General features: G+C 70.0%; 64 protein-coding genes (2 of these 64 running past the window's edge). 22 read left to right on the top strand and 42 right to left on the bottom strand.

What is annotated here, in order from left to right:
- The 4 genes in view from ACGFYH_RS20715 to ACGFYH_RS20700 are tightly spaced (each overlapping or abutting the next) and all read right to left on the bottom strand, a layout consistent with a single transcriptional unit that may run on beyond the window.
- A protein-coding gene (locus ACGFYH_RS20715) for a glycosyltransferase family protein (RefSeq protein WP_393804598.1) crosses the window boundary here: on the bottom strand, nucleotides 1-717 show its 5' portion. Its footprint begins 516 nt before the window's first position; only the first 717 of its 1,233 coding nucleotides appear in the window; it begins with the start codon at nucleotides 715-717; the stop codon falls past the left edge of the window.
- Nucleotides 714-1,460, bottom strand: a complete 747-nt coding sequence (locus tag ACGFYH_RS20710; RefSeq protein ID WP_393804597.1) for a polysaccharide deacetylase family protein — start codon at nucleotides 1,458-1,460, stop codon at nucleotides 714-716. The genes ACGFYH_RS20715 and ACGFYH_RS20710 overlap by 4 nt, the downstream gene beginning before the upstream one ends.
- Nucleotides 1,457-2,446 (bottom strand): NAD-dependent epimerase/dehydratase family protein, encoded by a 990-nt coding sequence (locus ACGFYH_RS20705; protein WP_393804596.1) that lies wholly within the window; start codon nucleotides 2,444-2,446, stop codon nucleotides 1,457-1,459. Before ACGFYH_RS20705 ends, ACGFYH_RS20710 begins: the two co-directional genes overlap by 4 nt.
- The gene (locus ACGFYH_RS20700) at nucleotides 2,443-3,714 is read right to left on the bottom strand and encodes a nucleotide sugar dehydrogenase (protein WP_393804622.1); all 1,272 of its coding nucleotides are present in this window, start codon (nucleotides 3,712-3,714) and stop codon (nucleotides 2,443-2,445) included. Before ACGFYH_RS20700 ends, ACGFYH_RS20705 begins: the two co-directional genes overlap by 4 nt.
- 300 nt (nucleotides 3,715-4,014) lie before the next feature.
- Here ACGFYH_RS20700 and ACGFYH_RS20695 point away from each other — a divergent pair, with 300 nt between their 5' ends.
- Complete coding sequence (locus ACGFYH_RS20695; protein ID WP_393804595.1) at nucleotides 4,015-4,197, top strand: DUF2690 domain-containing protein; 183 nt, start codon at nucleotides 4,015-4,017, stop codon at nucleotides 4,195-4,197.
- Complete coding sequence (locus ACGFYH_RS20690; protein ID WP_393804621.1) at nucleotides 4,109-5,347, top strand: XRE family transcriptional regulator; 1,239 nt, start codon at nucleotides 4,109-4,111, stop codon at nucleotides 5,345-5,347. Before ACGFYH_RS20695 ends, ACGFYH_RS20690 begins: the two co-directional genes overlap by 89 nt.
- A gap of 11 nt (nucleotides 5,348-5,358) precedes the next feature.
- Here the strand turns inward: ACGFYH_RS20690 and ACGFYH_RS20685 are convergent, their stop codons facing one another.
- Nucleotides 5,359-5,676: a hypothetical protein gene (locus ACGFYH_RS20685; protein WP_393804594.1), complete on the bottom strand. Its 318-nt coding sequence runs from the start codon at nucleotides 5,674-5,676 to the stop codon at nucleotides 5,359-5,361.
- On the opposite strand from ACGFYH_RS20685, the gene ACGFYH_RS20680 reads away from it, so the two are divergent.
- Nucleotides 5,669-6,538, top strand: a complete 870-nt coding sequence (locus ACGFYH_RS20680) for a class I SAM-dependent methyltransferase (RefSeq protein ID WP_393804593.1) — start codon at nucleotides 5,669-5,671, stop codon at nucleotides 6,536-6,538. The two genes, ACGFYH_RS20685 and ACGFYH_RS20680, sit on opposite strands and share 8 nt — an antisense overlap.
- A 433-nt stretch (nucleotides 6,539-6,971) precedes the next feature.
- Here the strand turns inward: ACGFYH_RS20680 and ACGFYH_RS20675 are convergent, their stop codons facing one another.
- From ACGFYH_RS20675 to ACGFYH_RS20650, 6 genes are read right to left on the bottom strand one after another with little or no spacing between them, the layout of a single operon-like run.
- Nucleotides 6,972-7,823: a hypothetical protein gene (locus ACGFYH_RS20675; RefSeq protein ID WP_393804592.1), complete on the bottom strand. Its 852-nt coding sequence runs from the start codon at nucleotides 7,821-7,823 to the stop codon at nucleotides 6,972-6,974.
- Complete coding sequence (locus ACGFYH_RS20670) at nucleotides 7,810-8,163, bottom strand: hypothetical protein (protein ID WP_393804591.1); 354 nt, start codon at nucleotides 8,161-8,163, stop codon at nucleotides 7,810-7,812. Before ACGFYH_RS20670 ends, ACGFYH_RS20675 begins: the two co-directional genes overlap by 14 nt.
- Nucleotides 8,164-8,209: 46 nt before the next feature.
- Nucleotides 8,210-9,214: an NAD(P)H-dependent glycerol-3-phosphate dehydrogenase gene (locus ACGFYH_RS20665; protein ID WP_393804590.1), complete on the bottom strand. Its 1,005-nt coding sequence runs from the start codon at nucleotides 9,212-9,214 to the stop codon at nucleotides 8,210-8,212.
- A complete protein-coding gene (locus ACGFYH_RS20660) occupies nucleotides 9,211-10,104 on the bottom strand; it encodes a class I SAM-dependent methyltransferase (protein WP_393804589.1) in 894 nt (297 codons plus the stop codon). Before ACGFYH_RS20660 ends, ACGFYH_RS20665 begins: the two co-directional genes overlap by 4 nt.
- Nucleotides 10,101-11,249, bottom strand: a complete 1,149-nt coding sequence (locus ACGFYH_RS20655; protein WP_393804588.1) for a YcaO-like family protein — start codon at nucleotides 11,247-11,249, stop codon at nucleotides 10,101-10,103. Before ACGFYH_RS20655 ends, ACGFYH_RS20660 begins: the two co-directional genes overlap by 4 nt.
- Complete coding sequence (locus tag ACGFYH_RS20650) at nucleotides 11,249-12,499, bottom strand: TfuA-like protein (RefSeq protein ID WP_393804587.1); 1,251 nt, start codon at nucleotides 12,497-12,499, stop codon at nucleotides 11,249-11,251. Before ACGFYH_RS20650 ends, ACGFYH_RS20655 begins: the two co-directional genes overlap by 1 nt.
- A 376-nt stretch (nucleotides 12,500-12,875) precedes the next feature.
- Here ACGFYH_RS20650 and ACGFYH_RS20645 point away from each other — a divergent pair, with 376 nt between their 5' ends.
- Nucleotides 12,876-14,213, top strand: coding sequence for a hypothetical protein (locus ACGFYH_RS20645; RefSeq protein WP_393804586.1), 1,338 nt, complete (start codon nucleotides 12,876-12,878; stop codon nucleotides 14,211-14,213).
- A 257-nt stretch (nucleotides 14,214-14,470) separates the two neighbouring features.
- On the opposite strand, the gene ACGFYH_RS20640 is transcribed toward ACGFYH_RS20645, so the two are convergent.
- The 4 genes from ACGFYH_RS20640 to ACGFYH_RS20625 all read right to left on the bottom strand — a co-directional run bounded on the left by ACGFYH_RS20640 (nucleotide 14,471) and on the right by ACGFYH_RS20625 (nucleotide 16,335).
- On the bottom strand, nucleotides 14,471-14,899 hold the full coding sequence (locus ACGFYH_RS20640; RefSeq protein ID WP_393804585.1) for a DUF6415 family natural product biosynthesis protein: 429 nt from the start codon (nucleotides 14,897-14,899) through the stop codon (nucleotides 14,471-14,473).
- On the bottom strand, nucleotides 14,896-15,618 hold the full coding sequence (locus tag ACGFYH_RS20635) for a class I SAM-dependent methyltransferase (protein WP_393804584.1): 723 nt from the start codon (nucleotides 15,616-15,618) through the stop codon (nucleotides 14,896-14,898). Before ACGFYH_RS20635 ends, ACGFYH_RS20640 begins: the two co-directional genes overlap by 4 nt.
- Nucleotides 15,615-15,821: a hypothetical protein gene (locus ACGFYH_RS20630; RefSeq protein ID WP_393804583.1), complete on the bottom strand. Its 207-nt coding sequence runs from the start codon at nucleotides 15,819-15,821 to the stop codon at nucleotides 15,615-15,617. Before ACGFYH_RS20630 ends, ACGFYH_RS20635 begins: the two co-directional genes overlap by 4 nt.
- 112 nt (nucleotides 15,822-15,933) lie before the next feature.
- Entirely contained in the window at nucleotides 15,934-16,335 is a 402-nt protein-coding gene (locus ACGFYH_RS20625; RefSeq protein WP_393804582.1) for an ATP-binding protein, read from the bottom strand.
- An 89-nt stretch (nucleotides 16,336-16,424) separates the two neighbouring features.
- On the opposite strand from ACGFYH_RS20625, the gene ACGFYH_RS20620 reads away from it, so the two are divergent.
- Nucleotides 16,425-17,189 carry a GntR family transcriptional regulator gene (locus tag ACGFYH_RS20620; RefSeq protein WP_393804581.1) on the top strand — a complete coding sequence of 255 codons (765 nt, stop codon included), beginning with the start codon at nucleotides 16,425-16,427 and terminating at the stop codon, nucleotides 17,187-17,189.
- A gap of 22 nt (nucleotides 17,190-17,211) precedes the next feature.
- Here ACGFYH_RS20620 and ACGFYH_RS20615 read toward each other — a convergent pair whose 3' ends face one another.
- The gene (locus tag ACGFYH_RS20615) at nucleotides 17,212-17,694 is read right to left on the bottom strand and encodes a hypothetical protein (RefSeq protein WP_393804580.1); all 483 of its coding nucleotides are present in this window, start codon (nucleotides 17,692-17,694) and stop codon (nucleotides 17,212-17,214) included.
- A gap of 115 nt (nucleotides 17,695-17,809) precedes the next feature.
- Nucleotides 17,810-19,030 (bottom strand): helix-turn-helix domain-containing protein, encoded by a 1,221-nt coding sequence (locus tag ACGFYH_RS20610; protein WP_393804579.1) that lies wholly within the window; start codon nucleotides 19,028-19,030, stop codon nucleotides 17,810-17,812.
- Nucleotides 19,031-19,164: 134 nt separating this feature from the next.
- Here ACGFYH_RS20610 and ACGFYH_RS20605 point away from each other — a divergent pair, with 134 nt between their 5' ends.
- Nucleotides 19,165-19,839 (top strand): HAD family hydrolase, encoded by a 675-nt coding sequence (locus tag ACGFYH_RS20605; protein WP_393804578.1) that lies wholly within the window; start codon nucleotides 19,165-19,167, stop codon nucleotides 19,837-19,839.
- 21 nt (nucleotides 19,840-19,860) lie between these two features.
- On the opposite strand, the gene ACGFYH_RS20600 is transcribed toward ACGFYH_RS20605, so the two are convergent.
- Nucleotides 19,861-20,592 carry a prepilin peptidase gene (locus tag ACGFYH_RS20600; RefSeq protein WP_393804577.1) on the bottom strand — a complete coding sequence of 244 codons (732 nt, stop codon included), beginning with the start codon at nucleotides 20,590-20,592 and terminating at the stop codon, nucleotides 19,861-19,863.
- Nucleotides 20,593-20,657: 65 nt separating this feature from the next.
- Between ACGFYH_RS20600 and ACGFYH_RS20595 the strand changes: the two genes are divergently transcribed.
- On the top strand, nucleotides 20,658-21,584 hold the full coding sequence (locus ACGFYH_RS20595; protein ID WP_393804576.1) for a PIN domain-containing protein: 927 nt from the start codon (nucleotides 20,658-20,660) through the stop codon (nucleotides 21,582-21,584).
- A gap of 20 nt (nucleotides 21,585-21,604) precedes the next feature.
- Here the strand turns inward: ACGFYH_RS20595 and ACGFYH_RS20590 are convergent, their stop codons facing one another.
- From ACGFYH_RS20590 to ACGFYH_RS20575, 4 genes are all read right to left on the bottom strand, one after another.
- Nucleotides 21,605-21,976 carry a type II toxin-antitoxin system death-on-curing family toxin gene (locus ACGFYH_RS20590; protein WP_393804575.1) on the bottom strand — a complete coding sequence of 124 codons (372 nt, stop codon included), beginning with the start codon at nucleotides 21,974-21,976 and terminating at the stop codon, nucleotides 21,605-21,607.
- On the bottom strand, nucleotides 21,973-22,275 hold the full coding sequence (locus ACGFYH_RS20585) for a hypothetical protein (RefSeq protein ID WP_393804574.1): 303 nt from the start codon (nucleotides 22,273-22,275) through the stop codon (nucleotides 21,973-21,975). Before ACGFYH_RS20585 ends, ACGFYH_RS20590 begins: the two co-directional genes overlap by 4 nt.
- Nucleotides 22,276-22,454: 179 nt before the next feature.
- Nucleotides 22,455-22,826, bottom strand: a complete 372-nt coding sequence (locus ACGFYH_RS20580; RefSeq protein WP_393804573.1) for a fic family toxin-antitoxin system, toxin component — start codon at nucleotides 22,824-22,826, stop codon at nucleotides 22,455-22,457.
- A complete protein-coding gene (locus tag ACGFYH_RS20575; protein WP_393804572.1) occupies nucleotides 22,823-23,077 on the bottom strand; it encodes a hypothetical protein in 255 nt (84 codons plus the stop codon). The genes ACGFYH_RS20580 and ACGFYH_RS20575 overlap by 4 nt, the downstream gene beginning before the upstream one ends.
- A gap of 147 nt (nucleotides 23,078-23,224) precedes the next feature.
- On the opposite strand from ACGFYH_RS20575, the gene ACGFYH_RS20570 reads away from it, so the two are divergent.
- Both ACGFYH_RS20570 and ACGFYH_RS20565 read left to right on the top strand, forming a co-directional pair.
- Nucleotides 23,225-23,659: a hypothetical protein gene (locus tag ACGFYH_RS20570; RefSeq protein ID WP_393804571.1), complete on the top strand. Its 435-nt coding sequence runs from the start codon at nucleotides 23,225-23,227 to the stop codon at nucleotides 23,657-23,659.
- 39 nt (nucleotides 23,660-23,698) lie between these two features.
- On the top strand, nucleotides 23,699-24,568 hold the full coding sequence (locus ACGFYH_RS20565; RefSeq protein ID WP_393804570.1) for a hypothetical protein: 870 nt from the start codon (nucleotides 23,699-23,701) through the stop codon (nucleotides 24,566-24,568).
- Nucleotides 24,569-24,582: 14 nt separating this feature from the next.
- On the opposite strand, the gene ACGFYH_RS20560 is transcribed toward ACGFYH_RS20565, so the two are convergent.
- The 8 genes from ACGFYH_RS20560 to ACGFYH_RS20525 form a co-directional block, all read right to left on the bottom strand.
- A complete protein-coding gene (locus ACGFYH_RS20560) occupies nucleotides 24,583-24,738 on the bottom strand; it encodes a hypothetical protein (protein WP_393804569.1) in 156 nt (51 codons plus the stop codon).
- A gap of 13 nt (nucleotides 24,739-24,751) precedes the next feature.
- Entirely contained in the window at nucleotides 24,752-25,243 is a 492-nt protein-coding gene (locus tag ACGFYH_RS20555; RefSeq protein ID WP_393804568.1) for a hypothetical protein, read from the bottom strand.
- An 87-nt stretch (nucleotides 25,244-25,330) separates the two neighbouring features.
- Nucleotides 25,331-25,789 (bottom strand): hypothetical protein, encoded by a 459-nt coding sequence (locus tag ACGFYH_RS20550; RefSeq protein ID WP_393804567.1) that lies wholly within the window; start codon nucleotides 25,787-25,789, stop codon nucleotides 25,331-25,333.
- A gap of 181 nt (nucleotides 25,790-25,970) precedes the next feature.
- Nucleotides 25,971-27,188: a hypothetical protein gene (locus ACGFYH_RS20545; RefSeq protein WP_393804566.1), complete on the bottom strand. Its 1,218-nt coding sequence runs from the start codon at nucleotides 27,186-27,188 to the stop codon at nucleotides 25,971-25,973.
- A 47-nt stretch (nucleotides 27,189-27,235) separates the two neighbouring features.
- The gene (locus ACGFYH_RS20540; protein WP_393804565.1) at nucleotides 27,236-28,090 is read right to left on the bottom strand and encodes a hypothetical protein; all 855 of its coding nucleotides are present in this window, start codon (nucleotides 28,088-28,090) and stop codon (nucleotides 27,236-27,238) included.
- A gap of 32 nt (nucleotides 28,091-28,122) precedes the next feature.
- Nucleotides 28,123-28,509: a transposase gene (locus tag ACGFYH_RS20535; protein ID WP_393804620.1), complete on the bottom strand. Its 387-nt coding sequence runs from the start codon at nucleotides 28,507-28,509 to the stop codon at nucleotides 28,123-28,125.
- Nucleotides 28,510-28,922: 413 nt separating this feature from the next.
- On the bottom strand, nucleotides 28,923-29,258 hold the full coding sequence (locus ACGFYH_RS20530; RefSeq protein ID WP_393804564.1) for a hypothetical protein: 336 nt from the start codon (nucleotides 29,256-29,258) through the stop codon (nucleotides 28,923-28,925).
- Nucleotides 29,259-29,433: 175 nt separating this feature from the next.
- Nucleotides 29,434-30,645, bottom strand: a complete 1,212-nt coding sequence (locus ACGFYH_RS20525; protein WP_393804563.1) for a glycosyltransferase — start codon at nucleotides 30,643-30,645, stop codon at nucleotides 29,434-29,436.
- 216 nt (nucleotides 30,646-30,861) lie between these two features.
- Here ACGFYH_RS20525 and ACGFYH_RS20520 point away from each other — a divergent pair, with 216 nt between their 5' ends.
- Nucleotides 30,862-31,299 carry a hypothetical protein gene (locus ACGFYH_RS20520; protein ID WP_393804562.1) on the top strand — a complete coding sequence of 146 codons (438 nt, stop codon included), beginning with the start codon at nucleotides 30,862-30,864 and terminating at the stop codon, nucleotides 31,297-31,299.
- A gap of 47 nt (nucleotides 31,300-31,346) precedes the next feature.
- On the opposite strand, the gene ACGFYH_RS20515 is transcribed toward ACGFYH_RS20520, so the two are convergent.
- The 7 genes from ACGFYH_RS20515 to ACGFYH_RS20485 all read right to left on the bottom strand — a co-directional run bounded on the left by ACGFYH_RS20515 (nucleotide 31,347) and on the right by ACGFYH_RS20485 (nucleotide 36,285).
- Nucleotides 31,347-32,063 carry a hypothetical protein gene (locus ACGFYH_RS20515; protein ID WP_393804561.1) on the bottom strand — a complete coding sequence of 239 codons (717 nt, stop codon included), beginning with the start codon at nucleotides 32,061-32,063 and terminating at the stop codon, nucleotides 31,347-31,349.
- A 78-nt stretch (nucleotides 32,064-32,141) separates the two neighbouring features.
- Entirely contained in the window at nucleotides 32,142-32,780 is a 639-nt protein-coding gene (locus ACGFYH_RS20510) for a hypothetical protein (protein WP_393804560.1), read from the bottom strand.
- 138 nt (nucleotides 32,781-32,918) lie between these two features.
- Nucleotides 32,919-33,305, bottom strand: coding sequence for a hypothetical protein (locus ACGFYH_RS20505; protein WP_393804559.1), 387 nt, complete (start codon nucleotides 33,303-33,305; stop codon nucleotides 32,919-32,921).
- Between the two features lie 125 nt (nucleotides 33,306-33,430).
- Nucleotides 33,431-34,120: a DUF6919 domain-containing protein gene (locus ACGFYH_RS20500; protein ID WP_393804558.1), complete on the bottom strand. Its 690-nt coding sequence runs from the start codon at nucleotides 34,118-34,120 to the stop codon at nucleotides 33,431-33,433.
- Nucleotides 34,117-34,857, bottom strand: a complete 741-nt coding sequence (locus ACGFYH_RS20495; RefSeq protein WP_393804557.1) for a hypothetical protein — start codon at nucleotides 34,855-34,857, stop codon at nucleotides 34,117-34,119. The genes ACGFYH_RS20500 and ACGFYH_RS20495 overlap by 4 nt, the downstream gene beginning before the upstream one ends.
- 124 nt (nucleotides 34,858-34,981) lie before the next feature.
- Nucleotides 34,982-35,938 carry a hypothetical protein gene (locus ACGFYH_RS20490; protein ID WP_393804556.1) on the bottom strand — a complete coding sequence of 319 codons (957 nt, stop codon included), beginning with the start codon at nucleotides 35,936-35,938 and terminating at the stop codon, nucleotides 34,982-34,984.
- Nucleotides 35,935-36,285, bottom strand: a complete 351-nt coding sequence (locus ACGFYH_RS20485; protein WP_393804555.1) for a hypothetical protein — start codon at nucleotides 36,283-36,285, stop codon at nucleotides 35,935-35,937. Before ACGFYH_RS20485 ends, ACGFYH_RS20490 begins: the two co-directional genes overlap by 4 nt.
- A 95-nt stretch (nucleotides 36,286-36,380) precedes the next feature.
- Here ACGFYH_RS20485 and ACGFYH_RS20480 point away from each other — a divergent pair, with 95 nt between their 5' ends.
- Together ACGFYH_RS20480 and ACGFYH_RS20475 are read left to right on the top strand one after the other, a co-directional pair.
- On the top strand, nucleotides 36,381-36,656 hold the full coding sequence (locus ACGFYH_RS20480) for a hypothetical protein (RefSeq protein WP_393804554.1): 276 nt from the start codon (nucleotides 36,381-36,383) through the stop codon (nucleotides 36,654-36,656).
- 329 nt (nucleotides 36,657-36,985) lie between these two features.
- On the top strand, nucleotides 36,986-37,633 hold the full coding sequence (locus tag ACGFYH_RS20475) for a hypothetical protein (RefSeq protein ID WP_393804553.1): 648 nt from the start codon (nucleotides 36,986-36,988) through the stop codon (nucleotides 37,631-37,633).
- Between the two features lie 16 nt (nucleotides 37,634-37,649).
- On the opposite strand, the gene ACGFYH_RS20470 is transcribed toward ACGFYH_RS20475, so the two are convergent.
- Nucleotides 37,650-39,176, bottom strand: a complete 1,527-nt coding sequence (locus ACGFYH_RS20470) for a hypothetical protein (RefSeq protein WP_393804552.1) — start codon at nucleotides 39,174-39,176, stop codon at nucleotides 37,650-37,652.
- Nucleotides 39,177-39,741: 565 nt separating this feature from the next.
- On the opposite strand from ACGFYH_RS20470, the gene ACGFYH_RS20465 reads away from it, so the two are divergent.
- Nucleotides 39,742-40,152 carry a DUF4357 domain-containing protein gene (locus ACGFYH_RS20465; RefSeq protein WP_393804619.1) on the top strand — a complete coding sequence of 137 codons (411 nt, stop codon included), beginning with the start codon at nucleotides 39,742-39,744 and terminating at the stop codon, nucleotides 40,150-40,152.
- A gap of 242 nt (nucleotides 40,153-40,394) precedes the next feature.
- Nucleotides 40,395-42,092, top strand: a complete 1,698-nt coding sequence (locus ACGFYH_RS20460; RefSeq protein ID WP_393804551.1) for a zeta toxin family protein — start codon at nucleotides 40,395-40,397, stop codon at nucleotides 42,090-42,092.
- A gap of 65 nt (nucleotides 42,093-42,157) precedes the next feature.
- Here ACGFYH_RS20460 and ACGFYH_RS20455 read toward each other — a convergent pair whose 3' ends face one another.
- Nucleotides 42,158-42,376 (bottom strand): hypothetical protein, encoded by a 219-nt coding sequence (locus ACGFYH_RS20455; RefSeq protein WP_393804550.1) that lies wholly within the window; start codon nucleotides 42,374-42,376, stop codon nucleotides 42,158-42,160.
- A 296-nt stretch (nucleotides 42,377-42,672) separates the two neighbouring features.
- On the opposite strand from ACGFYH_RS20455, the gene ACGFYH_RS20450 reads away from it, so the two are divergent.
- Nucleotides 42,673-45,363, top strand: a complete 2,691-nt coding sequence (locus tag ACGFYH_RS20450) for an ATP/GTP-binding protein (protein ID WP_393804549.1) — start codon at nucleotides 42,673-42,675, stop codon at nucleotides 45,361-45,363.
- A gap of 219 nt (nucleotides 45,364-45,582) precedes the next feature.
- Here ACGFYH_RS20450 and ACGFYH_RS20445 read toward each other — a convergent pair whose 3' ends face one another.
- Nucleotides 45,583-46,332: a hypothetical protein gene (locus tag ACGFYH_RS20445; RefSeq protein WP_393804548.1), complete on the bottom strand. Its 750-nt coding sequence runs from the start codon at nucleotides 46,330-46,332 to the stop codon at nucleotides 45,583-45,585.
- 222 nt (nucleotides 46,333-46,554) lie between these two features.
- Nucleotides 46,555-46,842, bottom strand: coding sequence for a hypothetical protein (locus tag ACGFYH_RS20440; RefSeq protein WP_393804547.1), 288 nt, complete (start codon nucleotides 46,840-46,842; stop codon nucleotides 46,555-46,557).
- 207 nt (nucleotides 46,843-47,049) lie between these two features.
- Here ACGFYH_RS20440 and ACGFYH_RS20435 point away from each other — a divergent pair, with 207 nt between their 5' ends.
- From ACGFYH_RS20435 to ACGFYH_RS20405, 7 genes are all read left to right on the top strand, one after another.
- Entirely contained in the window at nucleotides 47,050-47,469 is a 420-nt protein-coding gene (locus ACGFYH_RS20435) for a hypothetical protein (protein WP_393804546.1), read from the top strand.
- Between the two features lie 216 nt (nucleotides 47,470-47,685).
- A complete protein-coding gene (locus tag ACGFYH_RS20430; RefSeq protein WP_393804545.1) occupies nucleotides 47,686-48,408 on the top strand; it encodes a hypothetical protein in 723 nt (240 codons plus the stop codon).
- Nucleotides 48,409-48,445: 37 nt separating this feature from the next.
- Entirely contained in the window at nucleotides 48,446-49,054 is a 609-nt protein-coding gene (locus ACGFYH_RS20425) for a hypothetical protein (protein ID WP_393804544.1), read from the top strand.
- A gap of 107 nt (nucleotides 49,055-49,161) precedes the next feature.
- Nucleotides 49,162-49,608 (top strand): hypothetical protein, encoded by a 447-nt coding sequence (locus tag ACGFYH_RS20420; protein WP_393804543.1) that lies wholly within the window; start codon nucleotides 49,162-49,164, stop codon nucleotides 49,606-49,608.
- A 200-nt stretch (nucleotides 49,609-49,808) separates the two neighbouring features.
- Nucleotides 49,809-50,144: a trypco2 family protein gene (locus ACGFYH_RS20415; protein ID WP_393804542.1), complete on the top strand. Its 336-nt coding sequence runs from the start codon at nucleotides 49,809-49,811 to the stop codon at nucleotides 50,142-50,144.
- Nucleotides 50,145-50,165: 21 nt separating this feature from the next.
- Nucleotides 50,166-52,934 (top strand): trypsin-like peptidase domain-containing protein, encoded by a 2,769-nt coding sequence (locus tag ACGFYH_RS20410; protein ID WP_393804541.1) that lies wholly within the window; start codon nucleotides 50,166-50,168, stop codon nucleotides 52,932-52,934.
- Nucleotides 52,935-53,061: 127 nt separating this feature from the next.
- Complete coding sequence (locus tag ACGFYH_RS20405) at nucleotides 53,062-53,787, top strand: GNAT family N-acetyltransferase (protein ID WP_393804540.1); 726 nt, start codon at nucleotides 53,062-53,064, stop codon at nucleotides 53,785-53,787.
- An 8-nt stretch (nucleotides 53,788-53,795) separates the two neighbouring features.
- Here the strand turns inward: ACGFYH_RS20405 and ACGFYH_RS20400 are convergent, their stop codons facing one another.
- Nucleotides 53,796-54,124, bottom strand: the 3' portion of a protein-coding gene (locus tag ACGFYH_RS20400; RefSeq protein WP_393804539.1) for a hypothetical protein. It continues 160 nt past the right edge of the window; only the last 329 of its 489 coding nucleotides appear in the window; its start codon lies off the right edge, out of view — the gene reads right to left on this strand; the stop codon is at nucleotides 53,796-53,798.

Raw genomic sequence — 54,124 nt, 5'->3', positions numbered from 1 at the left:
GGCCCGCCAGATGTCCCCGGCCCCCTGGCCGCCGCCCATCGCGGCGACGATCAGCCGCTCGTCGCCGCCGACACCGATCTGCGCACGGGCCTGGTCAGGGGGCAGGGTGTACGGCTCGGCGAGGTAACCGGTGTAGTGCAGACGGCCGGCGGCTTCCGGCGGGATGTCGTAGTAGTCGGCGAGGTCGAATACCTCGGGGTGGGTGTGGATGTTGAACTGGCAGTAGTGGTCCAAGAGCCACGGCCCGCGCCCGTGCATCCCGAAGTACTTCCGTGCCGTCTTCTCCTTGCTGAGGAGGATCCCGCGCAGGCTCAGGACCGCGTGCGTCGCGTAGCGGGCCTCCAGCGCGGGCACGAGTTCGTCGTCCGTGCCACGGGGGATGTGGTCGCTCATCAGCACCTCGGGCCGGTAGTGGCCGAGGAAAGCCGTGATGAGGTCCGTTCGGGCCTGGTGGAGGGTTTCGGCGTCCATGGCCAGGCGCGCGCGGAGGTTCCACCCGTCGGGGTCGTCGAAGTTGGCGAAGGAGGGGATCTTGATGACGTCCACCTCCGGCGGGAGGAGGTCCAGCCCGCGGTAGGCGCCGGTGATCCCCGCGATCGAGTACGGCTGCGGTGAGCGCAGCAGGTACTGGGCGACCTTCGCGGTGCGGGAGGTATGCCCGAGGGAACGGCCGTTGTGCCAGTACAGGGCGATGGTGCGGGCGCCGGTGTTCGTCATCGGCGGGCCTCCTCGGGCGTGGTGCGAGCGTCGGCCGCGCGGGCGGCGCGCTGTGCGGCGGCGGGGTCGGTGTGGCTGTCCAGGGACGTACGGAAGGCGTCCAGGCTCCAGCCGGGGGCGACCTGGATGCGGGACAGCGCGTACGGGTGGCGCAGGTCAGGGCAGTGGTGGTCGTCGGTGGCCAGCGCCAGCGGGTACAACTCGGCGACGGCCCGCTGTACGCGGGCGTCGTACGCGCCGTACGGATAGGCGAACGTTCGCGGCGGGCGGCCCAGGAGTTCGGTGAGGATTTCGTGGTCGCCGGCCGTCTGCCAGGCCAGCGCCCGATCGCTGAGCCCGGTCAGCTTGCGGTGGGTGTAGCTGTGGGCGGCGACGGCCCGACCGGACGCCGCCCACAGCTGGATCTGGTCGAGGTCCGCCATCTCCTGCACCGGATGCGGTACGTGGCGGGGCCGCTCGGCGCCGAGGTAGCCGCCGCACACCGCTAACAGCGCGGGCAGGCCGAGCCGTTCCAGCACAGGCAGCGCGGTGGTCGTGGTGTTGGCGTAGCCGTCGTCGAACGTAATTAGCACCGCGTTCGCCGGCAGGGGCACACCTCGGGCGAGCATCGCGTGCAGGTCGTCCTCGGTGACCACCGTGTACGGGCCGCCGGCCAGGAACTCCATCTGCTCCCGGAAGTGCCGGGGAGGCACGGCCATCGGGCCGGGCAGGTCCTGCACCAGGTGGTACATCAGGATGTTCACCGGCTGCCCCCGGCATCGGTGTACGAGCGGGTATCGGAGCGCGTCTGCCGGTGCCAGGCGACCGTGCGTTCCAGGCCCTCGCGCAGTGGAACCGCGCGCGTCCCGGGGAACAGTTCGAGCAGCCGGGCGGGGGCAGCCTGGGAGTGGGCCACGTCGCCGGGCCGGGGCGGGCCGTGCTCGACCCGCAGCCCGGTGCCGAGTATCTCGCCCAACAGGCCGGCCAGGTCCAGCAGCGACGTCCGGGTGCCCAGCGCCAGGTTGACCGGCCACTGCGAGACCACCCGGCCGGTGATCGCTGTCGTGATCACCTCGCACACCGTGTCCACGCACGTCAGATCGCGGGTCTGGGTGCCGTCACCGTGGACGGTGACGGGCTGGCCGGACAGGGCGGCGTCGATCCAGACCGGGACGACGGCCGCGTACGGGTGACCGGCCCGCTGCCGGGGGCCGTAGACGTTGAAGAACGTCAGCGGCAACACTGGCAGCCCGTAGCAGGCGTGGTAGGCGCCGAGGTACGCCTCCGTCGCCAGCTTCGATACCGCGTACGGGCTGAGCGGCATCGCCCGGCTGGTCTCGACCTTGGGCAGGACCGGCTGGGCGCCGTAGACCGATGACGAGGAGGCCGCTACCACCAGCGGCCCGTCGGCGCGGCGCGTGGCCTCCAGGACCTGCAGCGTGCCGGTCGCGTTCACGTGGTGGGTGGTTACGGGGTCGGCCACCGAGCGGGGTACGGAAGGCAGCGCGGCCAGATGCACCACCGCGTCCGCGCCGGCCATCGCCGCATCGAGGAGGCCCTCGTCGAGGACACTGCCCCGCCGGAAGTCGACGTCCGCCAGATCGCCGCCCAGCAGGCTCGTACTGCCGGTGGACAGGTCGTCCACGACGGTGATCCGGCCGATCGCCGGATGGCGCAGCAGCCACGAGATCAGATTCGACCCGATGAAGCCGGCGCCGCCGGTGACGATGACCCGCAGTCCGCCGGTCACAGTTGCTCCACGGTGGCGGCGGGCCGGTCCGCCAGCCGGCCCCGGCAGTCCAGCACGAAGGGGGAACGGGCGACTACGCGGTCGTAGTCGAAGACCTCGTGGTCGGTCAGCAACACCACGGCGTCCGCAGCGACCAGTTCGTCGTCGCTCGCGAAGACCAGTCGTATGCCGTCGAGCACCGCCGTGGCGGCGGCCGGGTCTACGAAGGGGTCTGCCGCGCTGACTCGCGCGCCGCGAGCCGCCAGCAGGTGGGCCACCTCAAGCGCTGGGGACTCGCGCAGGTCGCTGCTGCCGGGCTTGTAGGCCAGGCCCAGCAAGAGCACCCTCGCGCCCTCCAGCGGCTGGCCCCGAGTGGCGAGGTGTTCATCCACCCGGTTCACCACGTAGGCGGGGCGGGCAGCGTTGATCTGCTGGGCGAGGTCGATCAGGCGTGAGCCCTGGCCGCGTGCCTGAGCCGCCCACCACGACAGGTACACCGGGTCGATCGGCAGGCAGTGACCGCCGATGCCGGGGCCGGGGTTGAAGCGCATGAAGCCGAACGGTTTCGTCGCGGCGCCCTCCAGCGCCGCGCGGAGGTCCAGGCCGATGTCGCGGGCCACCTCGTCCAGCTCGTTGACCAGTGCAATGTTCACGGCCCTGAACGTGTTCTCCAACAGCTTCGCGAGTTCGGCCTCCTCGCACCGGCCCATCGGAACTACGCGCTCGACCAGGCCGCTGTAGAAGGCGGCTGTGCGTTCCAGCGACGCGTTGTCGATGCCGCTCACGATCTTCGGGGTCGTCGCGAGAGTCCACAGCCGGTTACCGGGGTCGATCCGTTCCGGGCTGAACCCCAGGGCGAACTGGCTGCCCATCCGTAACCCGGAGACCTCCTCCAGTACGGCGCCCAGCACGTCTCGGGTGGTGCCGGGGTAACTGGTGGACTCCAGTACCACCAGCGCCCCTTCCCGTAGGTAGCGGCCGACGGTCCGGCCGGCCGCGAGTACGTACGACAGGTCGGGGACGCCGTCACGTAGCGGTGTCGGCACCGCGATCACGGCCACGTCGAACCCCGCTGCATCGTCCGGTGATGCGGTGGGCAGGTACGTGCCGTCACGGAGTACCGGGCCCAGCTGCGCCGCGGTGACGTCTTCGACCGGCGAACTGCCGCACGCCAGAGACTCAGCCCGCTGCGCGCTGGTGTCGAAACCCACCACGCGGTGGCCCGTCTCAGCGGCGCGTACCGCCAGCGGCAGCCCCACGTAGCCCTGACCGACCACCAGGACGCGCAGGGAACTCAAGCCAGGGGGGCAACTGGCCTTCTGGGCAACGGCCCCGACCGCGTTCGCCGTGAGCGTCGCCGCGGGTAAGAACGCACTGACCATCTGGGTCTCCTCACGCTCGACAAGGGGATGTGCGTAGCCCGCCTGGGGCTTGCGCAGGTGGATTCGCCGCCGTCGGCCGCTGAATGCCTTGGTCACAGCCGGGGGACAGGACGAGGATGGGCTCAACTGTTCGACTTCGTCGACCAGTTGGTGGGGGTCCCGCAGGGGTCCCGCTTCCGCGAAGGAGTCACCAGTCCTGTGCGCTGAGTGATTGGATGGAGGCGTGGAAGAGACCGCCCGTCACCCGCTGGTTGTGGCGCGCCTCGCGCTCGGCATGACGATGGAGCAGTTCGTCTCCGGTATCCGTGCCGCTGCCGCCCGGCGTGGTCTGCGCTCTGGCACGGACGAGGCGCGGGTGCGGAAATGGCAACGCGGCGTCAAGCCCAATGAGGAATCCCAGATCTACATCGCCGAAGCGCTCGGCTGGCCCGCGGACATCGTCCGCGCCGACGACTGGCCGAACTGGGTGCCGCTGACCGCCGACGGTGTGGTCTCGCTTGGACCCCACAGCTCCGTGCCCGCCCTGAGAGAGGCCCTGCGAACAGCGATGGAACGCCGCACCTTCTTTACGATCTCCGGCGCCGCCCTGTCCGCGCTGGCTGCGGACTGGGCCGCTGGCCCTGTGAGCGCACTCGCCCAGGCCCGCGACGGCAAACCGATCGGCGAGGACTTCGTCGTCTTCTTGGAGAACACCACGCAGGAACTCGCCGGTCACGCCACCGAGCAGCGCCAGCACACCGCGGTGCTGCTGGATGCCCACCTGTCCACGGTGACCGAACTACTCGAACACGGCCGCTACACACCCGCCCTCGGGCTGCGTCTGCACACCCTGGCGGCCTCCCTCTCTCAAACCGTCGCCTGGCACCGCTTCGACCAGGGCCGCCACACTCACGCCAGTCAGAACTGGATCGCCGGCCTTCACAACGCCCACGCCGCAGGCGACCACGACATGGGCGCCGGCCTCCTGGGCGACCTTGCCTACCAAGCCGCCTGGCGTCGCGACCACACCACCGCAGCCAGCATCCTCCACCACGCCCTGACCCGCGCCCACAACCCCGCCGCACGCTGCCTGCTCCAGTTACGCCTCGCCCGCACCCTCGCCGCACGAGGCGACAGAAGCGAACGACGCAACGTGCTGCGCGCCCTTGCCGCGGCCGAACAGCACCTCAGCGACGCCGGCACCGACCGGCCCTCCTGGTGCGCCTGGGTGTCCGAGGCCGATGTTGCCGTGGACTCCGGCCAGGCCCTCCTCGACCTTGGCGACACCGGCCGCGCCCACCAGCTCATCACCGAAGGCGAACGCCTACTGCCCACAGCCCGGGACAAAACCCGAGGCGTGTTCCTCGCCTACCGCGCCGCGAGCTACCTCGACCTGCAGGAACCCGAGCCCGCCGCAGCCGCCGCCACCCAATCCCTGCTCCTGGCCCGCCGCATCGGCGCACCCCGCTGCGTCAGCCTCGTCGACGACCTACTCCCCCGCTTCCAGCCCTACACCCGCGCCCAGGGCGTTCCGGAACTCCTCCAGCTCGCTGCCGCATAGCGTGAAGCCGTTCAACCCGGCGTCACCTGGACTTCCCCGTTCACAGAGCGTGGGAGCCAAGGAGTCAGGAGTACTCCGGCGATGCGGAACGGGCCGAACGGATCGCTGATTTGCGTCCGGGCGCGACGCGCGAGGATGAGGCCGACGCCGTAGAGCGCACTGAGCAGGTATCCGGCGAAGGCGTCGATCAGCAGGACTCCCCAGCCGTACCAGCCCAGGGCGGATCCGAGCGCGGGGGCGAGTTTCACATCGCCGAAGCCGAAGTCCTTGCGGTCTCCAGGCCACACGGCCCGGCGGCTGCTGGTCGCCCACCCCGGACGGGTGAGCACCGTGCCCGACCTGGACACCGCGGTCACCCACGTCGAGCAGGCCACTGAGTCCTCGCCCCCTCACCAGGAGAACATCATGAGCGAGTTCGCAGACACCGCCCCCTACTACGCCGCCTACCGGCCCGGCATCCCCGAGGCTGCCGTCCGTCTGCTCAGCCAGACGGTCGCCGGCAAGCAGCATCCGATCCTCCTCGACCTCGGTTCGGGAACGGGTCAAGTGCCCGTTGCCCTGCACGAGGCCTTCGCCGAGATCGATGTCGTTGAACGAGACCCCGGCATGCTCGGGGAGGCCGACAAGGCCCTGGCCGGACTGACCGACACGACGGTTCGTCTGCACAATAAGCCGGCCGAGGAGTTCGTCCCGCCCCACGCAGAGTGGGCGGCCGACATGGTCACCGTCTGCCGCGCGCTCCACTGGATGGACCAGCCGGCCGTACTGTCGCTGCTCGCCGGTTGCACGGCCAAGGACGCGTCCGTCGTCGTCATGGGGGACGGCAGCCTCTGGACGGCCCGCTCGGCATGGACAGACGCCCTGCGGTCCCTGATCCAGGAGTACACCGGCAACAAACGCCGGGCGGGCAAGGACAAGACCTATGCGGCCCACGACCGCCCCTACCGGGAGATCCTCGCCGAGTCCGCCTTCGCAGACGTGGAGGAACACGCCATCCCCATCGAGCGGCCCTGGACCCCGCAGACGGTGATCGGCTACCTGTACTCGACGTCCTTCGCCTCCCGTCCGCTGTTCGGCGACCGACTGGAGGAGTTCGAGGAGCGGGCTCTCGCCCTGCTGACCGAACACGCTGAGGCGGACGTCCTGATCGAGAACGCGCGCTTCGACGTCCTGATCGCCCGCCGCCCCTGACTCCTCACGACGTCTACGGGCGCCCCACCGCGTCCCCGCCCGCCTCGTTTCCCTGCCTGGAGGTTCGCCATGCCGCTGCCTGGATCGCAGTGAACCTGAAACCCCGTCACCCCCTCCTGACCAGCTGATCAGCACCTCTCGCGCAGCGGGGGAACCTCAGCCCTGCACTACCTGCCCGGCGGCCATCGGCGCATTGCCCGCTACTTCGCCGAGGAAGGGACACGCGGGCAGGCAGCGCAGACCCTCACGACATCGCCCGCCAAGAGGGCACCGCGCTGACCGCCTGGCCCGACGACGTCATCGTGATGCGCCACCGAGAATGACCCGCGGTCGGCCCTCCGGCTGCGGTCCCTGCCGACGCACGGATTGCCTCACCCATAGCTCCACGTACCTCGGGCTGAGTCTTCGCCGTCCCGGCCGCTGGGCGGATGAGTCAGGCGAAGGCTGTGTAGGAGCCGACCGAGAGTCCCGAGAACGTCAGGAGCTGGCGCGGCTTGAGACAGGTGAACGCCGTATGCATCCCGATGCCGGCGGCGACGGCGTACGGCGTGACCGACGGGATGAGCAGCACGATGGGCAGTGCGATCTCGGCGGCGATGACGGTGACCGCGACCAGGTGCCACAGGCGGATATCCCGGGTGGTGAGGTTGCCCGTGTGCCGGTGCACGATCGTGGGGATGGCGTGCTGGCGACGGTAGGGGAGCTGATCCTTGAGCTGGGTGTAGGCGTGCATCCACTGGGCGAGGAAGAGGCCGGTGCGGAACTGGCGGGATCGGAGCTTCTGGAAGGCACTGTTCCAGTAGAGGTCGGTGGTGACGATCACCAGGAGCGCCTGGGCCCAGGTGTTGGCCGTACTGGGGTGGTGGTCGATGCGGAGGCCGTGGCCGAGGTCTCCGGCGACCAGGAGGCACGCGCCGGTCAGGAGCGTGAAGCGCACGGCGCTCGGGCTCTTGAGGTAGAGCAGTTCCATGGCGGCCCCGGCCAGGACCAGCAGGAGGGACAGCCTGGGTGCGAGCCCGGCGGCCAGGGTGCCAGCGGCGGCCGTACGGAGGATCAGCACGGGCCGGTAGACGCCGGCGAGGAGGTGGCCTCGCCGGGGGCCGAAGCGCCGTTTGGCGATGTTCAGGCTGAGGGATCCGGGGGCGAACGTCTTCCAGCCGCCCTGTCCGAAGGCGAGGGCGAACCGCGCGGCGAGGACGCTGCCGTAGACGATGCGGAAGAGCTGGAGCCGTCCGGGATCGGTCGGGCTGCGGAAGCCGGACGTGAGGGCGTCAAAGAACCACACGGCTGTCCCTCACCTCGATCGGCTGCTCGCCCTTGACGGACAGGACACGGCCGTCCCCGTCGATCCGGTCGTACCGGCCGGTGCTGATCAGGTGGTTGATGACCGTCTGGAGCTGGGGCGGGGGCAGCAGGAACGTCCCCGGGCTGAGGAAGGCGTACGGGTTGACGGGTTCGGTTCGGCCGTCCTTGGTGCCGGTGAGGGTGACGATCACGAAGGTGGCCCGGGAGAACAGGGGGTAGCGCATCCAGCGTCCGGGCCTGCGGGTGAATCCGGTGATCATCCACGCCACCAGGGCCAGGGTCACGGCGAGTTGGGCAGCGGTCGGTAAGGCTGGGGACATGGCTGAGGAACCTCCGACGGGAGGGAAAGGGGTGGTGGGGCGGCCGCTATTCGGGCTTGGGGGGCCGCTGCATCAGTTGGGCGACGGCCTCGGCGAGGTTGACTTTGCCGGTCAGCAGGGCGGTGACCACGGTCGTGATCGGCATGTCGATGCCGTGGGCGTGCGCGAGGTCGAGGATCGCCTCGGCGCTCTTGACGCCCTCGGTCGTCTGCTTCGTTGCGGCGGCGGCTTCGTCGACACTCAGGCCGCTGCCGAGGTATGTGCCGAACGTACGATTTCGGGAGAGCGGGGAGGAGCAGGTGGCCACCAGGTCGCCCATGCCGGACAGCCCGGAGAGGGTGACCGGCTGCGCGCCCATCGCGGTGGCCAGCCGGATGCTCTCCGCCAGACCCCGGGTCATGATCAGGGCTGTCGCGTTGTCTCCCAGGCCCATTCCGGCGGCGATGCCGACCGCGAGCGCGATGACGTTCTTGAGCGCGCCGCCCATCTCGCAGCCGATCACGTCGGTGGAGGTGTAGGGCCTGAAGTACGGGGTGTGGCAAGCCGCCTGGAAGGCCCGTGCGGTGTCCTCGTCGGGGCAGGCGATGGTGGCGGCCGCAGGCTGCCTTGCCATGATCTCCCGCGCCAGATTCGGCCCGGAGAGCACCGCGACCCGCTCGGCGCCCACGCCGGTCACCTCGCGGATGATCTCGCTGGCCCGCAGACCGCTGTGCGTCTCGATGCCCTTCATGAGCGAGACGATTACCGTCTCGGGCTCGATGTACGGCGTCCACGCCTTGAGGCATCGGCGCAGGGACTGCGCGGGGACGGACAGCACGAGATAGGCGGCTCCGTCCAGCGCGGCGGCCGGGTCGGTTGTGGCGGTGATCGTGGCGGGCAGTTCGACGTCCGGGAAGTAGTCCGGGTTGCGGTGGCCGGAGACGATCGCGTCGGCGATCTCGCCGCGGCGGGCGTGCAGGACGACGCGGGTGCCGGCGTCGGCGAGGATCACCGCTGCGGCGGTACCCCAGGACCCTGCGCTGAACACCGCCGCACGGGCGTGCTGGCTCACGGCTGGGTCCTCTCGTCATCCGGTACGCGGCCGCCGTCTGGGTGGCCGAGCCCGGTCATCGTATCGGCCGCAGCAGTTGCCGAGCGGCCTGCCGCGGGGCGGCGCAGGGTCAGCAGGACCGCGCGCCGTCCGGGCAGCAGGGGAAGCATGCGGGTCGCGGTGGCCAGCATGTTCTGTGCTTGGGCGGCGCCGAGCTCGCGCGTGAGGGCGGCTGCGTGACGGATCCACAGCCGGAACACTCTCTCCCACGTGGCAGGTTCGTCCGGGCGCTCGTCGACGTGCTCCAGGACGAGCCCGGCGACCCGGGCGTGGTGTTCGAAGTCCAGATCGGCGTTGCCCCGGACTGCCCGGGTGAGGGCGAGCCGTCCGCCGGGCGCCAGGACGCGGCCGAGTTCGCGCAGCGCGCGGGCCCGGTCGGTGGCGAAGGAGAGGGCGTCCACGCACACCACCCCGTGGGCGCAGCCGTCGAACAGGCCGGTGGCCTCCAGCTGGGCGACGCGGAATACGGCGCGGTCGGCAGGCACGAACCCGGTGGTGCGGGCGGTGGCCTGCTCGATGGCGGCCGCCGCCACGTCGATCCCCTCCAGGCGGACGGAAAGGGCTCGGGCCAGCCACAGTCCGATCCCGCCGGTGCCGCAGCCCGCGTCGACCAGGAGCTGGCCGGGCGTCAGCCGGAGCCGGGCGGCCAGCAACTCCAGCAGCGGCCAGTCGCACGAACTGTTCGCGGCGACCTCGTGCGGATAGGCGTCGCCCATCGCCTCGGCGTACAGACGGGCGACGAGCGGTGCGTCGGCCCGCGCGGTGTGCCAGGTCTCGAACGCGGCCGCCATCGCCGGCGCTCCGGGTGACGGAGCGCCGGGGGCAGCCGCGCGGGCGGGGTGGTGGGTCATCGGGGCATCGACCTTGTGATCCGGGAGCGGGTACCGGGGGCGACGACCTGTACGGCGTGGACGGGGCCTGCCGGGTCGGACAGGTCTAGGGCCAGGGGTTCGTGACGGGTGACGCGCTGAACTTGGCGTGCGATGTCGGCGACCTGGTCGGCGAAGCCGCCGCGGGCCGGGGCGAAGCGGGCCGTGGTCTGTGGCCAGTCGGCGAGTCCGGTGCGCTGTGCTGGACGGAAGACGGGGACGCGGTCAGCGGAGGCGGGCTCGCTCGGCAGGTCGTCGCGGGTCCCGGAGATCACCGTCAGCCTCGATTGCGCGGCCTCGGTCAGCGCCCGGGTCAGGGCGATGACGGGGCTGGTGTGGCAGCCGCCTCCGGCGAACACCATCGGCAGGTCCTCCGACCACACGTAGGCCAGGACGACCGGCAGCCCGTATGGTCCGTCCACCAGCGCGATCTCCAGCGCCATCTGCGCCGCCGCCAGGCAGCTGATGACCTCCCGGGCGTACGGATCATCGACGGTGTCGGCGGCGATCAGGGTCCGCCCGCGTCCGCCCGACTGCCCGTCGCGGTAGAGGACATCGCGCTCCACGACCTCGAACAAGCCGTGCAGCAGCGCCTCGTCGCGGGTGGTACCGCAGGCCAGGCCGGTGCTGGTGGCCCGCAGCAGATCCGGGCTCCACTCCGGCCGCTGCACTCGCCGGCGCATGACGTCGACAGGCACCAGCACCTTGTCTCCGCTCACCAGGCCTCTGCCCGCCGTCCAATCCCAGACCATCCGCTCCAGCACGCTCGCGTCGTACGGCACGGTCAGCGGCAGGGCGTCGAGGGGGCAGTGCGAGCCGATCTCCCGGGCGGGTCCGTGCGCGGCGACGGGCAGCGGCTGCTCGATGTGCCACAGCTCGATGGCCTCCATCGTCGCGGAGATCCTTGCGAGCAGGGCGGTGGCGCCCTTGCCCTGCGACGCGGACAGGGTGCGGGAGGCGGGGCGGATCGCCGTCCACACCGGCAGCCCGATGCAGTCGAGGCCGGTCAGGTCTGCGACCCGGGTGATCCCGTACTCATCCAGCCGTCCGGCCAGCAGCTCCCAAGTTTGCTCGGGGGCCCGGGCACGCACTGTGCCGGGCAGCTCCACCAGGTCGTCACCGCCCACTACCGATCGCCTCCTTGCTCTGCTCGAATCGCTTCTTTGACCTCAGCGAGGTATCCGGGCACGAGTCGCTTGACCGCCTCGATGGCGTACGCCGCGCTGATCAGGCCGCGGGCGGACGCCTGCGCATTGAGCGCCTTCGGCCGGCAGCCCCACACTTGGAGCAGGACCCGACGGGCGACGGCGTCGGAAACCGCCGCAGCCCCGGGCCGCTCACTGCGGTACGCGGCGAGCGCGTCGGTATACCGCGCGACGGCCAGGCGGTCGTCGTGGGTCTCTCCGGCCAGCAGCACGGTGACGGTCGCCGCGTCGTGCAGGTCGAGTGCCGGGTGGAAGACCCGGTGCGCGGGCAGCGAGCCGCCGGTGGCCTGCTCAAGCCGCTCGGGCAGCGGCAGGCCCGCGCCGCCGGGGGCTGGATGCCGGGAACGGTGGGCGAGGAAGTCAGCCCACCGCCCCCGGAAGTCTGGGTCGAACGCCTGCTGATAAACGACACGGGCAGCGGTGGACAGCTCCAGCCCGTCGACCCGGGACAGGGCGAAGTGGTTGGACCAGGCCCGGAAGTACGAGGAGTCCCAGGTCACCGGAGGGGGCGGGGCTCCGGTCGGGCCCAGGTCGCCGAGGGCGGCATGCACGGCGGTGAGGGCGTCCAGGCGCTTGAGGTCGCCGAAGTACGGGTCGCGTTCGCGCTGTTGGGCAAGCCAATCGGCGAACTCGGCCTCCGCTTGGCGCTGGCAGACGGCACGCACGGCCGCTGTGGTGCGCTGGGGGTAGTACACGGCACGCATCGCGGCCAGCAGCCACTCAGCCCGCGCCTCGTCCAGGACGCCGGCCGCCCGTGCGAGCTCCAGGGCGTGGCGCAGGTTCACCAGGGGCCAGGTCAGCGCCTCCCGGTTCCCGTCCGGGGCCTGGCCGACGGCCACCTCGTCGTCACCGCTGATCTCGCCCTGGGCGTAGGCGGTGTAGATGGCGCCGACCCCGAGCATCCCGAACGTGTCCAGTTCGGCGGCCCGCAGCGCGCCGATACTCGCCGCACCGATCACCCGAACGCCCCGGCCCATCGCGGCCAGAATCTCCTTGTGCTTGAGCGCCGGCGCCTGGTGATACACCCCGTCGATGATCACGACGGTGTCGCCGTCGCGGACAGCGGGGTCGAACAGGTCGCCATGCCGGATCGGTGGCCAGACCCGGACCTCGGGCGCCGACAGCACCGGCTCGGACCTCGGCAGCGTCGGCCCGACGAACACGTGGTGCACGACTCCTCCAGAGTCAAACGGGAGGGGTGTTCCTCCCCGGCCCTGTGGGACACGGGGAGGAACACCCTGGGGATGCTGCGGGTCAGGGAACGAACGGGTCGTCGTTCTCGACGTCCTCGGCGACGACCACGATCTCGGCGGCCTCCGAGGGCTCCTCCACCGCGGTGGTGGCAGCCGCCGCAGCGGCAGCAGACTTGGACATGGCTCCTCCTACAGAGCGGAGTTCAGCGGCCGCCCGGACCGGCGCGGCCTGTTGGCGTCCGCCAGTCAATCCGGGCCCGCCGAAGCCGGTAAGCCCCACCATGGGCCCCCCACCGGGGGGGTATCGTCAGGGCTGACGCTCCGTCACTCTGCGGTAGCCGAGGGGGACTTAATCGTGGTGGACGACTTACAGACGTCACCAGCCCAGGTGCCGCCCCATCTGCTGAACGATCCACAGTTCGTCCAAGCCGCCCGCGAGCACGACTTTCCGATGCTCTTCGCCCTGGCGCACAGCCACGGGGTGAGCTACTACCGGATCGGCGTCGCGTGCGGCATCAAGCCCGAGCGCGTCTCCCTGATCGCGCGGGGCAAGGCGGCCATAACCACGCTTGACACAATCGTTCGGGTTGCGGACGCACTTCGGATTCCGGGTGCACTTCTCGGGCTCGCTGCGCGACCCTGGGAGGACAGCACCCCCAAGCCCCATCTGGAGTCCGACGATGGAGACGACCCCATGAACCGCCGCCGGCTGCTGCGCGGCGCGCTCGCCGCGGGCCTCACCGGGGCGGCACTCGGCGCCCTGGCCGACACCCGCCAGTCCCTGGACCTGGCGCTCACCGCCGATTCCGAACCGGCCGACCTGTCGGACCTGGAGGCGGCGGCTGAGACGTACGGCTACGGCTACCACGGGCAGGCTCCCACTCAGGTGTTAGCCGACATCGTGGGCGACTTCGCCGAGCTCCGTCCTCTCCTGAGCACTCCTCAGCCGGTCGCCTCCCGCATCCGGGTGTGCCGGACCGCCGGACAGATGGCTGGCATGACGGCGATCGTGCTGCACGACCTCGGCGCCCGGCGCCACGCGCGGGCTTGGTTCGCCACTGCCGCAACAGCAGCCCAGGAGTCCGGCGACAAGCAGTTGCTCGCCTGGATCTGGGCGCGCGAGGCGATGGTCCCCCTCAACTACGGTGCTCCGCATGCTGCCGCCCAACTTGCCGAGCAGGCCCGGCGGGCCGCCGGAGACAGTCCGACCGCCGCGGCGACCCTCGCGGCCGCCGTCGCCGCCCGCGCCTATGCCCTCTCCCAGCAGAGGGAGCAGGCCCGTGACGCCCTCATCGCCGCCGACACGTTCATGGAGCGACTCGACGCCGGCGCACGGGCCGACACCTGGCTCACCCACGGCGAGCAGAAACACCATGTGCACCTGTCCCACGCGCTCACCGCGCTCGGCGAGACCGGCCGTGCCCGCGAGAGCCAGAACCGGGCGCTGGAACTGTCCGCGCCGACCAGCACGATGACCCGTTCCCTGCTCCAGATCGATGCGGCTGCCTGCGTCCGCCATGACGGCGACCCCGAGCAGGCGTGCCGTCGTACGGTCGCCGTGATGGCCGGCCTCCCGGACGCCTACCGCACCGGGCTCGTCCACCGCCGCGCGCTCGACCTGTACCGCTCGATCCCCGCGCACCACCACCGCGAGGACGCCGTACGCGAGCTGCGGGACGTGCTGGCGGCCTGATCCGGCTGAATCCGCAGCCGGACTACAAACTGCGCGTGAGCCTCCAGCCGACGATCCTTCAAGTCCCAGGTGTCGCGCAGCTTCTGACGGGACACAGGTGCTCTCCGACCGCCGTCGCCGGAGAGCCGTTCGACCCGGCGCCGGGGCTAGCCCTCGGGGGAAAGAGGCGTAGCCGCCGACGCCGGGAGCCTGTCGGGTCAGCGGAGACGTTCCGCTGGGCTATTCATGGGGTCTGGCTCGGTGCGCACCGAGCGCTGTCACGGCTCGGCCTTGAGGCACTGGTGCTTCACCATCAGTTCGAGCAGCTCGTTCAGCGTCCACGCCATCCGCCGTATGTGTCCGACGGCCTGGCCATGGTCGCCGGGCAGTTCCTCCGAACGGAGCTCACGCCCCCGTTCGACGAGGTCGGCCACCTCTCGATCCCGTTGGACGACCTTGGAGGCGACCGCGAGGTTCACCAGGCGCGTCAGGTGGCCGCGGAGTCGCTGGGCGTGCTCGGCGACCTCGTCCTTGCCGGGCATGTGGTCGTCCAGGACCGCAGCGACGTCGTCGAGCAGCAGTCCGTCGACGTAGGGCGCCCAGTTCTGGACCTTCTCAAGGAGTCTCTGCAGTCCCGTTGGGGTGCCGGGCAGCACCGCTGCCCGTACGGGATGGGTCCAGCCGGGGGCCGGGACGGGGCTGGTCATCGCGCCTCCTCGAGGGAAGGGAGCGTTGCCGCCGGCGCGGGGAGCGTGCCGGTCTGATCTGCGATGTCCCGTGGCGCGATGGCGGTGTGGCCGTAGCCGCGCAGCACGATCGCGCGGTTGTGGGCGTTGAGCTGGTACATCGTGTGGTGGGCCCATCCGACTGTGAGGCCGTTGATCTGGGCTTCGGTGAATCCGCGGTCGAAGGGCGGCTCCAGCGGGGTGTCGCCCGCCGCCTCGGCGCCACGGTCGACGTCCGCGTCGTCGGCGTCCGGGGCAGGGGCCACGCGGACCAGGGCATAGAAAGCGCCGGAGGGTGTGAGCCAGCGTCCCACGTCGGTGAGCAGGCGGGCGTGCTCCAGGTACGGAAGCGCGTAACGGCAGGTCACCAGGTCGAGGCTTCCCGGCGTGAGGCCGGGCGGGATCGGGTCGGCGTCGATGTCCCACCGCGCGTACGACAGTCCGTCCCGCACGCCTGCGGCGCCGGCCTGACGCAGAGCCTCGGTGGAGTAGTCGTAGCCGGTCACGCGTACGCTCCAGGCCGCCAGTTGCCGCGTCCACTTGCCGGTGCCGCAAGCCAGATCGACGGCGGTCATCCCGGGGCGCGGCTGGACCATCCGGTGGAAGCGTTCGGCTTCCTTGGCGGTGACCAGGGCCGGCCAGCCGTCGCTGTACCGGGCGTCCCAGTCGTCGGCGGTGAGCCGCTGCACAGTGGCGGTCACGGTGTGCCGGCCGGCTCGTCGACGACGCAGATGCGGTGCAGTCGGCCCGCGTCGAAGCGCCGGTCGATGACTTCCCCGTGCGGCACACCGAAGAAGTTCACGGCGGAGGGTTCGTCGGGGAAGGTCGGCAGCGCGTTCAGCGCGGCCTGGGGGGCGCGAGTGGGGAGTTGCTCTTCCTCCAGCTGCTCCGCTGCCTCGGGCATGGGTCTCAGCTTCCATAGGTGATGAGGATGGGGATGGGGATGATGAAGGCGGCGACGGCCATGGAGGTCAGCACCTGCGGGCACCACCGGTGCCAGCCGCCCGGCAGGCGGGTCATGTGCTCACCTGCACCGGTCGCAGGGTGGCCCGGACCGTCTTGCGGCGTCCGTCGGCGGCGAGGAACCACTCAAGGTGCGCGCCGAGTTGGCGGGCCTCGCGCAGGCCGCGGCCCTTCTCACCGCGCAGGGCCGCCGGTGCGTCCGGGAAGCCGGGAGAAGGATCGTCGACGTCGATGATCAGGCCTCCCCCGTCGGTGAAGGCGAGGTGGACGTGCATCTGGGCCGCTGCACCGTGGGCGGGCTGTGCGTGCACGACGGCGTTGAACGCGAGTCGCGCGAGCACCTCGACCGCAGAGCCGATGTCCCCCGGCCACTGCCTGAGGGCCAGGCGGCTGCGGGCCGCTCCGAGCAGCCGTCGCACGCTGACCGGGGCCAGGGCAAACGACTGGGACCACACGGGGGCGCTTGAACCTGATGCATTAAATTGTCAATCGGGTCGCCCGAACCCGGCGATCCGGGAGCCGCTGACCAGTACGGAGTGCTTGCATGGGCCAAGACGAGCCGCCGCAGCATGAGGTGGTCGCCAACGACCTGCGCCGCCGACTCGACAGCAACGAGTGGAGCGTTGGAGAGCGGCTCCCCTCCCGCGCCCAGCTCGCCGAGGAGTACGGCGTTGGCCCCAACGTCATGCAGAAGGCCCAGGAGCGCCTGATCGCTGAAGGCCGGCTGCAGGGCCGCATCGGATCCGGAACCTACGTCACCGAGCCCCGCGAACGACGCCGCATGATCCGCTCCCGGCACCGGGAGCGCCGCGGCGGCAGTCCGTTCCGCGCGGACATGGCCGAACTCGGCCGCACCGGCACCTGGGAGGCGCACTCCGAAGCCCGCACGCCCGCTCCGCACCCCATCGCCCAGCGACTGGGCATCGAGCCCGGCGCCCTGTGCGTCCGCACGAGTTACGAGTTCCTCGCCGACACCCAGCCCGCCCAGCTCTCCGTGTCCTGGGAACCGATGTCGATCACGGGTGACACCCCCATCGTGCTGCCCGAGTTGGGCCCGTTCGCCGGCATGGGCGTCGTCGAGCGGATGCGCTCCATCGGCATCGACATCGTCACGGCGCTGGAAGTCCCCCGCCCCGCCCGGGCCACCCAGGAGCACGCCAACCTGCTCGGCATCAGCCGCGGGGACCAGGTCCTCGTCATCGAGCGCACCTACTTCGACGGCGACGGCCGCGCGGTGGAGACCGCCGACATCACCATCCCGGACGCCCGCTGGGAAGTCGCCTACGAGTTCGCGGTCGACGCTCGGTAGCGCCGTACGGATCGCCACGCTCTCACCGGCCCCCGCCACGGGTAACGCCGTCCCGTGCCTTCCCCGGACGCGCAGTGCGCACCCGGCTCGGAACCCACAGCTCACCCACCACGGCGGCAGGTCCCGGCTCCCGCACGGGCCACCGCCGTGCCACGGCCTCCAGCGCCGCGTGCAACGAGGCCGCCGACGTCAGACCCTGCGATCGACTAATCAGCCAGTACGGCCCAGGCGGCGCCTCCTTGTCGTCCGGGGGTAACGCCACTTGTACCGAGGATCCGCAGGCGGTGGTGTGGGGCAGCCGCCAGCCGAGGGCGGCGCCCGGAGGCACGAGGAAGGACAAGGAGGGGGATGCCGGAAGCGGGTCCACGGTGACCGCCCCCGGGGCAGTGAGCTTTTCCAGCGCCTGGAGCGCGAGGAACCGGCAGACCGTGATGACGTCGACGTCCTCCTCGTCGACTGCAGGCGTGCCCTGCACGATCGCCCGAACCGTCCTGTCGCCGGCCATACGGCTTCCTCCTCCACCCGCGGTTCGCGTGAAGGTAGAGCCGGACAAGGAGAGTTGGGTGAACTGAGAGTTCGCAGAACCGTGAGTTCCCCCTCATGGAGGGGAGGAGGCGTGCTCAGGAGAACTGGAGGCGCCCGGCGAGAGCGTCGACCTTGCGGCGGAAGGTAGGGCGTACTCGCTGCTGCAGGTCTTGGACCATGTCCCGGGCCAGGGGGCTGCGGCAGAGGTCCTCGGGAGCGAGGTCTTCCAGGCTGAGCAGGTGCACCAGGACGGCGGCGTCGTCACGGCGCAGGTCGTAGCAGCGGGCCACCTCGAGTCCGAACGTGAACTGCCTCTCCAAGCTGGGCAATCGGCTGATGTCGACCTGGTCGGCCAGACGCAGCCCTTCGGTCGCCTCGCCGGCGAGCATCTCGATGCTCATCGCGTGCAGCTCCACGTTGGTGGGGCCGAACACCGTCCACTGGACGTTGCCCTCCCCCGCCTTCCGAGCAAGCGGGAGGGCCTGCTGCTCCAGGCGTCGGCGGGCTTCCCTCCAACTGCGGCGCCGGGCGTCGGAGACGACGGCGACGAGCTCAAGAGCTCCTTCGACAGCCTGGGAGGCGGGAGTTGACGGAACGGTGCGCAGTTGCTCGGCGGCCAGGAGCGCGACCTCCTTGGCTTCCTCCACCGTGTCCGGTGAGTTGTGGGACAGCAGGACGTGCCCCAGGTTCCAGGCTGCGGCGGCCCGACGTACGGGGTCGTCGGCCTCCTCGGCCGCGTGCTTGGCCCGGTCGGCGACCATAAGGGCCAGGTCCAGACGGCCGACCCGGCGGCAGTACGAGCGCAGCAGTCCGTACAGATCGGCGGCCACCCGCAGCACCTCGCGCCGCGCCTGGGAATCGCTGCCGTGACGGTGGCGTCGTACCGCGTCCTCCACGTCCCAGATCAGGGCTGGCAGGTGACTGGCCGCCTGAGTGAACCGGTCCTTCGAGGCCTGCCAGGAGTGCCATGCCCGCTCGACGCGTTCCCGCAGTTGCGCCGGATCAGCCAGTCCAGGCACCGGTGACCGGGTGTGGCCCAGTAGAGCCCGGGCGACCGCCGGGGCCACGCTGACGGGCACCACGGGTTCCTCGACCGGCTCCTCGGACAACAGCGCGGCCACGGGCACGCCCAGCACGGCAGCGATCCGGTCCAGGACGTCAACGGACGGGACCTTCGTTCCGTCCTCGATCATGTGCAGGTAGCGCGGGCTGATGCCGCACAGGCCGGCGACCGCGGCGACCGGCCGGTCACCCTTTTCTTGCCGGTAGCGGCGAATCGTGCGGCCCACGGGCAGGTGCGGTGGAGTCGACGTCATATCCCGTCGCCCCCTTCCCCGACCGCGCTCGTTCCGTCAGCGTAGAGGCTGAGACCGGGCCCGCGCCTACAGTCCGCCCACGTTCGAGTGACACGCTGTGCCCAGTGACGGCTGGGTAGTTGAGGAGGCTCTGAATGGCTGGGCTGGTCCTGTGGGACGTCGACCACACCCTGATCGACACGCGCGGTGTGGGCCGTGAGCTGTCGGCCGCCGCGTTCTTGAAGGCCACCGGGCAGCCCATGCGTCAGCAGGCACGGATCGACGGCATCACCGAGCCGGTGATCTTCCGTGAGACGGCGAAACTCCACGACCTGGCCACGGACCGTGCGGACTTCGAGCGGTTCGCTCGCGCCCTCACCGCCGCGCACCTGGACCGCGCCGCCGAGCTCCGGGAACGCGGCCATGCGCTGCCGGGCGCGGCCGCGGCCCTCGACGCGCTCGCCACTGCGGGCGTACGGCAGACCGTGGTCTCGGGGAACATCCGAGCCGTCGCCGAACTCAAGCTGCAGGTCTTCGGTCTCGACACCCCGATCTTGTGGGAGTTGGGCGCCTACGGGGAGGACCACGACGTGCGCGCCGCCCTCGTCCGGCTGTCCCTCCAACGCGCGCACACGACCGCGGACGCCGCCGTGCTGATCGGTGACACCCCGGCGGACATCGAGGGCGCCCACGCCAACGGGGTGCGCGTGATCGCCGTAGCCACCGGCCGAAGCGACGAAGCCGCGCTCCGCGACGCCGGCGCAGAGGTAGTCCTCCCCGATCTGCGGGATGCCGAACTGTTGGTCAAGCTCGTCCGCAACGGCGCCTGACCAAATGTGACGTCGCCTCGGTCAGACGACGGAGCCGAGCAGCACGCCGACGCAGGCTCCTGCGAGGAGAAAAGGTCCGAGCGGCTGGGCCGTCTTGCGGTCGGCACGGCGCGCGACGATGAGGCTGAGGCCGTACAGCGCGAAGAGCAGGAACCCCGCAAAGGTGCCGGCGATGACGATGCCCCACCCGTACCAGCCGGTCACGGCCCCGACGGTGAGGCCGAGTTTCACGTCGCCGAAGCCGAAGCTCGGTGGGTTGATCAAGAAAAGTACGAGATAGAAAGCGCTGAGCGCGAGGGAGCCGAGCAGCGCGGTCTTCCAGCTGCCGTCGGCACCGGTTAGCAGCGCCGCCACGCCCAGCCCGGTCAGCGTGATCACGGCGAGCGGCAGGGTGACGATGTCGGGCAGCCGCTCCACCGTGAAGTCCACGGTGGCGAGCAACAGGCCGATCGGGGCGAGCAGCAGCCAGACGACGAGTTCGGGGCGAGCGCCGGTGGCGGCCGCCAGGACAGCGCTGACCGTGGCCGTGAGGGCGGAGAGGAGTGGCGTGCTGGGACCGTACGAGTCGCCGTCACGGCAGCGGGCCCGCCCGATCCATCCGTTGCCGACACCGGCGAAGGAGTGTCCCGCAGGACAGGCTGTCCGCCGCGGCTCTTCGGGCGGCACGGAGAGCCGGTACGCAGCGCGCGGTATGAGCAGGCCCGTGCCAGCACCCCATAGGACCGCGGCCGCGGTGATCCAGAACGTCTCCACCGGACGAAGCCTAGGCTCAGCTCCGTCCGGTGTTCCGGACAGCCCGTACCGTAAGGAGCACGTGCATGCTGTTGAGGCCCGGAACGACCTGCTCTGATGCAATCGCGCTGCTGGACCGCCTGACCGACCAGGGGCTCACCGACCTCCAGAACGCCGCACCCCACCATTTCATCGCCCGCACCGCGGACGGCGTGACCGAGAACTGGGAGCAGGCCGCCAACAGGGTGGTGGGCCAGTACGACCGGTGGACGCTCCAGGCCGTGACCGATCTGCTGGAGGCCTTCGTCGACCGGTCGGTGGCCGCCCGGCTGCGGGGCGAGCGCTACAACGCGATCGTGCACGGCCAGTTCACACCGGACCGGTGGACGTTCCTACTCAACACCGAACTGCAGGAAGTGCGTACGTACTTCATGGAGCTGGCCAATGAACTGCGCCGGATGCAGGAGCGGTTCACCCGCCACGGGGTGCGGACGGTGGTGTTGGACACCAACGACCTGCTGCACTACATGCGCTTCGACAAGATTCCGTGGCAGCGGCTCTTCGGCCCCGGCACGTCCGTGATGATCCCACACGTTGTGATCGACGAGATCGACAAGAAGTCGTACGACACCCGCGACACCGGCGTCCGGAAACGGGCGCGCGCCGTCTTCGCGCTCCTGGAGCAGACTCTGGCCCAGATCGAGGCCGAAGGCCACGCGGTGGTGAACGAGGACACCGTCGTTGACGTCCTCCTGGACGAGCCCGGGCACGTGCGGCTGCCGAACAACGACGATGAGATCGTCGCGCGCGCCTGCTATCTACAGCAGGCCATCGCGCCGGCCCCGGTCACAGTGGTCACCGGGGACAACGGGATGCGGGCTCGCGCGCTGTCCTGGGGGCTGAAGGCCAAGGTTCTGGACGAGAAGTACAAGATCGAGCGGCTGAGCGCGGCGGAGAAGGCGGCCAACGAGCAGGCCATCACCTTCGAGGTGCCTGCCGACGGGGACGGATAACCCCGGGGCCGACCGGCGCGTCAACCGGTGGACCAGGCGCGCAGCTGTGCGGCGAGCTCCTGGACGCGGGCGCCCTTGTGCTTGGCGCGCATGACGAGTGCGAGGGCTTCCTCCGGCTCGTAGTCAAGCGTGACGCCGTTGGTGTTGAGGAATGTCTCGGCGACCAGCCAGGCGAAGAACTCGTTCTTCGCCTCCAACGGTTCGAACAGCGCTATGGACTCCATCAGGGCGGCGGCCTTGAGCCAGTCGCTCGCGTACACGTCGCGGTCCATGTAGTGGGCCTGGACCCGGGCGCAGGCGGCGTCCAGCACGCCCAGGTCGAGACAGGCCGGGTCGCCCGGGAGAGTCTGCGCGATCTGAAGGAGCTCTTGCGGGGTGAGGAACCGGGTCACGCGGCGTGACCGTGCCGCTGGGACTCGTGCAGTTCGCGGCTGCCCATGGGCGCGGGGTCAGGCCACGCGGCCGTACTGGTGTCGGCTTGGCGGGTGTCCTGGGTGGCGAAGATCTCGGCGAGCTGCGGGACGCGGTCGCGGGTCCGGCCGAGGGCCTTGAGGAACGGGTCGTCGGCAGCCTTGAGCGCCGCGTCGCGGACGAAGTCCTGGGGGGACTTGCCGACGATGTCGGCGGCCGCCGCGACGCGCGCGTACTCCTCCGGCTCGAAGGGCGGCACCGGGGATCCGTTCTGGTCCATACGAGCGACGGTACCAGCGGGTCCGGCTCCCGCCGAAGGCGTTCGGGCAAGAAGAGAGGGGCAGCGGCCGTTGGACGGCGGGTGCCCCTTCAAGTCTTCAGCGAACGTACCAGGTGATCGTCGACACCCCCGGCCCACTTACCTGGCGCGTCCAGAAATCGATCAACGCCCGGTCGGGGTCAGGGTTTCCAGGTGCGCAGGAAGGAGGCGATCCGGTCGACGGTGCAGCGGGGGTTGTTCAGCTCGTGGGCGAGCGCGGTGAGCTGTTCGCGGGTGGGGTTGACGGGAATGTTGCTGGCCTCGAGATACATGACGGCGACAGCGCAGGCGACGGTGAGGTTGGAGCGCTCCAGCCAGCGGCAGCGGCCCAGGGTGTGCACCAGGGCGGCGGCGCGGGAGAAGGTGCCGTCGTAGACGGGTGTGTCGAGGAGTTCGCCGCGGTGGCGGGCGACGGCGGCGATGGGTACGCCGTAGTCGTCGGCGGCCGGGTCTCGGTGCCCGGCCCGTTCTGCTACTTCGAGGATCCAGGATTCGTCGACGTGCAGGATCACGCGGCGGCGCCCGGCTGCTGCTGGGCGTATGGGGCGTCGAGCTGATGCTCCAGGTCGTCGAGGAACGTGCCGTGCTCATCGATGAGCCGCTGGGCGGCCGCGATGCCGGCGGCGCGGGCGCCGGTGGTGTCCTCGATGATGAGCCGCTCCACGTACTTGTTGAAGTCGAGCCGTCGGGAGCGTGCGGCAGCCTTGCCGGCCTCCAGTACGCCCTCGTCCAGCCGGACCTGCGTCTGCTTATTCGTAGCCACACCTGATGGTAGCAGGGTGGTAGCAGGCGCGAGCTGGGTACGAAATCGCCGTCGCCTGCCGGTGACGCGCTCGGAGTGGTCGCTTTCGAGTGAGCGCCCCGCAGAACGGCGTCTGGTGACGCCCGGGGTGGTTCTACGATGACGCCGATGGCTTCCTATGCGAAGGACCCGCGCTGCATGGCCATGGCCGAGGCCCTGGTCCCGTTGCTGCGCCGTTCCTGCCCCGAGGGGGCCGGCGGTTATGGCGGCTCCTACCAGGTGAACCTGGACGACGAGGAAGCCGTCGGGCTCGGCGGAGTCGAGCTGATCAGGGCCGCGATGCGCAGGGCGGCCCGGCAGCTCGACTGGCAGGTCGAATCGATCGGATGGATCGGCACTCGCTTCGGCACGATGATCGCCATTCGGGACAGGCGCGAGGTCCCCGAGGCGTATCGGACCGTGGTCGACGCGGCGAGGTACGAGCGGATGAGCGCCGCGGTGGCCAGGGTGTCGGCAGAGTCGGGCGAGGTTCCCGTCCAGCGCGGCTCGGCGGCCCTGATGACGCAGGAGTTCCGTGCAGCTGTCGCTGAGGCGAGCGCCTGATCAGACGGGTCCGCAGGCCTCGGCCGGCGGGTGGGGTACATGTACCGCATGAAGAGCGAGCGGGTGCGGTGGCCGGCCGTGGTGGACCGGGCGCGACAGATCGTGGAGGGATACGCGCCGCTGAAAGTCACGCTGAGGCAGGTGATGTACCGGCTCGTCTCCGAGGGAATCCTGCCGCACACAGCACCCATGTACCGCCGCCTGTCCGCACAACTGGCCCGGGCACGCCGCGAGGGCCGCTTCCCCGACCTCATCGACACCGTCCGAACCGTCCACGTACCGCCTGCCTGGCAGCACGTCGACGCGTTCGTTGAGCAGATGCCCGAATGGTTCCGCCTGGACCGCACCGAGGGCCAGGAGCACGCCCTGTACGTCGCTGCCGAGAAAGACACCCTGCGCCAGCAGCTGACCGAATGGCTCGACGAGGCCGGCATCCCCGTCCTGGTGGTCCGCGGCTTCGGATCCCAGTCCTACGCCGATGTCGTACGCGATCGCGTAGCCGCCGACCCAAGAGACGCGGTTCTCCTGGTAGTTGGTGATTTCGACTGCTCAGGCGAGGACATCGAGCGCGACTGGGTTCAGCGCACCGGCTGCTGGAGCCGCATTACCCGGGTCCTGCTCACCTACGACCAGGTCCTCGCGTACGCCCTGCCCGCGACTGAGGGCAAACAAGGCGATCCACGCTGGCCGGCCTTCGCCGATCGCTACGGCTTCGACCCGGCCGATCCCGTGCAGTGGGAGGTCGAGGCGCTGGAGCCAGAGGAACTGCAGCGCCTGGTCCTCGCCGCTGTCGAGCCGTACGTCGACCGCGAGGTGCTCGCCGAGCAGTTGTCCCGCGAGCAGCGGCAACGCCGGGCCTTGTCCGGCTTCCTCGGAGGATGGGGCACGGCGGGCGGAGGTTCGGCCTAGCTACGAGGCGTGAGTCAGCCTTTCCTGTTGGGGAGGACCGTGAGCACGTTCGCGTCGTACTCGATCCAGCTGTCGGGCCCGGTGGTGCGCCCGCGTCGGCGGACGACAAGGTCGAACGGATCCTCGGTTTCGGCGTCCGCGTCGATCCGGGAGACCTTCGCGTCGCGCACTGGTCGAGCGTGGCTACCGGGGCGAGCGGCTGAGACGGAGCAGGGTGCGGCAATGCATCTCGGATTCGACTCCGATCCCGAGGCTGGTGAACAAGGTTGCTTCCTGATCAGCGAGCGCCTGCACCGCGCGGCCGACATCTTCCTTGTCCGGGTAGATCGACAGGCTCACGGGGCCTGTCTCGGCGTGCGCGGCCAGGCCGGTGAAGAACTGCCGCTCATCCTCTGCGCTACTGGGGAAACGTACGGCCAGCTCAAACGGCTTGGGTGTCCGCCCCTTGAGCACGAGCAGCACATGGAGGTGGTCTGCTTCCACCTTCCAGTAGGCGTCGATCGCGGTGCCGGTGTCCTGGATGCCGGTGGTGGAGTCCAGCGATGCTTCCGTGTAGGCCTCGTCCAGGCCGGGTACGGCATCGCGGTCAACGGGCAGCATGAGCATGAGGCTTGGTCCCAGCCGTGTGAACAGCGGGAAGGCCTCGGCATCGATCGTCGTCAGGTCCAGGGACATGCCCCGATCTTACGAAGATCTCGGATCCATCTCTCCCACGGCTTCTCACTGAGCCCGGCTGCTCGCGGCGGGCCGTGTCAGGAGTGGTCAGCGAACTCTCTCGGTTGGCCATAGACCGAGTTGGCCGGTAGGGAGGGCCGGGGCGCTGGAGGCTGTCGGGAGTTGCTCGTCGACGGGTTCGGTGCCGTTGGCGCCGCTGAGGTCCTCGCACACCCTGAGGCTGAGGGCGACGGCGGCCGCGTCGATGCGGGCCCACTGCTCGTCGGTGAGGTCCGGCAGCAGTTCTCCAAGGTGATGCAGGGCGAACGCGACGACGGCCGGGGCCGTGGTGTGCAAGAGGTTCGTCAGTCCAGCCGCGTGCGCCTCGGCGTGAACCTCTCCCCCGCCGGACAGGCCGTGGGCCAAGTCGTACGCGTAGGTGGCCTGGTCGGCGATCGTGGTGTGCGCTAGGCGCCGCGCATCGGTCCGGGAGTTCTCGGTGAACAGCAGCTGCTCGATCGCGCTCCCGGTCACCGTGGTGCCGGTCGTGGTGGTGACGTCCTTCATGCCTGCTCAACTCCCGAGTGCTCAAGGACGGCACGCTGCGACGGGGCGTTCGCTGGCTGCCGGGTTGTTCCTGGTGGGCGGGGACGAATCCGGGCAACGGCCGGAGCCCCGCACAAGGCGGGGCTCCGGATGGGACGATGATCCAGTGTCCGGGGCTGTTAACGGCAGTCCCGGGCACGCTCTACTTCTGCTGCCCTGCGTCCACGGTGTCGCGGAGCTCGTTCACCGTCAGCCGGGGCACCCTGGCGCGGATGGCGATCTCGCTGTCCGTGCGGCCCCAGCCGATCGCGGCGGAAACCAGCTGCCGGCGCTCCTGGCGGGTCGACTCCAGCTCCTTCTCCACGGTGTCCATCGAGTCCGAGTTCTCCAACTCGGCGATGTCGGCACCGAGGATCGCCAGCCGGTCCCAGCCTCGGTCGCGAAGGTGGTCCCGGTGCGCGGAGGCGGCCTCCCGTACTCCCAGCAGGCGCCAGCCCTGTCGTGCAGCGTTCTCCTCCTCGCGGTCGGCCCAGCGGTCGAGTTCGGCGTCCGTGGAGGTGGACGTGATGTCACCGGCGGCCAGGCGGCCGTGCTCGTTGTCCCAGTCCGGGAACTCCTTGAGCGGGCGGGGGTCACCGGCCATGAGGACGCTTCGGTACCAGGCGCGTACGCCCAGGACGTCGTGGCCCTTGCCGCTGCCGTCGTGGTAGGCGACGCCGAATTCCTCGTTGACCTCCGGGTGCCAGTGCTCATTGGAACCGAGGTACCGGGTGATGTACTCGCAGTCCTCGGAGAGTTCACCCAGCGACCTGCGCAGCAAGTTCGGCCGGTACACCTGCGGGAAGAGGGCCACGATCGTGCCGTAGTCGACCAGGTGGGCGTCCGCCTCGGGGCCGGCGGCCTTCCGGTCCCGCCTGCACAGGCGCGTGATGTTGCGGCCGGCGTGGCCGGAGTCGGCAGACCAGTCGAGGTCACCGCCCGCGTCGAACAGGCCGTCCAGCAGGGCCTGCGCGGTCGGCGTCAGCTCCTGGAGCAGCGCGTTGGCGGCGTCGACGTCGAGGTACGGGAGTTCCTCCACGCCGGAGTCGATGGTCCAGGACAGCAGCTCGGGCACCGGCTCGAACCACTGGTGCGGTCCGACGCCGGAGAAGTACGTTCCGGGGTGCCACCGCTTGTACGTCTCGCGCGGTACGTCACTGATCGACTTCCAGGCCGGGTTCCACGGCTCCCAGTCCTCCGGGATCTCGTGGAAGCGCAGCTCACCGCTGCGGGTGTCCAGCAGCACCTGCTGGTAGTGACCCGGGCGCCGGCCGCCCGGCGGCTTCGCCGTGATCACTTCGGTCACCGGTACGGAACGAACTCGCGGTGCCGCGTAGCGAGCGACCGTGACCTCCGGAACCGTTAAGACCTCGTGCGTCATGTGCGTTGTCCTCCTTGAGAGATGGGGCGGTTGCGTACGGGAGCGGGTCAGTCGGCGCGGATCATGCCGCCGGCCTTCAGCTCCGTCTTGTGGCGGTCGATGAGGCGGCGTACACCGTCGTGGACACCGGCCATGGACGAGTCGCGGTACACCTCGGCGGAGTACTCGATCTTCCAGTCGCTGGAGTCGACCCCGGCCTCGGCGGCGGCCTCCTGGATGAGGGCGATGGTGACCGAGACTCCCTTGAGGTGCTCGTCGGCCAGGGCGGCCATGCGCTCGGCGTGGCTGTCCCAGTTCACCGCGGCTTCCCAGGCGGCGTCGTGCGCGCGGGACAGCTTCAGGAGCTGCGACTTCCACATGGTGTCCGGCGTGGTGTCGAAGGCCGCGAAGGTCTCCTCCATGGCGGTCTTGGCCGTCACGTAGGCGTTCCACAGCGGCGGCGCCTCTTTGGCGAGCGGGCGCAGCGCGGTCTTGAAGCGCGCGATCTGCCACTGCCGGCGGGCGTTGCGGTACTCGTCGGTCAGCTCCTGGGCAAGGTCGGGACCGAGGGTCGTGCGGTGGGTGGCGTAGATGTCGTCGCCGCTGGTCGGCTCCAGCTCCTCGCCGGTGAACGGCCGGAAGACGAACTTGCGGAAGACGCCTTCGCGGTCGGTCCGCAGGTAGTGCGGGTGATGCAGGCCGGCGAGCGGGTCGGTGGTCATGGTGGTCACCTGTGTGTCCTCCTGGCGAAAGTTGAGGATCGTCCGGACGGTCCCCTTGGCCAGGGCGCTCGCTTCGATGATCTCGGCCTGTGATGCGCCTGCCCTGGCGGCTGCGATGACCAGCGGGTCCCGGTCGTCCATGAAGCTGCGCCAGGTGCGCAACGCAGCGAGGGCCGCCTCTTTAGGGGAACGTGCTTCCATGGGACAAAAATGTACCGGGCTAAGAGGTTGTCTCACGTGGTGAGTTTCGCGAGCTTCTTGTAGCAGGTGAGGGCTGCGGCCAGGCCGAGGAAGGCGAGGAAGTGACTGCCAACCTCGCCCCTGGCTCCCAGCTCGTCCAGCACGGCCCGGTGCAGCCGACGCCACAAGCCGGCCTTGGTCCATGCGGCGAACCGGCGATGAGCCGTAGCGGGTGACGTGCCGAAACCGGGCGGCAGGTGCCGCCAGGCGCATCCGCTGGTCAGTACGTACACCACCGCCGTAAACACGGCCCGCTCGTCACACGGCGCCGTCCCTCCGCCCTGTGGGCGAGCAGTGAACGAAGGCAACAACGGAGCTGTCAGGGACCAGAGTTCGTCAGGAACCAACCGCTTCGACAGATCAGCACTCACGACCGACATCATGCCGCACGAGCATCACACCACGTGAGACAACCTCTAATTTTGACCCACGGAAGGGTTCGGGAGTCAACTGGCCGATTTACGCATGAACTTGGCGCATCGCTGTGCCATCGGCCGGGCTTTCGCCCGAGGACGGGCACAAGCACCAGCCCCTCGCGGGGGCGAAGAGGTGTGGGACGGACATCGTCTTGAGTGGCTTCTCGGCGCCCCACTGGCTGGTGACGGGGGTGGGGGCCGGTTGTTGAACCGGTGCCCGGGCACACAAGGAAGCTCCCGGACCTCGATGGTCCGGGAGCCTCGTACTGCAGGGCCGGTCAGGGGCGGGGGGGCTCTTCGGCCACCGTGAACAACCGCAGCTCACCACGGTGTTCAAGTGTGAGCTGACAGTTGCGGCACGTCGTGCCGGCAGCGGATCAGGTCAGCTCGGACAGCATGTAGGTCTTCCACACCCACTCGCTCGCGCCATCCTCGTCGCGCTCCGCGATGACGACCTGGTCCTCGCCGTCCTCGGCGGCCTTGCGGGCGCGGGCGATCTCCGCGAGCAGCTCCAGGTGGAAGTCGAACGGGAGCGGCTTCTCGTCCCGCGCCGACATTGCCAGCGTGAACGCCTCGTCGGCGCCGAGCTCGCTCGTCGTCACCTGGCGCTCGGTCGCGAGCAGGTTCCGGATGGTGTCGGCCCGCACCAGCCGCGACAACGCCTCGCGCTCACGGGTCTTCGGCCGTCTCCGGAGTATCCATACCTCTGCCACAAAGTCCCCTTCCTGGAACCGGTCACTGGTCAAAGCCGATGCGCCGTGGTCCTCGACACACTGCGGGCGATCTGCAGTCAGCCCAACGAGTCGAAACTCGCCCTGTATCTCGGCGACCGCGACGTCCCCGACCCGATGGGCAAGGACGACGCCGCGTTCAACGAGTGTGCCGTCCTCATTGAGGCAGGGACGGCTCTCCACGTCGGCCGGCCAGCCCAGTAAGCGGCTGGCCGGACGCTGCGGAAAGGATCTCGTCCACCAGCCTGTCGGCCGCGTCCGGACGGCCGTACGCGCGGGCCCGCTCCGCCATCGCCCACCGAAGCTGGGCATCGGCCAGGAGTGGGCCCAACGCGTTCCGCACCTGGTCTGCCGTCACCGCACCTTCGAGCGCGACCGCAGCCCCGGCCTCCTGCAGATGCCGCGCGTTGTGCGCCTGCTCGTTGCCCGCCGCCGACGCCAGCGGCACGAACACGGCCGGCTTGCCCAGCGCGGTCAGCTCCGCCAACGTCCCCGCACCGCTGCGGGAGATCACCACATCCGCGAGCGCCAGCACATCCGGCAGCTCTGGGCCGACGAACCCGGCCAGGTGGTAGCGGCCCGCGAGCTCGGCGGGCAGCCCGGCCGCCCGCGCCTGCAGGCTGTCGACGTGGGTCGGGCCACACTGGTGCACCACGTTCGCCTGCTGGAGCAGCCACGGCAGCACCTCGCCGATCAGCTCATTGATCTGCTGCGAGCCCTGCGCGCCGCCAGTAACGTACACGCTAGGCAACTGCCGGTCGAAGCCTCCCACTTGCAGTGCCTGAACGGCCCTGTCCGCGTCTCCGGACAGCACTTCGGGCCGCACCGGGTTCCCGGTCACCACGGTGAGCTGCCGCGCCGACTCCGACAGCAGCTCAAGCGTCGACTCCGAAGACACACAGATCCGAGTCGCCGACGCCGCCAACTTCCGGTTCGCCAGCCCCAGCCGGACCGTCTGCTCGTGCAGCACCAGGGGATGGCGGCCCATCCGCGCCGCTAGCCCGGCCGGGACCGCCACATAGCCGCCCGTCGCGAGGACCACATCCGGCCGGAAAGCCTCGATCGCCTTCCGGGCCTGCAGCACCCCAAGCGGTACCCGCGCCATATCCCGCACGTTCGCCGGCGACGCCAGCTTGAGGGGGTTCTTCGAACGCCGGATCTTGCCGGTCACCACACTGGTGAACGGGATGCCCTCGGCCGGCGCCACGCGCGCCTCCAGGCCGTCAGCCGTCCCGATCCACAGAGTCTCGAGCGCCCTGCCTTCGGTGGAGAGCCGAGCCTGCAGAGTACGCACGGCGGTCAGCGCGGGATACGTGTGGCCACCAGTCCCGCCGCCCGTGACGACAAGACGGAAAGGGGCGCTGTTCATCTGGAGCTGCTCCAAATCTGGCGGAGATCAGACGGGTCGTCACAGTAGCGGCTGCGGAGCATGCTCTCGCCCGCCGCGCATCAATCCGCGCCACGCGCCGACGTGCCGTGACATGTGAATGGACTTTGACCGGTAGCTGCCGGTTACAGACCCTGGTGGGTGGTTTCGGGGTGAGCACCGCCGTGTCTTGGAGGTGTTGGCCTACCCTGCGGTGCCATGGACATCGAGCTGACTGGCGATGAGCACCTGCGGGCACTGGCTGCGCTGGAGGCCACTGTCGGAAACGACGACAATGCCCTGGCGGTCCTGGCGAGCGCGCCTGGAGAGCGGCCGCTGCCGGCACTGCTGGCCGCCTACGGTCAGCACACGCTCCACCGCATCCTGATCGCCGCCTTCGGCACCGACGCCACCATGGACTACGACGAAACGGGCCGGCTGGTCGCGGAGATCAACAGTGATCCGACGGCCCGCATCGTCTTCGTCCTGACTGACGCCCTGCACAATCAGGCCGCGCTCGCCGGCGACGACCCCGCTGCCGCGAAGCTGATCGCCGGATCCATCCTCCTGGCGATCCACGCATTCACCGACGCCGACAATCAGGACGCCCTGACCGTGCTGCACGCTCTGCGCAACGAGGTCCTCCAGGCCGGCTGAGCGGCACCGGGCGAGGTCAGCGGCGCCGAACCTGGCATGGCTGCTGGTCAGCGATGGACGACGTCCCGGCCGATGTCACGGTGGGCCAGTTGCACGATCAGTCCCCGCTCGGTGAACGCCTTCGCCGCGTCGGTCAGCCCGTACGCGGCGGCCTCCTCGACGTCACCGGCAACGACGGCGTGCAGCGCCATGGCCGTGACCGCGGCACGATGACGTCCGCCGGCGCACTGGGTGACCACGGTGACCGGAGCCTTCGACGGTCCGGCCAGGTACGCCAGGATCTGCAGCGCGGTCGCCGCGAGGAGCTCGCGCACGCCCGGGGTGCCCATCACCGTGTCGCGCACCACCTGGTCGTGCGCGGTCAGCTCCCGCAGGTCCGCACTGATGTGCGGGTCCCGGAAGTGGAAGCGGAGGTCCACCGCGATCGTGGCGCGCGACAGGATGTCGGCGTACTCGGACTCCTTCGCGTCGTGCAGACGCCCCGTGGACACGATCGTCACGTCGGGGGCCGGCGGCTGGGCGATGACGCGGTCGCGCTCGTCGTCCCACGCCGTGCAGTGGGTGTCCTCGCGGCCGTCGGCCCACCGGATTGAGATCTCCCAAGGCCCCCAGCTGTCCGGCTGGTCATCGATCCTGAGAACCTCGTACTCCTGGCCCCAGTACGCGTTGTAGTACCGGCCGCCGACCTGCTGGGGCCCGATCTGACGGGCTATCCATTCGGCGTCCTCGCTGTCGGTGGCCGTCGTGTCGATGTGGCTGCTCACTTCGGTGTCCCCTTCCTCGTCGGTGTAGTTCTCGGCCCGGCGCCGCGGCCGGGCTGAGGTTCGTGGTGCGGGATGTGGTCAGTCGGTGCCGCCGGTGTAGGGCGGCGGGTTGGTGGCGCCGGCGAGGTCGGCGGCCTGGTCCCCGGTCAGCAGACCGTGGGCGTCGATTCCGGCGGCCACGGCTTCCACCTGGGGCCACAGCATCGACAGCATCAGGTCGGCCATCCGGCACGCCGTGGTCCACGACATGCCAGAGGGGGCGTCGTCCGGAAGGTCCCCGTCACGGGTGAGGACGTGGCCGCCGTTCTCGAACGAGGCGGCGGTGTACTCGAAGTCGTCGTGGTGCGCGCACGCGGCCTCGCTGTCCGCAGACCACAGGCCCTCGGACTTCAGGTAGCGGGCCTGCGCGCGCTCGCCGGCGGCGCACTGGGCGGCGAACCGCCAGAACGGGATCGGCGGCCCGTCGACCCCGGTGCGCCCGGTCAGCGACCACTCGACTCCCTCGGCGGGCACGTCGATGACGCCGGTCACCGTGATGTGCGCCCCGTACGCCGCGGCGACGACGGCGTGCCCGGCCTCGTGGAAGGCGGCCGCCCGGCGGACGATCTCGTACGGCAACTCCACCTTCAGCAGCGGCTTCTCGGTGCCGTCGTTGTAGGTGGTCCAGGCGTCAGCTTCGGTGGAGCAGAGGTCAGGTGCGGGTGTGAGCTGGTCCACGGAGCGTCCCTCATCGGTGTGTGACTCGCCGGTTTCCGGATCGGATGTGCGCACGGCCTGACGGCCGGGCCGAGCTCTCAGCCCGCGGCCGCGGGCTGGCGCACGGACGGGGGCCGGGTCTGGACGTGCCGGGAGCGCCTACCAGGGGGCGCTGTCGGGGTCGTAGTCGATGGCCTCGGCGACCTGGTCGAGGACGTTCGTACGGACGGCGTCTCGGACGCGGACTTCGTTCTCCCGCTCGGCCAGTGCTGCCCGGCGTGCTGTGCGGACGGCCTCGACGGCATCGTCGAGGTCTTGCGCAGTAGCCCCCAGCCGGGCGGCGCACCGGAGCCAGTTGTCGAGTCCGTACTGGATGTCGGCGGGACCGGACCAGCCCTCTTCGACCGTGCCGTGCCCGGTCATGCGCTGATGGGCGAGGGCGGCATCACCGTAGTGGTGCAGGACCGTTTCCTTCTCCCGTGCGCGCCATTCCGGGGCGACGCTGCCCTCAGCTTCGAGGTGTTCGGCGAGGGCAACCGCCACCAACCACGTCACCTTCAGGCGCCGTTGGAGGAGCGTGAGCCGAACATCCCGGCTGCAGCGGTCGGTCTCCGTGCGCGCCCGGTCGAGGAGCTCGGGGGTGACATCCACAGCAGGGTTGTCCCTTCGGTTCATCCGGTCTGTGCCGTACGGGAGTTGATGAACAGTCCCAGGAAGGGCCACAGCAGCGTGTCGCGGCCCCATTCCGGGTCGATGAGCGTGACCTGCCAGGCGCGGGTGACCTCGCGTACGGCCTGGCGGTCGCAGCCGGGGAAGGTCCGGCGTACCGCTCGCGGCGATATCCGGTCCCCCATCCCGGTCATGACACCGTGGCCCTCCCAGGTCGTCACGTCGACGGCGGCGCGTTCACCGTTCTCGTCGACACGGCGGCCGGGCCGGTACGCACGTACGACCAGCCCGGCCGCGGCGGCCTGCGCGGCCAGCATCTGGGCGAGCGCCGGGTCCGCGACGAACGCGGTGACGTACGCTCGCTGCCGCCAGGGCCGGCCGTGGAATGCGGCCAGTTCGCCGGGCTGGCTGGTCTCGGTGAGGATCCCGGCGAGGTTGAGGTCTGCGAGGACGTCGACCAGGGGCAGCGTCTCAGGGTCCGGTCCACCGACATGGCCGTTGGGAGTCCACAGCATCTCGCCCCTCAGCCACCGGGCCGTTAACGCCGCCAACTCCCCTATGCCCCGGGCCTGATACCAGGCCCGGGCCTCGGTACGCCGCCGCTGGCAGGCGTCCCGCCGCCCGGCGAGCCTGCCGCGCATCGTCTCTTTGACGCCGACGGCCCGCCCGTTCAGGGCGGCGGCCGTGCTCATGCCGCGGCCTGGACGGTGACGACGTCGATGGTCCTGGTCCCGGCGGGCAGCACCGGCTCCTGCTCCGCGTAGCCGCGCACCAGCACCGTGTCGCCGGCCTGGAGCGGGCGCCCGAGGACCTGGTCGGCCACGGCGCAGCGGTCGTCGCGGATCCGGGCGTGCGCCGTCTGCCCCGCCTCGTCCTGCAGCAGCAGGCGCACGTACCCGCCGGCCTGTCGGATCGAGGCGATCGACACGGTGGCCTCGACGCGTTCTCCCTCCGGCACCTGCGACAGCGGCTTCTGCGAGACGCCGAGGTAGGCGTGGTGCTCGACGGGCAGGTTCCCGACCATCGGCAGCGTACGGACGGGCACGATCTCGCCCGTCCTGTAGGCCTCGGCCAGGTGGTCGAGGTTCGACGGCCGGTATCCGTCGGGCAGGTAGAGCAGGGCGCAGGCCTGGTCGAGCCGGGCGTACAGGTCGTTGAGTTCGCCGTCCGCGGCCCACAAGGAGTGCCACTGCGCGGTGCTGAGCTCGTTGCCCGGGATGCTCCCCAGGAGCTTGCTGGTCTGCTTCACCTCCAGGTAGCGGCGGATCGTCTCCTCCACCTCGGTGCGGGGCAGGTAGCGGGTCGCGTTCTCCCGGGCGTGCTGCTCGTCGTACCACGGGGGCAGACGGTACGACGCGGGCTCGCTGCTTCCCGCCGGGGTGAGTACGGCCGGCTGGCCGGTCATGGTCGACGAGGTTCCGGTGCTCATCAGAGTGCCTCCGTGAAGGGGAAGGAATCGGAGCCCTTGCGCAGCGGGGCAGTTGGCGCCGGATCGCCCTCGGGAGGGGATCCGGCGTCTGCCCGCGTCGTCGCTCGAACTTCGGTGATCCGTGCTAGGAGCCGGAAGCGACGTCGTCGACGTCGAACTCTCCGGTGACTCCGGTCTCGCAGAACAGCGCGTCGTCGTGCCGTACCCCTGTCGGCCACAGCCCCACGCTCGGGCGCTCATCGATGACGACGCACCCGCCCTCGCTGAGGAAGTAGGTGAACCAGGCGAAGGGCCGCTCGCCGCGGTCCATGTCCGGGTCGACCACGCCCGGGATGGCGCTGTAGGGGTAGATGGCCATAGCGCCTGGGACGGTCTCGCCCTCCTGGTCGACGCCCGGGCCGAACGTCCCCATGGTCACGTCGATGCGCATGCAGGCGGTGCAGTAGCAGTGCGGACGGACGAGCTGTCCGCGGTGGCCCTGCACCGACCACAGGGGCCAGTGACTGGTCCGGGACAGCCAGCCGAGGCGCTTTTGCGCCCGCACCCTCTTTGCGCACGCCTGGCAGTTCTTGGGGATCCGGCCGTGGGCCTCGATCATCCGCTCGTACGCGGCCCGGGTGTCGGGCATCCAGAAGTCGGCGAGGTTGCTCCCGAGCCCGGAGCCCCAGTTGGGCTTGTCCTTGTGGGTCAGGGGCAGCATCGCCGGGGTGCCGGAGGCCTCCAGGGCGAGTGGCAGCAGCGCCGCGGTGTCGGCGTCGGACGGCCACAGTCCGCCGGGCAGGCTGGCCACGATCCGCGCCGCGGCCGAGGCCGCGTCCGGGCGGGTCAGGTACGGAAAGCGGCTCGCGCGGTGCCCGTCGGGCGTGGAGATGTTCCAGCACTGGACGCTGGTGCCTTCGTAGGCGGGGTGCTGGCTCCGCTCGTTCGGTGCGCCGTCCAGCGGGCGGGACCAGCCGGTGTGCACGACCAGGCCGCCCGGCTGGAGGTAGCCGATGCCCATCTCCACCTTCAGGTCGTCCGGGAACGCCGGGGCGAACTCGATCTCGCGCTCACCGGCGGCCAGGCCGATGCCGGCGCTCACACCGACTCCTCAACGGGCTGCGGCACCATCACGACCGGGCGGCCGTCGTGGTCGAAGACGACCAGCGGACGGAGTTCGCTGGCGGCGTCGAACACGGCCTGCCCGATGTCGTTGCCGCCGACGACGGCGTCCGGACTGTCGGTGACGTCCATGAAGTCAACCGGGCACTGAAGGGCGCCCCGGACGGCCTCGCGCGATTCGGCGAGCGCCGGGGGCCGCAGGCCCGCCATGGTGGCGGCCTGATCGAGGTCGGCGTCGGACGCGTCGTGGCCGACGCCCGAGCGGAGCGCCGCGCTGACGAGGGCGGCCTGGTAGCGGGCGGGGTTGCTGCGTTCACTGATCTTCACGGGCAGGTTCCTCCACATCCCATAAGTGGCTTGCCACTTTCTAAGGTAGCGCCGCACCTTGAAAGTGGCAAGCCACTTATGGAAAGGTTCTTTGTATGCCCCCTCAGCGACGCGACCGGCACAGAGACCCAGTCCTGAACGTCCGTCCCGATGCCACCCTCAAAGCGCAGGCCACGCAGGCGCTGAGCGCACGAAACCAAGAGATGCAGGGCTTCCTCGTGGCTTGCCTCAACGCACTGGTCGCCGACCCGGACGGCTTCCTGGAACAGCTCAGGGAGCACTGGCCTGCCGAAAAGCCACGCGGCCGACCGCGAAAGGCCACCTCTCCGTCGGCCGAAGGCGACGAGACAGACGATGCCCCCACGAACTGACCGGCTTTCTCCCCGGACAACGGCGCAGCACTGCCAGACCCCTGCGACAAGCTGGCCTCGTGGCGCTTCTGCGACATGCCGTTCGAGACCGGGCTGAACATCGCCCGGATGGTCTTCGAGCTGAACTCCGACTGGCGAACCCGCACCGGAGTGACGCCAGGTCCAGCCGACTCCGTGCCTTCGCCCTGAGTTGAGCCAACCGGGTGACGCCGGATCCGTCGATCGGGTGACGGCACCCGGTGGTAGCGCCGCAGACACTCTCAGACCGTGGCCGGCCGTGGCGAAAGGCGCCCTGTACGCGGCCCACTCCGGCCCGAGAAGATGACCTGATGATCGAACTCCCGCCCGTGCCCGGCCGTATCGCCGGCCTCCCCCGTGATCCCCGCGGCTACCCCGTCCCCGCAGAAAACCTCTGGCAGCAAGGCAAACCCCAGCTGGCCGTGCAGGACTTCCGGCGGTGCGGCGCGCTGTACGCCCACGGGGCCTGCGCGGTCTGCGGACTGCCCCTCACTCCTGGGGAGACCCTCTACCGGCTGTTCTCCCACGACGAGGCCGAGCAGACCGTGAAGCAGGATGCCTGCAAGCGCGCGGACGGGCCCGGACACCGCGACTGCATGATCTTCTCCGGTGCCACCTGTCCCTTCTTCGCGACCGCCGGAGCCCGGCGCACCTACGAGTCTCGCGAAACCGCCAAGGGCACGCCCCGTGGCGCCACGGCGGCCCTGCTCGGCTTCGCCGCCGTGCAGATCGCGATGACCCAGGAACCGCCGCACGCGGTGTGGTTCCACTACGGCGGCGTCGAGGAGCACATCACCTTCACCACCGGAGACGAGATGGCCGCCCTGCTGACCGCGAGCGAGGCGCCGCGGGGACCCGGCGCCATCCGCAAGTACTGGAAGACCGAGCCCGAGGTGAAGCGGGCGTGGGCGCAGACGCTGAAACTGGCCGCCCGGCACGGCACCGCGATGCCCGGCTGAGATCACTCCTCGCCGTTCACTCCGGCCGCCGGTCCGGGCGCGGCAGCGCCCATCGCAGAAGGCGGCGGCGAGCGAAGAGCGGTCCGAGGCGCTCCGGCCACGGGCCTGCTCCCCACAGCTCGGTGAGACGTCCAGTCCAGTAGTTCTCGACGGTTTTGCGGGCGTGTTCCTGTGCGTCCGTGGCGTCGTCGAGCTGCTGGCCGGGGAGGTGGCGGCCGTAGACCGGCACGCGTGCAACCCCGGCCGCTCGCATCGCGCACAGGCGGTGCTGGCCGTTGGTGAGCGAGGTGTCCCCCTCGTCCCACCAGATGTGGTCGCCGACCATGGCCTGGGCCCATTCGCGGTCATGAGGACTGAGGTGCTCCATGTCGTAGAGCTCGCCAGCCCGGTCGGATTCTTCGTCCTCGTTCACCTCGGCGAACGCCAGCGCGGCCTCGGCGATGGCCTTCCAGTCCCCCTGGTGGTAGGGGCAGGCGGCGAACTCCTCCTCGGTGAGTCCGGCAAACAGCTCGGCGTGGGCCGTCTGGGCCTCGCGGCGTCCTCCGGGATAGGTACGCGCGAGGCGCTTGCCGCGCTCGGCGTACTCGCACATGAAAAGGCCGTGCGGCCAGGGCAGCGCGGCGGCCGGCACCGGGCGCACGGCCGTGACACCTTCGAGGTGGAGGGTCCGGCTCTCGGAGGTGGAGAAGACGGTGGGATACAGGTCGGCTTCGTCGTCGGGTGCGGCCGGCCGGCAGACGGTGTCCTTGGCGTGCTGAACGTCGGGGTCGGGGTCGACAACGCCGGTCAGCTCGAGGTGGGGTCCGTCGTGCCAGATCTCTTCCTTGTCGCAGCTGACGCGTTCGACGTTGGGCTCGACGAGGACCCGGACATCCTTCTCCGGCAGAACGAGCATGCCGCTCAGTCCATGGACGGTGACCAGGGTGATGGCGCCGTTCGCCCACGCGGGATCGGCGAGCAGCCCGGCGATCGCCTCGCCGGAGAGATGGCCGATCCACTCGACACGCTGGTAGCCCTCGTCGATCCCCATGTCGCGCTCCGGGAACCGCACGTGCGTCTGCAGGTAGTCCCCGATCTGCAGGGCGCTGGCCGGCTTGGTGAAGGAGGCCGCCCGGCGGGTCGGCGGCACACCGGCCTTCTTGGGAGCGACGCCGACCGGGCCGGCAAGGTCGCCACGGCTCCAGTGAACTTCGTGCGGGACCTGCCCGCCGACGAACACCGGCTTGCTGGTCGGCCAGCTCGGGTGTGCGGCGTCCCAGACGAGGCGCTCGGGGTCCACCTCGGTGAGCACCTGGTGGTCGCCCGGCCGAAGCAGCACCGGTCCGGGAACCCCTTGGCAGTACACGGCAACGAGAGTGTCCGCCATGTTGGTGTACACGTCCGTGGAATCAGGGTCGAGGAACGAGGGGGCGTCGATGTGCTCCAGCCACTCGATGCGCGCGTACCCCTCCCCCGGCCGACGAGGCTCGGGCGTCACCCGGTAACTGGCCACCGGAAGGTAGTCGCCCACCTGCAGGGCCTCGTCAAGGCATGGCCTTGTCACGTCCGCGTCCCCTCCTTTGCTCCCGGCCGCCGTTGGCGCGGCCCTACTCGATCGCAGACTCCCCTCCTGCAGGCCCGGGCAAGAGTCCGGCCGGGGCAAGAGGGCCGTGCGCCTACGGTGATCATCCCCGTGCAGCTCAGAAGTACATGGCCAAAGACAGTGACCTATCGCCCCTCCAGATCGGCGGCAGCACGTTCGGCGGCCTCCTCCCACGACAGCCGTCGCGGCCCCCGCCTGCGGCGAGCCTCCCGTCGACGCTCAAGGAATCGGGCCAGCCAGCCACCACGCACACCAGAATTCTGCTGATCACTCACAGGGCAAGATCATCCCATGGGTGCTCGGCAGGCGTGTCTCAGCCCGTGGCGATCTCCGGCGTCAAACCGTCTTCCGTGACCGCGGAGCGGCATCAGCTTCGCGGCGCCTGCGGCACCGGCACCGCAGGCAGTTCGCGTTGTGGGCCGATGTCTACTCCTGACCACTCTATGGGTGAGTACTGCTGAGCGCTCTGAGGTAGAGTGATCATTGGACGTGGCGCGCCGTTTAGAGGAGATCCGTGTTGCCCACCGTGAGCCTGCACTTCGACTCGTCCCTGATCGCCCGCCTGGCCGCCGCCGGGCCGGACGAGACGGTCCATATCACCTTGTCTGTCGACATCGGACCCGGCAGCGCCCCGGATGGTGCTTCTGGTCCAGGACGCACGGTCGTTCCGCAGGGCCCGCTGGCTGAGTTGCTGCTGAAGGGGCTGCTGGAGGCCGGGGACACCCTGTCGTTCCAGCAGCGGCGGGCGGGCCGGGAGGCGGTGGCGACGGTGACCGCAGACGGGCGGCTGATCGTCGAAGGCCAAGCGGTGCCGTACGCCTCGCCGTCGAAGGCGGCCTCCGCCGTCACCGGCACATCGTCGAACGGGTGGGTGCTGTGGCGGACCGCCGACGGCCGCACCCTCGATGCGCTGCGCCAGCAGCTGCAGCAGGACTAGCCACCACATCCGGCCTTGGCCTGGAGCTGGGTTCTCGACCGCACCGCTTGCACAGTTCGTTCGTGGAGGAGCACGTGAGCACGCCGAACCGTCCCCGTCCCGCCTTGCCACTGTCGCAGCCGCCAATTGCGGGCCCGGCTGCATCTCCTGCAGCAGCTCCGGCCATTGACTGGGCCGAGGAGGTCCTGACGGGCACCGTGCTGCCCAACGTCCTGGCAGGTGCGGTTCCTCAGCCTCAGCCGGTGGTGGTGTACGTCTTGGGGCAGGCCGGGAGCGGCAAAAGCACGGTCATCGACGTCGTGCACGCCGCGCTGGCGGCCCGCGGCGGCGCGGTGCGGGTGGACCGCGACACCTTCAAGGCCCTGCACCCCCACTACAACCGGTACGTCAGTGAGGACGTGCGCACCGCCGGGGTGCGAGTCCGGCCGGAGACGTACCGGTGGCTGGCCGCCGTACAGGCCCGGGTGCGCGAGTGCCGCTACGACGCGGTGGTGGAGGAACCGCTGGCCCGTCCAGACGACTTCCTCGCCGGTTTGATCGCGGACCGGCAGGCGGGCTTCTGGGTGGAGATCGTGGTCCTGGCCGTGCCCTTGGCGGTCAGCCAGCTCAGCACCCTCGAGCGGGACCTGCGCCTGGCCCAGGAAGGCCTGGCCCCCCGCTACGTCTCCTGGGACAACCACGACACGTGCGCCGACGCACTGATCCCGACCCTCGGCGCGGTAGAGGCCTCGCACCTGGCGAACCGGGTGTTCGTCATCCGGCGCGCCGCCGAGACGGCGCTGGAGGTCGTCTACGACAACGAACTCGGCCCGGCCGGGCACTGGCTCCGCCCGGCGAACGCGCCCGGCGCGGTACGCGCCGAGCAGCACCGGCCGTGGGACGCCAGGGAGACCGGACGGATCCGTCGTCAGCTCACAGCCGCCGATCAGCGCCTGGCCGATCCTGCGCTGCCGGAGGACTGGACGCTCGCGGTGCGCCGCAACTCCGAGCGCGCCGCCGCCCTGGCCGAGCCGGTCCGACGCATCGCCCAGCCCCTCAGGGAGGCGCCCGGAGTGGACTACCACCGGCTCTCCGCAGAGGAACACCAGTGGATTTACGACGAGTTGATCCTGCCGTCCCTCGGGCCCATCACCCCGCAGGAACAGCCGGTCGTCGTCTATGTCATGGGACAACCGGGCGCCGGGAAGACGCGGGCTGCTCAGATGATCCTGCGCAGCCTGCGCAATCCGGTCCACATCACGGGCGAGATCTTCAAAACCGCGCACCCTGACTACCTGCAGCTGCTGCGTGAGGAACCGCGCACCGCCTCCTCACGAATCCGCGCCGACTACCGGGCCTGGCAGGCCCGGGCCGAGGCTCATGTGCGCCAGCAGCGCGGAGACATGGTCATCGAGATCACCCCGGACAGTGCCGCCAAGTTCGTCGCTGGCGCGGCCGTGCACCGGCAGGCCGGCTACTGGGTGGGTCTTGCGGTCCTGGCAGTCCGCGAGGCTGATTCCCGCCAGGGCACGGCCACCCGCTACGCCCGGGCGAGCCAGCAGGACCTGCCCGCGAGGTTCACTACCTCCGCCGGGCACGTCACCCGCTTCGCTGTCCTGCCCGAGGCAGTGGCACTGGCCGAGCAGATGGCCGTGGTCGACGACGTACTGGTGATGCGACGCGACACCCACCCCCTCTACCGCAACCATCAGACCGATCAGGGGCGTTGGTCCCGGCGGCCCGCCGCCGACCTTGCCCTGATCGCGGAGCATTACCGCCCCTACACCACCGAGGAAGCCGCCCGGTTCTGGGCCAACCAGCGCTGGCTGCATGCAGCGATGCCGCAGTACCGCGATGACCTCATCGCGATCGCCGGGCTCGCATGCCCGCTGATGCCCGCCCAGCGGCCGCGCCAGCTCGGCATGCCCGCCCCCGCAGCCGCGTTACCCCTGCCCGCCTAGACCTGCCGCCGCGCCCCGGAACCCGCACCGGACACCGGGGTGCGCGGCACGGCGATCGCCGGGGCCTACGACTCGTCTTGCCGCTCGGCGGCTTCCAGCTCGCTCAGACGCTCGGTGTATCCGGCGGCGATACGTGCGATCTCCTCGCGCCCGGCGTCCCTCAGCCGGTGCTGGTCCTCCACGCACTTCCGACGCTGCGCCATGAGTTCGTCCAGACGCTCCTGCTCGCCGGCACGCCGCGCGAGGATGACCTGCCGGCTGTACCAGGCGATGACGGTCCCCACGATGTCGAAGGCCTCCTCATACCCGACGTCATCGCCGTCCGAGTCTGGGGCTGGTCCCGACAATGGTGAACGGGGTGGCGGGTCCGGCGAGGACGGTGAGGACGATGCGGGGTCATGCACGGAGAACCACCTCGGGGCCTTGGGAGCCGGACGGAGAAAAGATCATTGTCGGGCGTGGGCTGGAACCAGTCCACCACCGACTCCTCTCGGCCTGCATCCCCCGCTGGGTCTGCCGCTGGCCACCATCCGCGGCATAGATTGGGACCGTAGATGATCACTTCGGGGGGACCCATCACATGACCGACCTTCGTGCGCTGTTCAGCTCCAATGACCCCGTGGGCAGCAACGAGGCGTTCACCAACCGCCAGATCCAGTGGGACCTCGTCGCCACCGCCGTCGAGGAGCACCTGCGGCACATCGCCGATCCGGCCTTCGACGTTGAGGACCTCGAAGCCCCGCGCAACAACCTGATCGTGTTTCACGGGGTGGGCGGCGTCGGCAAGTCGACCCTGATGCGCAAACTCGAGGCCTCACTCACCGCAGCTGAACAGCGTCCCGTGCATTGGGGTGCCCCCGCCTGGCCGGGCGAGAAGATCCTGCCCGTCCGTATCGACCTGGCCCGCTCGGCATCGACCGGTTCAGACTACGAGCGCGTCGTGCTGACGATCCGGCTCGCCCTGGCCGCGACCGTCGGCCGTCCCCTGCCCAGCTTCGACCTGGCACTGCGCCGCTACTGGGATGCCCAGCACCCCGGTGAGCCGCTGGAGGAGTACGTCCGCCGCACCGGCCTGGTGGGGAAGTTCGGGCAGATGCTGCCTGGGCAGCTGCAGGGCGCGGTCAGCGAGGCCATCGGCGCCCTGCAGTTGCCCGGCCTGGTGGGCTCGGCGGCCGGGCAGGTCACCACCGCGCTCGTGCAGGCCCTGCGCGAGCGCCGCGAACGGGCGCGAGCCCTCGCCGGCTGCGCCCGCACCGCCGCCCTGCTGGAGGCCGAACCCGATCTGGAGGCGCTCTCCTTCTACCCGCACCTGCTGGCGTGGGAGATCAGCCAACTGCCCGCGAAGAAGACGACCGTGCCGGTCATCCTCCTGGATACCTTCGAGGACACCAGCGACCGCCACCGCGACGCCGAGCGACTCCTGCAACGCCTCGTGTGGCTCATGCCGAACTGCTTCTTCGTCATCAGCGGCCGCAACCGTCTCACCTGGGCCGATGCCGCCCTTCAGGGCGAGCTCGACTACACCGGCCCCGCCGCCTGGCCCGGTCTCGCCGCGCAGGTGGGGCAGCCGGCACGGGCCGCCGGGCAGGGCGGCGCCCGCCAGCATCTGGTCGGGGACTTCTCCGAGCAGGACTGCGACACCTACCTCGCCCAACGGCTCACCCAGGACGGCCAGGCGCTGATCGGCCCTGACATCCGCGCCGTCATCACTCAGCGCTCGCACGGCCTGCCGCTCCACCTCGACCTGGCCGTCGCCCGCTTCCTGGAGATCCGCCGAACCGGCCGCACCCCCACCCCAGCCGACTTCGACCACACCTTCCCCGCCCTCATCGCCCGCACCCTGTCCGACCTCACCGCCGACGAGCGACACGTCCTGCGCAGCGCCAGCCTGCTGGACGCCTTCGACCTGGACCTGGCCACCCACGCCGCAGGCCTCACCCACCAAGCGGCGGCCCGCAGGCTCATCGAACGGCCCATGGTCGCCGAAGACCCGTACGCGATCTGGCCCTACCACCTCCACGGCGCCATCCGCACCGCGCTGCGTACTGCCGATGACCACACCGAGGACCGCTGGACCCCTACCGACTGGCACCGGGCCGCCGAACGGGCCCTCGCTGCCCTCGGCCGGCAGTGGCAGGACGCCCGCTCCGTCGTCCCCGGCCGGGCCCTCCTCGTCGCGTGCCTGCGCCAGGGTCTTCGCTTGGCCCGCGATCACCGCCTGGACGACCTCAGTTGGCTCACCAATGCTGCCTTCGCCTACACCGACGACTCCGTGTGGGAGCCCCTGGCCCCGCCCACATCACCCGAACCGTCCGGCACCGGCTCGCACCCGGGCCCGGAGACGCCCGCCGATGCCCTGGCCGAACTCCTCGTCGCCATCGCACGCCGCCAGCACGAGCACCGCGAGCGCACCGCTGAGCGCCTCACCGCCGTCCTGGACACCGGCCTGCTCTCCGGCGAGCTCTCCGAACTCGCCCTGTACTACCGGGCCAAAGCCCACAAAGACCTCGGCCGCACCGACGCCGCCCTGGGCGGCATGCGCCAGGTCGCCGACGCCAACGGCCGGCTCGCCCCGCGCGCACGCCGCGGCCTGGCCAACCTCGCCCGCATCCGCGGCGACTTCCCCACCGCCCTCGCCGCCATCCCCACCCTGGGCTGGGAGGGCCGCCAACACCGCGTCCTGGGCCACATCCGATGGCCCCACGGCGACATCGACCGCGCCGTCGCCGCCTTCGAAGCCGCACGGACCGAAGCCGAACAGCACGACGCCCTGGGCGAGCAGGCCATCGCCCAGACCCACATCGCCCTGGTCACCGCCTTCGCCGACCCGGTCCGCGCCGACGACGAACTCGCCCTCGCCCACCAGCTCCTCGACCGGCTCGACCAACGCGCCACGACCCTCCTCGCCCATGTCGTCGCCCTCGTACGCGACGCCGGCACCGACCGGGATGTCACCGGCCGTGCCACCGTACTGCGCACCGAGATCAACGTCGCCGGCCTCGCCTGGCTCACCCCGCTCCTGGAAACCGCCCTCGCCTTCCACCACGCCGTACGCGGCGCACAGGACGACCTGACGGCCACCATCGACCGCCTGCGCGAGGAAACCGCGAACGGCGACTTCGCCTACTACGTCCACATCACGGCTGCCATGGGCGACCTGCCCCAGCCCGCCGGGCCCGCCATACGGTGGCTCGACGGCGAGCAGGCCACCCGCGAACGGTGGCGTGCCCTGGTCAATGCACGCCGCGACCGGCTACGGGCCACCCCGTAAGGCAGCACGGCGAGTTTGCGGTACGGCAGGTGGGGGCCGAAGCCGTCGAACCCACCGACGGGTCGCCCATCGGCCCGCACAGTTCGATGACACTGCTCACGTTTCGTCACCGACGACACTCCGCGACCTGCATGATTACCTGGTTCTCTCCGTGGAGGTCCCGTGGTCGCGTAAGCGATTTTTCGGCTGACGGCATCCCGGGGTGGGGTGTCCGGATCATCACTCCTCGGGGGTGCTGGAGCGCTGTACCTCCAATTCCCGATTTGCTAGACGATCGACGGCCAGGGCCAAATCGGCAGAACTGAGCCTTTCCAGGTCACCAGGGGGCAAAGGAGGCGCCTCCCCCCGTTCGACCGCTTTCAGGTAGGCGCGACGCAGCTGTGACTTGAACCAGTTCGCGTCTTGCAGATCTTCGTTCTCTAGCTGCTGCCGACGACGCCGCGGGCCCCAATCTCGAATGATTCCGAGAATTGCCGTCAGACCCGCCGCGCCGCCGAGAGCAGTGAGGATCTCCACCACGAACGGGTTGCTGTACCTGATGGAGCCGAATCGGTACGGCACGTCGGGGAGACGCCGCACCATCTCGCCTGAACGCAACTGCGCCGTGAGACTTGACAGCGGATCGAAGCGCTGGCTCGAGCCGAGCAGGAGCCAGTACAGCGAACGCGAGCGACGGCCAGGAGGAAAGTACAGCCACTCTTCTAGATCACGCTCAAGGAGCTCGAGTTCGCGCCCCTCTTCCTCTACCGCGAGTGGGAGCTCTCGTCGGCGAGCTTCCTCCACAAGAGCAGTGACTCCGCCTTCCCGCACGAGCCGCGCCATGTGAGCGTCGGCTTCTGCCGCCGCCACATGAGTCGCGACTTCGAGCGCGCCCTGAGCAACCACGTTGAGGTCTGCGACCAATCCAGCCACGACGGGAACGGGGGCTCGTGGTCCCACTTCAAGCGTCACCGTGAATACCTCTGCCACAGCCAGCGAGCCTCGCACGCCCGAACTGCGACCACCGTGCTGACGGCCACGAACACGCATTCCGTCACCCAGGGGGCCGTATGTGGGTGGCCGGCTGCAACCGGGCCTTGTCCTACTGGGATCCAGATCTTGCTGCCAGCACGCGCAAGCTGGCCAGGGCCTGACCGCTCCAGATGCCCCGTCAGCGGCGACACGCCCAAAGCCGGAGAGGGAGTGTCGGGCTCAGTTCAGAGCGTCGGGGTCGATGCCCTGGGCCCGGGCCAGAGCGAACAAAACGCGCTCCATGCCACCCAACCGCTGCTCGATGCCATCCAACCGCTGCGTGATCGTGCGCTCCCCCGGAGCGCCGACGGCGTTGGCGAGTGAGTCGATGTTGCCGAACGCCATGGTCTGCTGCTCGCGGATCTCTCCGAGCTGCTCACCGTGCTCGGCCAGGGTGCGCCCCGTACGGAACGCCGACGCCTCCAGGTCCCGCAGCCGCTCGTCGTGCGTCTTCGTCTCTCCCACCATGCCCCCATCCTGGCAGATGCCGACCAGAGCGGACGACGGTCGACCTCCAGCCCATCAGTGGGCATCATCACGCCAGATCAGAGCCTCGCGATGATGCCGATGCGCGAGCGCACCGGCATCATCGGAGAAATGTTCGACAAGCTCCGACGCCGCCGTCCTCGTACCGCAGCAGCCCCCGTTCCGCCTCCGGTCGCGGCCCCTCCGGCAGTGGCCGACGCTGCCATGCTCGCCCGCATCGACCGCGTACGAGCAGCCCTCCTTGCCGCCGGCGTCGATTTCAAGGACCTCGGCGCTGCTCCCGAACCTTCGTGGTTCGCTGACCTGCGCGCCGGTCAGTGCCTGCCTCTCGGCCCGGCTGAACTGGAGGAGACAGCCGACCAGCTCGCGGGGATCGCGGTGGAGGCCGTCCTCTCGGACGAGGCCTGCACGACGGTGATCAGCCACATCGAGATCCTCACCACCCTGCGTGACCTGAAGGCCGACGGGATGGACCTGCGCTTCTGCCACGGCTCACTCCCCCCGGACGCGGCCACCGTACGATCCCTGGCCGACTACGTCCGTGCTGAGATCGCGGCCGCGGCCGATGCCAGCGCCGACACCGCGGCGAAGCCCGGACGCGTGGCCTGACAACTCCCGTGGCGGCGGCCACGATCTGGCCTTCCTCGCGGACGTTTCACTCCCGGCGGGCATGCACGGGTACTGCGTCGCCCCCGCGTCCGATAGTTGAGCGGCTTCCCGCCGGTGAGGGCCGCCACTTTCTGATCTCGCTCGGTTGACAGAATGAGGAGAGGCAACCCTAGTAACCCCATTGCGATCAAGCGAGGGGATTACTAGGGTTGCCCCATGAGTGAAGAGGTGAAGCGCCGCCCGATGGACGGCGAAGACCGAGGCCGCCTAAATCTGGCAGTCGACGAACTGACATGGTCCTGGGCCCGTACCCTCGCAGGACTCGGCGAGACGGAGCCGCCACTCACCCCGTACGACCCCGATCACGGCGACGAGCGCACGCAGGTCGTCCGGCTGGCCCGGCTCAGGATCCTCAAGCACCTTGCCGGGCACGTCGACCTGCTGACGGAGCAGGACGCACTGTCCGCCCTGGACCACGGGGCAGACGTCGACGAAGTCGCCGATGCCTTGGGCGTCACGCGCCAGGCCGTCACCAAGAGGTGGGGGCACGTCCGGCAGGGCGAGAACGTCGCCGTGGTGATCTCCCGCCGCGATCGGGTGCGCGAGTACGCCGACGACCCCCGCGGCCGGGTCGGAGAGGTCGGCGGCACCGAACAGTACGACAGCGACCGGGGCATCTGGCCCGTCGGCAAGCAGGTCCGCGCCGAGGCGAGGTACGCGGTCATTGCTGTCGACGGCACCGTCCGGCGCGTCTACAAGATCGCCCCGGAAAGCTGGCACGAAGTCGAGCCGCGACTGTGGCAGTTCGGCGCCGTCGGCGAGCGGGAGCTGCAACCTGGGGAGATCGACGCAGCGTACAAGGCAGGTCAGCTGCCACTGCGGCCCGGCGATGACTGCCCCACCCGCATCGGCGGCGCCTACCGCCCCCACTGGTTCTGACCGCCAGCGCCCTGCACACCGAAGAGGAGAACAAACTGTGAACGACAAGCCGCACGTGCACCAGCTCCCCGAACTGCTCGACGCAGCGGCCAGCCTCTTGGATCACCTCGGAGCCGTCGCCGGATTAGACACCGGGCTCCACACCACCCAGCCGGAGGGAGTCCGCCTGCTGGTCAAAACCGGGCTCCCCTACACCGACGAGGTGGGGCCCCTGGACCGGATCGGCGCAGCCCTCAACGCGCCGATCGTCCATGACCGTACCGGGTCCCTGGGCCACGCCCACGTGCACGGAACATGGAACGGCATGCGGGTCTACGGCAGCCACCTCTACTCCGACCGGCCTCTGGAGAAACCGTGCACCCAGCCGGCCTCCGAACTCGGCGACCGGGTACGCGCCCTCATCCCGTGGGCACTGCAGGGCTGGACACAGTGGGCCGAGAGCGTCCACGTGTACGACGAGAACGGCACTCCCTGCGTACACGTCGTCCTGACATCCAAGGGGTCCCTGGACGACGCCCTTACCGCGCTCTTCGACGCCACCGGACCTCTGCAGTACCGCCACGCGCGCAAGGACGACTTCGTCGCGCGCGGCTCGGTGCTCTGGGACGACGGCACCGTGCTCACAGCGTCCGCCGTCACGCCATAAGTGACCACACCTCTGCGAGATCGAGTCCTGCCCAGGCGCATACGGCAGATCGTGGTGGCGAGCGGGCGCCATGGCGGGGCGGCGGTGCTTCTCGCTACCGTCACCAGATGACCTTCGACGATGAGTTCGCCACCGACTTACGCCCGAGCGAGGCACCGACCGGGGTGATCGTCAGCGCGCTGCGCTGGGACATCCTGAACGAGTGGGTCCGGTACCTGAACGACGACAAGCACCCGGACAAGACGGCCGAGATGGCGTACGTCTGGGGATTCATCAACCGGGACTTCGGCGGCGACGCACTGCGGTGCCTGTGGAGCAAGCACGAGACGAACTACCCCATGTTCGCCGAGGCGGTGTGGCTGCTGCACCGCGAATTCAGCGAAGGCGCCGGGGCAGAACACCACCCTCTCTTCGCCGGCCTGCCGCCGATCCCCGCCGACATCCTGTTCCGGAAGATCGCGAACTCCTCCGCGCCGGCCTACCGGAAACTGACCGAAGCCCAGATGGTCGAGATCCTCAGCAAGGCACCGCAGGATTACGCCGCGATGCGGTAGGCGCCCGCCCCGAACACCGACAGCCCCGCCCCGGGGTTCACCTCACGGGCGGGGCCGTCCATGACCCTCGCCAACCCGCGTCAGAGTCCTGATCCGCGTCGGCCTGCTGTTCAGCGTGGTGATCTTCGGCGACAAACCGTCTTCCGTGACCGAGAACCGCCCGTCACACTGGCCGCAGGCGTAGTGATCAGGGGGGACGCATGGAGTTACAGCCCACCGAGCTGTCGGATGCCATCAAGGCGGTTCGCGCCGGACTGGCCGCGGCGCAGCAGGACGGGGACGGCTCCCCGATCCGGTTCACCGTCAAGGACATCGTGCTGGATCTTGGCATCGAACTGCGGCAGAGCGCCTCGGCCGGCGGCGGGGTGAAGGCGTTCGTCGTCTCCGCAGATGCCCGCGGGGAACGCGCGAGTACCGCGACGCACCGGATGACCGTCACCCTCCAGGTCGAGACGGGCCCGGCAGGCCGGGACGTACTCATCGGCGACGCGGGCCGCGGCCTCGGCCCGGTGCCCGCTCCCCCGGCCGGCATGTAGTCCCGGAGCAGGGGCAGTCTGGTGGAAGTACGAACCGTCGAAGTCGTCAACCCCCGTGTCCCGATGTTCGGTTCGGGCGTCCTGGTCGCGCCGGGGCTGGTCCTGACCGCTTACCACGTCGCCTGTCCGGGCGGGGACCGTGAGCCCGTCACGGTCCGGGACAAAAGCGGCTGGGCAGCCGAAGCCACGATCGCGTGGGCGGACGCGGACCTGGACGCTGTCCTGCTGCAGACGGACCGCACCGTGCTCGGGGCCGGCCTCCCCGTCGTCCGCTGGGGCGAGTTGACCTGCGACTATCCGGATGTGCGGCCGGTGTGCTCCATGACCGGCTTCCCCCGGGCCCTGCGCAGGCCGCACCCCACTATCCCGGACGTGTTCGTGGACGAGCTCCTGGCGGTCGACGGGAACATCAAGCCGGCCACCTCCTCCCGGCGCGGCTACTACGGTTTCGAGCTGACCAGCACGTCCTTGGAATCAGCTGAGTTGTGGCAGGGCATGTCCGGCGCCGGAGCCTTCTGCAACGAGCGGCTCGTCGGGGTGGCCACGTTCGCCTCCGACTTCCGGCACGGCGGCCTGCTCCACCTGATGCCCGCCGCCCGCCTGTTCGCCTCCCCCGGGTTCACCGACACGGTCACCGCGGTGACCGGCATGACCCCGCAGCTGCAGCCGGCCGACCTGAGACTCCTGCTCGACGACGTTCCCGACCCCCGGCTGTCCACCTCCTACCTGCTCGACGCGCGCTCCGCCGTCGTACCGCTGAGCGGCATGACGGCGCAGCTCGACGCCCTCGAAGCCTGGTGCCGTACGAGCCGCCCCACCGACGTCACCGCCGTCACCGGGATCGCCGGCATCGGCAAGACCCGGCTGATCACCGAACTGATACACCGCCTGGGGCAGCCCCGTCCCGGCAGCCCCACGGCCCGCGGATGGACCGGCGGCTTCCTCGCCGACAACCCCCTCCAGCAGCCACCCCACTACCGGATGCTCGCCACCAGCAAATACCCGCTGCTCCTCGCCGTCGACTACGCGGAGACCCGCCGCGACCAGGTCGACCAGGTCCTCGACGTCCTCGCCGCCCGCCATACCAGCCAGCCCGTACGGGTCCTTCTTCTGGCCCGCGGCCGCGACAACTGGTGGCCCTCCCTGCGCCGCGCCCGCCAGGGCAAAGCCGTGATGAGCACCGGCGCCACCGTCGACGTCGACCCGGCCGACGCGCTCGCCGAGACCACCACCGAGCACGCCTTCGACACCGCCAAGCACGCCTTCGCCGAACGGATCCACACGCTGCGAAGTGCCGGCCTCGGCGACGACTGGGCCACCTCTCCCCTGCTCCCGGACACCCCGGACACCAGCACCGGCCCCATGTTCACTGCGGCCGTCAAACCGGCCGACGACACGGTGATCTCCCTGCACATGGCCGCCCTCGCCGACGTCCTCGCCTCCCTCAACGACGACTTCGCCCGCTACGACAACCCCATGGACGTCCTGATCGCCCACGAGGTCAGCTACTGGAAACGGATCGTCGAAGCACGCGGCGAGCACTTCGACGAGAAGCTGATGCGCACCCTCGTCGCCGTCCAGACCGTCACCGGCGCCACGAAACTCCACAACGCGCAGGCCGCGGTCACCGCTGGCTTCGACGTCCACCACGCCGGCTTTCCCGACGCCGCACCCAACGACCGGCGTCTGCTGGCCGCGTACGAGGACATCCTCACCGCCGCCTACCCCTCCGGCGACGGAGCCCATTGGGGCTCCATGGGCCCCGACCTCCTCGGCGCGGCCCTCGTCGCCGACGTCGAGGACAACAGCGGCGGACAGTTCATCGAACGCCTGCTGCCCCACCCCTACCTCGAAGAACACCAACAGCACCGTGCCCTGACCGTCGTCGCCCGCGCCACCTCCACTCAGCCCGTACTCGCCGTCGGCGCGGCCCGCGCGGTCGCCGCCGCACCCGGCAAGCTCCTGCCCCTCGCGGCCAGAACTGTCGCCGCCGAACTCGACACCGACACTGCCCGCAACTGGCTGCACGGTCTGCAGGACGCCCTCGACGAGCGGGCCCAGCAGCCGGACGCCGACCCCGACCTCTACACCTGGGCCAACAACCTGGTCAGCACATCCCTCACCCATGTCGAAACCGGCCTGGGCGACTACTTCAACGCCTCAGAGCAGCAGCCGCCACAGGACGGACCCGAAGAGGCGCCGGAAGTCGACGACGACCTGGAGGACGAGGACGACGACCTGGGTGAAGAGGAGCCGGACTGGGATCCGTACGACGAGGCCAGCGAGGAGGAAACCCGGGAAGCCGTGGACGGGGACTGCTCTGCCGACATACCCGATGGTCCGGCCGAGACCGAGGTTCCCAAGCCCCGGCCCACCGTTGTCGTTCACACGATCAAGAGCCGCACTGCACGCGGTGCCCTTACGGCCGCTGCTGTCATGCACTTGGCCTTCGTGGCCTTCGTGACCGGCAGCGTCGCCTACTTCTCCGACTACTCCAGCGATCCGTCCTTCTGGTTCCTGCCACCCCTGATCATCTGCGCCCACCTGTTCATCGGCTCCTTCTACGGCCACCGGCAGTTACCCGCCGCCTTCGCCACCCTCCTTGCCCCGCCCCTGTTCCTCTTCATGGCCGTGGGCATGGGGATGATGTTCAGCGACCTGCACGAGGTGGACGTCAACCCGGTCCTGATGGCTCTGGTGTGGGCCGGCGCCTTCTCGCCCGGCATGGTCGCCCTCACATACGCCTTCCGGGCCTGGTTCGGCCAGATCCGGTTCACCGACGACACGTAGCACCACAACTCCCGCCGATCGTTCGGCCGATAATCAGCGCTATGCCGCACGCCCGCCGGGACAAGATCAACCCAAGGGCCGGTGAGATCACGGCCGTTGACGGCACACCAATCAGGGGGATGCGTTCATGGGTAAGCGCCCGGCCAAGAAGACAAAGCAGGCACCGCCCCTGTCCGCCGACCGCGTCCGCGCAGGCTGGCAGGGCCCGGCCGGGACCCGCATCCGTCTGGCCCAGGGCCAGGACATCGACGCCGCCGACGCCTTGATGGCCACCACCGGCGACGGAGTCAGGATCATCCCCGTCCTGCGCACCGCCATCGAGGACGGCTCCGCAGCCTCCACGATGCTCGCCGGACTGGCTAGCCCGAAGGCGTACCACGAAGCCGCCTCCCACGCCTTCACGTCCCAGCCCAGGAACGAGGCCATGACCACCGTCTGCCTGACGCTGGTCGCCGTTGACGAGCAGGACCAGACCGTCGGCGTACTGTCCGCCACCGCCCCCGGAACCGTCATCGACATGGCCATGAACAACGGCTACACCGCCGAAAAGGCCCTGGCCCTGAGCCTATTCATCGCCAAGATCCATGGCCTGGCAGTTACCGAGAACGCCCGTGGCCAGGGCATCGCCACCGCCCTACTCAAACGGACCTGGCAAGTCCACCAGCAGCTCGGCTACTCCCTGCTGTACGGCTCGTACGAGGCCCACCGGGACCTTGGCACCTTCTACACCCGCTGCGGCTACACCGTCCACGCCCCCGGCGAGACGTTCCCCCTCGACCGCATAGCCCTGCCCTTCCGCCTCGGCGCAGGAGCCGACCAGTGCACATTCACCCGCTGGCGCCCGCGCCACTGAGTGACGCGTCAGTCGTTTCCTACGCGGAAAGCAGCACCGACCTGTGGAATGAACACCTCGGCAAGGCCAGCGCCCTCGGGGCCCCTTGTGCTGTCCACCAGCTTGTCCAAGTCGGACGAGAGCTGCGGGGGTTCGCCGGCATGGCGGGGACTTCCGGCGATGTCGTGAATCGCCCTGACCTGGGCGGTAAAACCACCGCGATCGTGAGTGAAGAACAGGGCTGCGAGCAGGACGAACCTGGCGTACCCCGTGCCGTACTCCGCGGCGATGCGGGAGAGCCTCTCGCGGTCGATAAAGCCGCCGTACACCGCCAGTCCCCCGTTGCTGTACGGGGTGA

The organism is Streptomyces sp. NPDC048392, assembly GCF_043200575.1.
In the GTDB taxonomy this organism is placed as follows: Bacteria; Actinomycetota; Actinomycetes; order Streptomycetales; family Streptomycetaceae; genus Streptomyces.
This window is presented reverse-complemented; position numbering and strand designations above follow the sequence as displayed.

Excerpts from the sequence above, each read along its gene's own strand:
- ACGFYH_RS20615 (WP_393804580.1), bottom strand. The coding sequence starts at position 17,694 with ATGGCCGGCGACAGGACGGTTCGGGCGATCGTGCAGGGCACGCCTGCA.
- ACGFYH_RS20620 (WP_393804581.1), top strand. The coding sequence starts at position 16,425 with ATGGGCCAAGACGAGCCGCCGCAGCATGAGGTGGTCGCCAACGACCTG.
- ACGFYH_RS20605 (WP_393804578.1), top strand. The coding sequence starts at position 19,165 with ATGGCTGGGCTGGTCCTGTGGGACGTCGACCACACCCTGATCGACACG.
- ACGFYH_RS20430 (WP_393804545.1), top strand. The coding sequence starts at position 47,686 with ATGAGTGAAGAGGTGAAGCGCCGCCCGATGGACGGCGAAGACCGAGGC.
- ACGFYH_RS20420 (WP_393804543.1), top strand. The coding sequence starts at position 49,162 with ATGACCTTCGACGATGAGTTCGCCACCGACTTACGCCCGAGCGAGGCA.
- ACGFYH_RS20440 (WP_393804547.1), bottom strand. The coding sequence starts at position 46,842 with ATGGTGGGAGAGACGAAGACGCACGACGAGCGGCTGCGGGACCTGGAG.
- ACGFYH_RS20480 (WP_393804554.1), top strand. The coding sequence starts at position 36,381 with ATGCCCCCTCAGCGACGCGACCGGCACAGAGACCCAGTCCTGAACGTC.
- ACGFYH_RS20500 (WP_393804558.1), bottom strand. The coding sequence starts at position 34,120 with ATGAGCACGGCCGCCGCCCTGAACGGGCGGGCCGTCGGCGTCAAAGAG.
- ACGFYH_RS20640 (WP_393804585.1), bottom strand. The coding sequence starts at position 14,899 with ATGACCAGCCCCGTCCCGGCCCCCGGCTGGACCCATCCCGTACGGGCA.
- ACGFYH_RS20540 (WP_393804565.1), bottom strand. The coding sequence starts at position 28,090 with ATGGAAGCACGTTCCCCTAAAGAGGCGGCCCTCGCTGCGTTGCGCACC.
- ACGFYH_RS20405 (WP_393804540.1), top strand. The coding sequence starts at position 53,062 with ATGGGTAAGCGCCCGGCCAAGAAGACAAAGCAGGCACCGCCCCTGTCC.
- ACGFYH_RS20555 (WP_393804568.1), bottom strand. The coding sequence starts at position 25,243 with ATGTCCCTGGACCTGACGACGATCGATGCCGAGGCCTTCCCGCTGTTC.
- ACGFYH_RS20415 (WP_393804542.1), top strand. The coding sequence starts at position 49,809 with ATGGAGTTACAGCCCACCGAGCTGTCGGATGCCATCAAGGCGGTTCGC.
- ACGFYH_RS20550 (WP_393804567.1), bottom strand. The coding sequence starts at position 25,789 with ATGAAGGACGTCACCACCACGACCGGCACCACGGTGACCGGGAGCGCG.
- ACGFYH_RS20595 (WP_393804576.1), top strand. The coding sequence starts at position 20,658 with ATGCTGTTGAGGCCCGGAACGACCTGCTCTGATGCAATCGCGCTGCTG.
- ACGFYH_RS20670 (WP_393804591.1), bottom strand. The coding sequence starts at position 8,163 with ATGTCCCCAGCCTTACCGACCGCTGCCCAACTCGCCGTGACCCTGGCC.
- ACGFYH_RS20570 (WP_393804571.1), top strand. The coding sequence starts at position 23,225 with ATGGCTTCCTATGCGAAGGACCCGCGCTGCATGGCCATGGCCGAGGCC.
- ACGFYH_RS20520 (WP_393804562.1), top strand. The coding sequence starts at position 30,862 with ATGGACATCGAGCTGACTGGCGATGAGCACCTGCGGGCACTGGCTGCG.
- ACGFYH_RS20565 (WP_393804570.1), top strand. The coding sequence starts at position 23,699 with ATGTACCGCATGAAGAGCGAGCGGGTGCGGTGGCCGGCCGTGGTGGAC.
- ACGFYH_RS20475 (WP_393804553.1), top strand. The coding sequence starts at position 36,986 with ATGATCGAACTCCCGCCCGTGCCCGGCCGTATCGCCGGCCTCCCCCGT.
- ACGFYH_RS20610 (WP_393804579.1), bottom strand. The coding sequence starts at position 19,030 with ATGACGTCGACTCCACCGCACCTGCCCGTGGGCCGCACGATTCGCCGC.
- ACGFYH_RS20535 (WP_393804620.1), bottom strand. The coding sequence starts at position 28,509 with ATGTCGGTCGTGAGTGCTGATCTGTCGAAGCGGTTGGTTCCTGACGAA.
- ACGFYH_RS20495 (WP_393804557.1), bottom strand. The coding sequence starts at position 34,857 with ATGAGCACCGGAACCTCGTCGACCATGACCGGCCAGCCGGCCGTACTC.
- ACGFYH_RS20660 (WP_393804589.1), bottom strand. The coding sequence starts at position 10,104 with ATGACCCACCACCCCGCCCGCGCGGCTGCCCCCGGCGCTCCGTCACCC.
- ACGFYH_RS20630 (WP_393804583.1), bottom strand. The coding sequence starts at position 15,821 with ATGCCCGAGGCAGCGGAGCAGCTGGAGGAAGAGCAACTCCCCACTCGC.
- ACGFYH_RS20545 (WP_393804566.1), bottom strand. The coding sequence starts at position 27,188 with ATGACGCACGAGGTCTTAACGGTTCCGGAGGTCACGGTCGCTCGCTAC.
- ACGFYH_RS20525 (WP_393804563.1), bottom strand. The coding sequence starts at position 30,645 with ATGAACAGCGCCCCTTTCCGTCTTGTCGTCACGGGCGGCGGGACTGGT.
- ACGFYH_RS20585 (WP_393804574.1), bottom strand. The coding sequence starts at position 22,275 with ATGGACCAGAACGGATCCCCGGTGCCGCCCTTCGAGCCGGAGGAGTAC.
- ACGFYH_RS20450 (WP_393804549.1), top strand. The coding sequence starts at position 42,673 with ATGACCGACCTTCGTGCGCTGTTCAGCTCCAATGACCCCGTGGGCAGC.